The following is a 40,462-nucleotide window of genomic DNA, read 5'->3' on the forward strand; positions in this document are numbered from 1 at the left end:
CCGGACAATCGCAATCTCGCCACGACCCGTACCAGTAGCAGCGAGATTACCACCGAGAACAACACGAGTAGTGCGACCATTGTGCCGCCACTCCCCGACCTGGTGTTAACCAAAGCGGTCGCGCCGAGCGTGGTCCAAGTCGGCGATCAGGTGGTCTATACGCTGACCGTGAGCAATACTGGTGGCGCGCCGGCCGTTGATGTCACCGTCGATGACCCTTTACCGCCGTTCCTCCGGCTGATCGAGGCCACTGCCTCGACCGGCACGGTGCAGACGGCCGGCAATCAAGTCCGAGTCACCCTCCCCACCCTCGCCCCCGGCGAGATGGTGACCATTACCATTCGTGCAGCGGTGACGGCTCCCCCCACGCCGCCGGACAATCGCAATCTCGCCACGACCCGTACCAGTAGCAGCGAGATTACCACCGAGAACAACACGAGTAGTGCGACCATTGTGCCGCCACTCCCCGACCTGGTGTTAACCAAAGCGGTCGCGCCGAGCGTGGTCCAAGTCGGCGATCAGGTGGTCTATACGCTGACCGTGAGCAATACCGGTGGCGCGCCGGCCGTTGATGTCACCGTCGATGACCCTTTACCGCCGTTCCTCCGGCTGATCGAGGCCACTGCCTCGACCGGCACGGTGCAGACGGCCGGCAATCAAGTCCGAGTCACCCTCCCCACCCTCGCCCCCGGCGAGATGGTGACCATTACCATTCGTGCAGCGGTGACGGCTCCCCCCACGCCGCCGGACAATCGCAATCTCGCCACGACCCGTACCAGTAGCAGCGAGATTACCACCGAGAACAACACGAGTAGTGCGACGATAAACTCGCCTCCACCGGCAACCCTACCGTTAACGTCCGGCTATCCTGTTCGACAAATGTTCGCCTTGATCGGATTGGCCTTACTCGCGATTGGAATGGGAACTCTGTTGCGACATCGCTCGTCTTTGTAAGATTGTGTACTTATGCGACGTTTTTTGCTCTACTGCATCATCCTCGTCGCCATACTCACCGGAGCTGCGCCGATCACTTCGGCGCAGCCTCCAGTACAGCTTACCTTCCATCCCTCTGCCAACGGGATTGAAGTCGTTTGGGTTGGTTCCGAACAATCCACTCCACAACGTTTCTGGTTGTACCTATCAGCCGATACACCGGCGACACCCATCCTGCGTTCGGTGTTCGATCAACCGTTGCGCGAACCGTTACCTTCACCCACCCTACCGGTACAAACCTTAGCTGGTGAGACCTACCCACCCTTGCCCCAATTCTTGCCTACAATACCCCAATCGCCATTACGACTGGTGAGTGAAGGATACCAACGCGGAGTACGGATGGCCCTTTATGAGATTACGCCCCGTTATCTTGCCGGTACCGAGCCTCGTCAAGTACTGAGTCTGACGGCATTCATTGCCGGTGCATCTCTGACACCGCCAACGACTAGGCCATCGCCACAACTTGCCGGTGTGCCATTTCCCGATCCGCTTGCAGCTCGTCAGGCATGGACGATTGATGTTGCTGAGGAAGGTATCCAACAGCTCGACGCGGCTGTGTTACGCGATCTTGGGTTGGATGTTCAGAGTGTTCCCCTCAACCGATTGCGACTTCAGCGCAATGGGCAGGTCTTACCGCTAGACCCCGTTGTCAGTGGCTCCACGATCACCGCTCTCCGTTTCTACGCACCACCACCGGGTGATCGCTGGTCGACTACTGATCGCTACTGGCTGACCGTGGAAGCGGAGTCAACTACTCTCATGTCTGCCCGCGCAGCCCAAATCCAAACCGGAGATCAACCTGCTGCTATCAGTATCAGTGGTATTTGGCCGTCGGATTCTCCAACTATCTACGAGTCGACATTACCCGGGTTCGATGGCGATCACTTTTTTAGCCGTCAGCTCGACACTGTTGCAGGTTCGCCGATCAGCACTACAGTGACGTTCGCAACTGCCCTACCGTTGGCGACCACCGGCTCAATGAGTCTTACCCTTGAGTTGGCAACGCTGGTGAAACATAACGGTAATCACCGATTACGTATCTCTACCGCGACAGGGTGGGAGACGACGGTGACATGGAACGGCGCCGGCTCGCATCGAGCAACGGTGTCCTTACCGAGTCCAACCCGCGAACTCACCCTGACCCTCGATCCTATTATCGGCATTGACCGCATATATCTCGACCGCATCTTCTTCATCGCTCCGGCTCAAGCCAGTTTTTCACTGGCGGGAGCCATCTTCAACGGCCAAGCCGGTCGCTTCGCTTACCCGATCACCGGTGTCTCTACCGGCACTGCTGTCTACGATATTACCGATCCGCTGCAACCGGTGCGCTTGACATTTAGCGGCAGTTCGTTCGCCGATGATTCGCCTATACCGCGTCGCTATCTGGTCACAGGCACAACGACGCTGCACGCACCGACGATTGCGCGTCATCAACCGATCGATCTGGCGACACCACGCGCTGCCCGTGCCATTTATATCGCGCCACGCGCGTTTTTGAGTGAACTCGATCCGTTACTTGCTCACCGACAGGAACAGGGTTGGTCGCCGATTGCTATCGCTGTTGAAGATATTTACACCGGTTGGAGTGGCGGCGAACCAGAACCGTATGCCATTCGTCAGTTTTTGCGCTATGCTGCTGCAACCTGGGCAACACGGCCTGAGGCTGTTATTTTAATCGGCGATGGAACATCTGACCCACGCAATTATCTTGGACGTGGCTGGCCCAATTTCATTCCACCCTACTTAGCCACTGTCGACCCGTGGCTTGGTGAAACGGCATGCGAGACCTGTTTTGCCCAGCTCGATGGTGATGATCCTACCGGCGAGAGCTTCTTTCAACCTGATCTCTGGATCGGACGACTACCGGTCAAATCGGTCACCGAATTGCGCGATCTGGTGAACAAACTACTTACCTATGAACAGAGCCGTGGGGTTTGGCAACGTCACGCCGTGTATCTGGCCGATAATCCTGATACAAGCGGCGATTTTGCCGAGTTGCTTGATGAAGCTGTCGCTTATCAGCCATTACACACCAGTTTTCGCCGCGTCTACTACGACCCAACCGGCTCAACGGGGCGCATTGCCGATGCCGTACTCGCGCGTGAGCAGGCCTTTACCGCTTTTAATCAAGGAGCCGGCTTGCTGGTCTATGCCGGTCATGGGCTACACTTTCAGTGGGCTTTCACCCAAATCGGTACATCCGATCCATTTCTGCTTAACGTCGATAATGCTACCGATCTGCGGAATGCACCGGCGTTTCCGGTCGTACTTAGCATGACGTGTCTTACCGGTGCGTTTCAACATCCGTCGTTCCGTGGCACGACAATCGATGAAGCACTCGTGTTGAACCCGCTTGGTGGTGCTATCGCAACGTGGAGTTCAAGTGGGTTTGGTGTCGCCTACGGTCATCGCCAGCTCTTGCTCGGTTTTGTCGCCGAACTGTGGAGCGCACCATCGCCGCCTCTCCTTGGTCAATTAGTCGCTGCCGGCTTTACCAATTTGGCAATGAGCGGTGAGGCACCTGAAAGCCTACGCACATTTCTGTTGCTTGGCGACCCGCTTACTCCGGTAGTAGCTCGTCCCCTCTACCGTATCGACGTTCCGCTCGTGCAACGGTAGCGGTTTGTTTCACCCACCTTACCCGGTTCCCGCAGCTAGCCCAAGCGCTAGAGCGAGTCGGTCGTTCCCACGCGATACCACGCATTGTCTCACGGATTCATTGCCGGAGGGTCGGTAGGTGGTGACGCTGGGATATTGTTGGTATCGGCCGGACGTGTTTGATCGGCCCGTATCCATCCGACATACCGACTATCCCCGACTCGCACCATCGCCTCATACCAATCCCCGTCACGATTGAAAACAAACACTCGACTATCAGCCGGCGCCTCGACGATAATTCGAGCTGTTTCGCTCGGCGCTGCACGGACGCTCACGTTGGTGCTGGTGTACAGAATTGGCCACTCAGGTGGCAAGAGTGCTGCACCATTGTTCGGATCACGTTGCTTGAGGTATTGCAAAATCCCCTCGGCAATCCCCCGTGCTGCTAGCGCAGGCTGGGCAACGATAACCGCTCGGTCGGCAGCATTGGTCAAAAAACCGGTCTCTACGATAATTGCCGGTGTAGTGCGGGCAATTGCGTGAGTGTGGCGACGATAACTAAAGGCATAGTAGCCACGCATATTAATCGTCACTCCATTGCGATCTTCCGGTAGACCGGTGATCGCACCATACGTCGCTGCCACCGCTTCCATCAATGCGCGACTTGCCGCCGAAGTGCGCCACGGCGTCGCAATCTTCCAACCTCTTGCTCCTTCTACCGATCCATCGGCGTGAATTGCCACGAATGCATCGGCGTCATACGCAGGCGGTACTGTGGCCGGAAGTAGTTCAACTTCTACGCCGGCGGCAACCAAGATGTCACGCACCCGCACGGCAATTGCTTCGTTTACTTGAGCTTCGGTAATGCCATTCCAGTAGGCCCCGGAAGAAGTACGTAAATGAGCCAACTCATCAGGTAACTCATCCGAGCGCAAATGCCCAATTTGTAAACCTACCCGCGGTGGCGTGTCCGGCGGGCGTGGTGTCGGCGTCGGAATCACGCTTGGGGTGGCTGTTGGCATTGCAATGACCGGTTCGGCAACCAGATCACTAACCGGCGGTACCACCTGCACGATACGTGCCGGAGTAGGAGTAGCAGTTGGCGTAATTGGTACCAATGTGGCTGAAGGTGTCACCAAAGGTTCCATCACCACATCGCTTGCCGGTTGTGGCATGACACTCGTACACGCAACTAACGTCAATAGGGCGATAATCAGAACTGGGTTCATCTGCTTCATATCAAATCCATCGTTCCACAATCGACTTCACCTGAGCTTTTGGTTTAAATCTGGTATCATACCCGCATCATACCATCACTGCTGTGACAGTTGTGAGAGAGATTGCTGAGAAAGCAGGTAATTGATACGTAGCCACAGCACCGTCTGACAAAACAATCAGGGACAAGGAGCCAGACCATGCTGGTAGTAAAAGTGGGTGGCAGCGCCGGCAACGACTACGATGCCCTGTGCGACGACATCGCTGCTCGTTGGCAAGCCGGCGAGCATCTCATACTCGTCCATGGCGGTTCGGATCAGACCAATCGTCTCGCCGAGGCGCTCGGTCATCCGCCCCGTTTCGTCACTTCGCCGGGCGGCCATACCAGCCGCTATACCGACCGACGCACGCTCGAAATCTTTCTGATGGCGACCGCCGGCTTAGTCAATAAGCAACTGGTGGAACGCTTACAGATGCGGGGGGTGATGGCCTTGGGGTTGAGTGGTCTCGATGGCCGGTTGTTGGAAGGTAAACGAAAATCAACGATCAGAGTGATCGAGCAGGGTCGCCAGATGATTTTACGCGACGACTGGACCGGTACTATCGAGCGGGTCAATACTTCGCTCTTGCGGATGTTCCTTGACGCGGGCTACCTGCCGGTGGTGGCGCCGATTGCATGTTCGACTGCCGGTGAAGCGGTGAATGTTGATGGCGACCGGGCTGCTGCCGCTATCGCTGCTGCGCTCGGTGCGCAGACGTTGCTCTTGCTCTCGAATGTGCCTGGTCTTTTGCGTCATTTTCCCGATGAAGCATCGCTGATTAACCACATCCCGCGCGCCGAGGTAGAGGCATATATGGAATACGCTGCCGGTCGAATGAAGAAGAAATTGCTTGGCGCTCAAGAGGCGTTAGCCGGCGGTGTCCAGCGTGTTATCCTCGCCGATGCTCGCATTCCAGCATGCATTAGCCACGCACTGGCCGGTGGTGGAACGCATATTGCGTAATGGGGACAGCAATCGTTACACGCATTTTGCCACTCGTGTATTACCGCCACCCTCGGCCTCTGCACCGTTGTCGGTGAGCGAGGCCGAGGGGTTTCCTGACAGAGAGCCACGCCGTGCCTACTTCCCGTTCACAAAGGCCTGCACCAACATCGCAATTGCACCGGGGCGAGGGGTCAAGGCGTAGGGATCATCGGTATTCAGTCCTTCGTACACACCGTCCGGTCCAAGTGCAAACCGCTCGATTGAACCCAAATCCACATCGCGTAGCGACCACGCCAACCCCAATAGTTCATCAGCCCTCAGATCGGTGCGGATGTGCGGGCGCAGCGTAGTCGTCACTTGCGCCGCCAACTCCACCTGTCGCACCGGGTCGTGTTCGCGGATCCGGCGGGCAATCGCCAACACGATCATCTGCTGCCGCGCTTCGCGGGCGTAGGCACTATCATTGTGGCGGGTGCGGCTCAGAATTAACGCTTGCGCACCGTCAAGCCACTGCTTCCCTGCCGGAAAATAGACCGTGGTGAAGCCGTAATCCATCGTCGGATACGCCGGATCGTAAATGGGTTGTTCTAGCTCAACCTCAATCCCTCCGATGGCGTCAACCGCTGCCATAAAACCGGTAAAATCAGCCCAGACCACGTGATCGATTGGTATGCCTAATAGTTGCGTTACCGTGCGACGAGCTAGCTCTGCTCCACCAAGCACCGGATCCATCTCACCATAGACGGTTGCACTGTTGATGCGTCCATACCCATAACCGGGAATCTCCACGACCAGATCACGCGGTAGTGAGAGCAAGGCCACCCGCCGGTTGGCAGGCTCGATCCGTATCAGCATAATCGCATCTGACCGCGTTGCCCAACTCTCACCCGGTCGCCGATCACTGCCCAACAAGAGAATGTGTATGGCATTGGTGTTCGGTAGACGAACGTCAACCGTCGGTATCAGGGTTGGTACGGGTACGCGCCCATCTACCGCCGGTAAGGTGATCGGTGTGGCCGAGGCTAGCGTTGTCACCCCGATCACCGTCACCGGTGATGAAGAAGCCACCGGGGTTGGTATCAGCGATGGTACCTGGCTTGGTACCGGTAATGGTAAAGCTCTCGCAACGACCGGTTGAATTGGCACGACCGTGGTCGGTATGGGCAATGTCTGGGCGACTGATGAGGGCAGTTGCATAGCATCCACATTCTGGATGATTGTCCTCGCCGCCACCAACACGCGCCCGGTCTGAAAACCGAGCCAGCCGACCAGCAGTGCCACCACTACCCACAGCACAGAACGTCCACGCTTGCGCCCGACCGGTTTTCGGTCCGGTAGCGGTGTTGCCAGCAGGGTTGCGAGCAACTCAAAATCACCGGCAGCAGCGTATTCGCGGCAGGTCGTACATTCGGCGAGATGATGTGCTAATTGGGCTTGCAGAGGGGAGTCGACCCCGGCACGAATACCGGCGGCAAGCAACGCACGCGCTTCACTACAGTTCATAGCAATGCCAACCGATCATCGGTAACATACCTATGGAGAGTGTATTACCGGTGACCCCTAGAATACAGTACTCTCATCTTCGCCAAAATTGCCATCGGTCAGGATAACCGGTCAAACCTCATCTTCAAATTGCTTCTATTGTGACTCACTTCTGCATTCATCGGCAAGTTAGAATAAACGTAAGCGTTTACCTTTTCACGTGAACCCACGCTAGCTCAGATGACAACTATCGAAAAGGTTCAGGAACTGGGTAGCATTCTGTGCTGCCATCTGTTATCATACAAAACGTCCGCAGCAACCTTATTCGACAAGGGAGAGGAGTTTTTTGTATGCGACTGCCCAACCGACTCTGGTGGATCGGCGTCTTGGTCGCAATCATTGGTCTTGTTGCTCCCGTCTCGGCAGCCCCGCCACGCAACAACATTATCAATGTCGATCAGTTCGGTGATGCAAAGGACTTGCCGCCTAATCTCCTCAGCGATGAAGAGATTGCAAAGATAGATCGTTTGCAGAACGGCGCATCGTATCCTCTTGCCATCAGCGAGATTAGCCCAGACGATACTGCGGTCTTGATCAGCTCAAGCGAAGGTTTCGCTTTCCTCGATATCACTACCGGTGATACTGTACCGATTGACACAACAGCGTTCGATATTTTTGTGCCGCTTCCTTTCCTCGGTTTTGGTAGCTATAGCTGGCAAGACGAAAGTACCCTTGGCGTACTCGCCGTGAACTCTTTCGCGACCGGTAACGAGGATGCACTCGCTAAGCTCTTCATTGACCGCTTTACCGGTTCGATTAGTACGTTTGCGGTTGGTATTCCCGATCAGAATTTTGGCTTTGTCTCAGTGGCCCCCAATCTCACCAGTTGGCTGATCGTGCGCGAACCACCGAGTGCTACCGAGCAGTCTGCGGTAGGTGCTAGACCGTTTACTGTCCGCCACCGAATTGCCTTACCCACTTCGGTAGCATCCCGGATGAATCGGATCGAATTGCCGGCCCGCATCCAGCGCCAAGTTGACCGACTTCGCCAACGCCGACCCGATCTGATCGCCCGGTTCCTTTTTCAACAACAAGAAGACGGTAGTACGGTTGAAGTAACTCGTGAACCGTATAATCTCTTCTTATACGATGCAACGACCGGTGAAGAACGCTACCTGACCAGCATTCCATACGCTTCAACCCTGCTCAACGACACGTGGACAAGTGACTCTGCGCAGTTAGCCATCTCGTTCTTCGGTGTCCCTGATGCCGAAGGTCGCGGTTTCTATAACGGCGCTCTCTTTTCCGAAGAGATTTATCGCGACTTGACCGGTAATTTACCACCGCGCCAGAATCCGATTATTCAAAACAACAATACGTATGTGATCGATTTCGCCAGCGGTCAAACCCAAGTCATTCGACCTGATCCGAGTCTTGGTGCGCCAATCCTCGAAGCTCACGATTGGGCACCCGGCGGCCAATCACTGTTGATCAAGGCCCATCACCCCGCCTATCTCAAGGGGCGTACCCATCCGGTCTACTACCCGCGATTCGCTTCGCGGACCAGCTTCCGCTTCTACGACCGCGATGAGACCGGTCAATTTCGCTGGACAAAAACCTTCGAGCATCCGATGTTGTCGGGTGGTGATGTGGCATTTGCCTTCAGCATCGCTGATTTTGTTAGCCCTGATGAAATAATTATTCGCGGTGTGGTAGGGAGCAATCGCCATCCCTACTATTACAACCGGGTGTCAGGTGAGTTGCGCAATCTGGCTGACCGCGCCGGCTCCTACTTTAACGTCTATGCTACGAGTAGCAGTACCCGCCAGATAGTCTTTACCTATACCTCATATACCGATCCACCCGATATCTTCCGCCTCCGCTGGGATGGCACTGCATTGTACCGGCTCACATGGCAGAATGAAGAACTCCGTCGCGAGGCTAATCTGCGCCAAGACCCGGTGACGTTTACCCTGCGCAATGGTCAGGTGCGGGTTGGTACCTTGATCCAGGCCGCCGATGCACCGTTCCCGCCCAAGAATGTGCCACTGATTGTGTGGCAAGAGGGTGGACCGAACGTGCCGATGGTTAACCAGTGGATGGCGAATGTTGAGAATCCATATGCTCTCCTACCCTCGTTTGGCTTTGCACTCTTGATCACGCCGGTCGCCGGTCGTCACGGGTATACACCGGCAGTGTACACTTCGCTGGTCGATAACAGTAACTTCGGTCAGATCGACATCGATGAACAGGCCGAAATTGTCCAGCAGGTAATTGCTCGCGGCTGGACAACAAAGGGGAAAGTGGGGATTACCGGCTGCTCGTATGGCGGCTATTTCGTCCTCCAGAGTATTGTCCGCTACCCCGACCTCTATGCAGCGGCCAATCCACAATGTGGGTTTATCGATGCAATTACCGAATGGACACAGGGCGCAACAGTTCTACCGCCGTATCTGGAAGGGTTACCTCCTTATAAGGCACTGAATGAATACGTTAAGGACTCGCCAAGCTATGGCGCCGATAAGGTTAAGACTGCGGTGCTCACATTCCACGGTACCGATGACTTCTTACCCATTGTGCAGAATGAAAACTTCCACCTACAATTGGTCAACCGTGGTGTGCCGGCCCGCATGGTACGGTTCGTTTCTGAGGGGCATGGGTTGGGTTTGCAAGAAAACCAGCTCTATGCTGCGCAAGAGCAGATTAGTTGGTTCCGCACGTATCTGAAGTAGCGTATGATGTCCGGTAGGGGCAGTCTGGCCTGACCGTCCCTACCGGTCGCCTTAGTTTAGTGTGGTCCATGAATATGTTTACACGACGACCATTTTATTATCGCCTCAGCGCAGGTATGCGCATTAGCGTCCGCCCGCACTATGTTCCCGGTCATTCGTTTCCGCCCTTGCAGCGTTTTGTATTCGCCTACGATGTACGAATCGAAAACGTTAGTCGGCGCACGGCTCAATTGATGAGTCGGCGCTGGACGATTTATGACTCGATTGGGGAAGAATTGGAAGTTGTCGGTGATGGTGTGGTCGGCTTACAGCCTATCCTCGACGCCGGTGACGTGCATGAATACCAGAGTTTTTGCGTGCTGAAGTCATCGCGGGGTTGGATGGAAGGTGAATACTACTTCCGTACAACAGATAATACCTACTTTACCGCGTTCATCCCGCGTTTCGACCTGATCGCCGATCCAGAGTGGATTAGCGATGAGGAATGACTACAAGCGTCGTAATCGCGCCCGCTCTTGCCGATAGGTTCGCACAAAGATGATAGCCAACACGGGTAGAAGCCACGGCCAATCGGGCCGTTCTTCGCGTAATAACCGCCATGTGGCCCGCAACTGAATCAAAGCTGGAAAACGCGCAAGCTGTACTTCGACGATGGCCTGTACTTGACGCTGCCATGCCGGTGGTTCGTTGGTGTTCATCGCCGATCGCTTTACCTTCCACCACAGTATCGGTAAGCCCAATACCGGTAAGCGTTTGCCATGAGGTGAGGGAGATGTGGGTCGTCCCATAGTACCACTTCTCACCAGAGATGGGGTGGGGTGTCTGCCCACCCCACAACGTATTCGCCGCCAACGTGCAACCTACGCCCCAAAAAACTTACGGTTCTTCTCGATGTAGCTCTTCCACTGCTCAGGTACCGCGTCATCGGCAAAAATGGCCTCGACCGGGCATTCCGGCTCACACGCGCCGCAGTCGATGCACTCATCAGGGTTGATGTAGTATTGATCGTCACCCTCGTAAATGCAATCGACCGGACATACAGCAACGCAGGAGGCGTCTTTGGTACCGATACACGGTTCAGTAATGACGTATGGCACAATAAGCTCCTTCCTATTTACAACTGCGGAAGTTCCGCGCGATGGTTGTTTGTACTCAGACTACTACAACACCAACGAGTTGTCTACGACTTTTGTACCACTTCACCACACCGCTCCGGCTTTACCCGTACTGTGCGTTCGGGATAGTAGCTGACCAATCCGGTTGGTCCACCGGGAATCTTGCGCACGACTCGTCGTTGACAAATGTCAACTTCTACCGCCGTATCATCTCGCGCCTGACTGTAATACGCTGCTAGTGCTGCTGCCTCGGCAATCGTTCGTTCGGGCGGATGGTCAGCACGAATGATGACGTGGGCACCGTGGATGTTGCGCACGTGGAGCCAGAGATCGGTGGGACGAGCGATACGAAAGGTGACTTCTTCGTTCTGGCGAGCTGTTCGCCCAATGTAGATCGGTAAGCCGTCGCTTGAACGTACCTGTAGTGGTCGGCCACGTGGTCGTTGTCGTCGCATCGCCGACGTGCGGAGATACCCGGCTTCTTCCGCTTCAGCCGCGATCAGGTCAATTTGCGTAGCATCGTCGGCAATGGCTAACATCGCCAACAATTGGTCGAGTCCGGCCAGCCGGTTCTCTGTGTCGGCGAGTCGTGCTGGCAAGATGGCACGAGCACTCTTCGCTTTTTCATACGCCTTAAACCGTTCTTGTGCCTGTTCAACCGGCGACCGGTTTGGATCGAGGGCAATCCGTTCACTCTCTACCACCAATTCTGTTATACCACCTGACAATTGGTGCAGAAAAGCGAAGATCATCTCACCTTCCCACCGCAGACGGTCGAGTTCGTTGACCCGCACCAATTCATTGACGATCTGTTCCCGTTGGTGAAGAAGCTGCTCGCGACTGACCTGCAACTGTGCCTCGAGATCGGCCCGTCGCCGATCTCGCCCCAGTGGTTGTTGGCGTGCTGTGTAGAAGACTTCCAGTACCTCACTCATGCTCGCCATCGGCGCCGCACCGGGCAAGTGAAGTGGCCGGTAGGGTGCGTAGGCAATCGGCCCACTCTCATCGTTGACCAGATGTGGTTCAGGTGGGGCGGCAACGATCTCACGCAGCCGAGCCGCAATAGTGTATGGCGGCAAGCCCGTTCCACTTGTCGGCAGGACGTCACAGGCCCGTACTAACACCTCACGCGCCACCTGTGGCGAGATGCCACGGTACGCATTGACGAGCGCTTTTACCGGATCACCGACACCCATGATCGCTTCAATCTCGGCTGCATTGGCCCGCAACGGATCACGCTTGTCCGGCGCCGGCGGCAACGTATAGACCTGACGTGGCAGAATCACCCGACTACTCATCCGCGGCGTCACCCGCTTGATCGCATCGAGGATCAGATTGTTATCATCGACCAGTATGATGTTGCTCCGCCGATCTTGTGGCTCTACAATGAGATCGCAGTGCAGCCACTCGTTGGTCTCCTCCGTCTCATCATCATCCAGTTCGTCAAGGATCACTTCATCAAGATCAGGAGAATGTGAGCGTTTGCGCGACTCCGCCGGTTTCGTTATACTGAACAAAACGACTCGTTCGTAGGGCGGCTGCTCAATGTTCACGATTCGTCCACCGAGTACGTATTTGCGCATAAGGAGTAAAAACGGCGTTTCACCATCAACGCCACGGGTTAGTCGTTGACTAACCAAATGAATGCGCGCCGTTTGCGCATCGGCAGAGGCGATCACATACCGGCGTTGGCCGTGAGCATAGACCTCCAAGCCGATAGTCAACGGCCCAACGAGTAGAACGCGCTGGATGCGTCCAAACAAGATTGTTGACTGTAATTCATCAACAACGGCGGCAAGGGTAAGAGCATCGAAGTACATACGCAAACCACCCGAATCATTGACGATAGCACCGGCAGGATACCACAAGGCGAGCGTGAACGATGGAACCACTCCTCAATCCGGTGTTGCAAGGTAAACCACCGCAGCCACTCCTCGTAGTTATCTCGGGACCATCAGGTGTTGGCAAAGACTCGGTACTGATGCGGATGCGTGAGCTGGGTTTTCCGTTTCATTTTGTCGTAACTGCCAACAGTCGCCCACGACGGCCCGGCGAGATCGACGGTGTCGATTATCATTTTGTGACCGCCGAACGTTTTCGCGAGATGATCGACAACGATGAGCTGCTCGAATGGGCCGAAGTATACGGTCAGTATAAAGGTATTCCCAAATCCGAGATTCGGCAGGCTATGGCCAGCGGACGCGATGTTATTTTACGGATCAACGTCGACGGTGCAGCGACCATCAAGCGGTTGGCTCCTGAGGCGGTCTTTATCTTTCTGGCCCCTGCTTCTCTCGACGAACTGCGGCATCGCTTAATGCTGCGACGTACCGAATCGCCGGAAGAGGTAGAGCGACGCTTGGCGATGGTCGCCGATGAGCTGGCACAGCTACCCAATTTCGACTACGTGGTCATCAATCACGCTGACCGTCTCGATGAAGCGGTGGGTCAAATCCGGGCGATCATTAGTGCTGAAAAGGCTCGTGTCTACCCACGTCGGGTCATTCTCTAACGACGACACGAACCTAAACACTGTGGCGTACCGGATATGATCACTGACAGGAGGCTCACAATGAGTATTCAAGAACGTCTACTTAACGATCTGAAAGAAGCAATGCGCGCCGGTGATAAAGTGCGTGTCAATGCTATTCGTGCTGCCCGCGCTGCGCTCCAATCGGCTCAACTCGAAGCGGCCAAGCAGCGGTTCGATGCTGCCGTCGCCGCTATCGAAGCCGAACATGCCGGCGATCCGGCTGCCATCGAGGCGGCGAAGGCCAATATCTCTATCGATAGCCACGCCGCTTTGAGTGAGGCTGAACAAGAGGCGGTCATTGCCCGTGAGATTAAGCGCCGGCGTGACGCTGCCGAGATTTACCACAAGGCGGGCCGTGCCGATCTTGCAGCGGCTGAAGAGGCTGAAATCGCTGTGCTGAGTGAATATCTGCCAAAAATGCTCAGTCCTGAGGAGTTACGCCCACTCGTGGCCGCCGTCATTGCTGAATTGGGGGAGAGCGGTCCTGCTGCAATGGGGAAGGTGATGCCGGTTTTGCTCGAACGCTTCAAGGGAAAGGCGGAAAATCGCACGCTGAGTCAGATTGCACGCGAATTGTTAAGTGCATCATAACTCTCGCCTACCAAAGAAGCCCATGAAAGCCCTTTTGCGCTACCGACCGTTCCGTAGGTTGATCCACCCACCACGCTTGACTCTCTCACGAGGGCAAGTACGGTTGTCGTTGGCGGTGCTCTTACTTTGGGCCGGAATCTGGGCAGTGTCTACTTTCCGTCTCCCTGGCGCGAGCGGGTTACAGGTGGGTCAACCTAGTCCTATCAGTATTGTTGCTCCGAATGAGGTCATCTATACGAGCGAAGTACTGACTGCCGAACGGCGTAAACAGGCTGAAAATAATCCCGATAATCTGGTTTATTTTAACGATCCGCAGATTCCGATTGAGCAGCGTCGTAACCTCTTTGCCCTGCTCGATATGATCGGGCGGATTCGTAATGATCCCACCCTTAATGAAGCAGCACGGTTACGCGCTCTCCAAGATTTGCCTAGCGCCGATGTTACCTTTACCACCGAACAGGTTCGTCTGTTGTTATCACTTGATGATGAGGAGTGGTCGCTTCTGCGCACAACCATTCTCAGTCTCTACGACCGCGCAATCGAGCGTTACGATTATGCCGTCGATGAGCGAGCGCTGAACCAGCTCCGTGAACGCTGGCTAGGGTTCTGGTTGGCCACCACGAACCTTGATCCGGTACAACGCGAACTCGCACAAACGATAACGGCCGCTTTTCTGCGCGTCAATCGTACCCTCGATCGCGCTGCTACCGAAGAACGGCGGGCAAATGCAGCCGCACAGGTTGCTCCGGTAGAGGTGAAGGTGCTCGCCGGCGAAATGATCATTCGCGCCGGCGAGATCGTTACTCCGGCCCATATCGAGAAATTGCAGGCAACCGGTGCGATGCCACGCCCCCTTGGTTGGTCAGAACTGCTCGGTTATGGCCTCCTGGCAACCTTCCTGAGCGCCGGACTCTTCGGTTATCTCGGGGTTTTTCAACCATCCCTGCTTGTCCAGACCCGATCACTCTTTACTTTGATCGGTATCGTGGTCGGTACTCTCCTCCTTGCCCGTCTCACCTTCCTCATCTACGATGCACGGCCCGTCTTTTTTCCATTGGCCACGCTCGCCGTCGTGACCACCGTCGTCTTTTCCGGCCAACTCGGTTTTGCCGTTAGTCTGCTGGCTGCTATCGTTATCGGTGTCCTGGAAGGCAACGATCTGACGTTGGTCGTCACGTTGTTTGCCGGTTGTACAAGCGCTATTTTGCTCGTTCGCACTGCCGACCGGCTCCGCTCATTTTTGATCGCCGGTCTTGGGATGACTGCGACGATTATCGGGTTTGAGACGACCTTCTGGCTTAGTCAACAAGCTATCTTTAGCCTGTCTGGTTTTAGCGGCTGGATGCTCACCACGAGCATGAGCGCTCTGACGAACGGCGGTCTGACGACAATTCTTTCGTTCGGCCTGTTCAATGTGATAGCGCGCTTGGCCGGACAAGTGACGGCATTGCAGTTGATGGAACTGGCGCATCCCTCACGCCCACTGCTACGTAAGCTGATCCGTGAAGCGCCCGGTACCTATTACCATAGTGTGGCCGTCGGTAATCTGGCCGAGGCTGCCGCCGAGGCAATCGGTGCCGATGCGCTCTTGCTGCGGGTTGCTGCCTATTATCACGATATTGGCAAGACGATTCGCCCGGCATTTTTTACCGATAATCAGATGGGGCGTGAAAATGTGCATGATGAGCTTGACCCGTACATTAGCGCCCAAATCATCATTGATCACGTGCGTGAGGGGATCAAGATGGCCCGCGCTGCCGGTTTACCTGAACAGATTATCGATTTCATTGCCACTCATCACGGTACCGGCTTAGTACGTCATTTTTACCAACAAGCACTGCAACGCTACGATAATGTCGATGAACGCGACTTTCGCTATCCTGGGCCCCGTCCACAAACGCGCGAACAGGCCATTTTGATGTTGGCCGATTCGGTAGAAGCAACCGTGCGTTCGAAGGCGCAACATGGGAAGCTGATCGCGACCCGTAATGGTGAGAGCAGCGAGCGTTCGACGAATGGCGCTGTTACCCTCGATGAACTTGTTCAATCCATTATTGATGCCCGGGTGCGGGAAGGGGAACTGAACGATGCGCCTCTGACGATGCGCGAACTCCGGCAGATTAAGACGGTCTTTGTCAATAATTTACAATCGATCTACCATCCCCGCGTCGACTACGCACCGCAGCTTATTCGGACATAAAGGGGGCCATTGATGATGTACACTGCCGACAGTCCTATCCTTGGCCCGCAAACGGCTGCTATGGATCAGATGAGCCGCTATATCCTTAGTCGGCCGCACGGCGAGTATACCGAGAAAGATGTCGCCGATGTTATTATTCCGGCATATGTACGCATTTGTCTCACGGTCGGCGTTGATCCTCTCATTGCGGTGGCACAAATGATTCATGAGACGGGGAATCTGACCAGCTTCTGGAGTCAACGCCCGCAACGAAACCCCGCCGGTATCGGGGTAACCGGGCAATCACAACAGCAGCAGCCCGTCAATCCACGTGGATGGGCCTACAACCCCCAACGTCAGCGGTGGGAAGCGGGCGTCAGTTTCGCAACATGGACTGATGACGCTGTTCCGGCCCATGTTGGCCGCTTACTCGCCTACGCACTTGCTGACGGCAGTGAAACTCCTCCGCAACGCGAATTGATCGCCAAAGCCCTTAGCTATCGGCCCTTCCCAGGCGCGTTTCGCGGCAGCGCGCAGACGATCAAGCAACTTGGTCGCGTCCATAATCCACTTGGTGCGCGCGGTGCAGGATGGGCTAGCCCTGGTCGTAACTATGGCGAAGCGATTGCGCGGATTGCCAACCAAGTCCTTGCGGTACCGTTATAACCGGTGGATGGTCGGTGGGCCAACCAAATGGGGGGATTCGCGGATTTCCTCCGCATCCGTGCCGTTTATGCCCCCAAGGGTAAACTGGCCGTTACATCAACATCCCAGCCATGTTGGATACCGGTTTCAAAGCGGTAGAATGCAGCCGCTGCCACCATCGCTGCATTATCGGTGCAGAGGTCAAGTGCCGGTAGATGTACCGGTACGCTGGCGCGCCGCTTCAATTCTTCACGCAACCGTCGGTTCGCCGCCACGCCGCCGGCCAATAGTATTGCCTGCGCCTTATAGCGACGTGCTGCATCAACCGTCTTCGTTACCAACACATCAACAACCGACTCTTGAAACGCATACGCCATCTGAGCAACAAATGGCGCATCGAGTTGTGGTGTTTCGTTTGAACTCTTTCGTCCACTGAGACGGGCTGCCTGCGCCAACCGATCCTGGACGCGATGCAGGACGGCAGTTTTGAGTCCACTGAATGAGAAATCGTAGCTATCGCGGAGCCATGCCCGTGGCAAGACTCCACCTGGGGTTGCCTGCGCCGCGGCAGCCTGGATCGCCGGCCCACCCGGATATCCCAAGCCCAGAATTCGCGCTACCTTATCGAACGCTTCACCGGCAGCATCATCACGAGTTTGACCGAGCAATTCGTATTGACCATGATCGTGGATCAAGGCCAGTAAGGTATGCCCACCACTGACCAACAAAGCAACGAGTGGGAAGGGCGGCGGCGGGTCACTGCCTAACCAACCGGCGTACAGATGGGCTTCCAGATGGTTCACCGCGACAAACGGCAAGCCACGCTGCCACGCCATAGCTTTGGCTGCATTGAGACCGGTCAACAACGCACCGCTCAGACCGGGACCGTGAGTAGCCGCCACGGCGTGGACATCATTCCAGCCGTTAGGAAGCGCGGCCAACGCTGCCCGTACTACCGGCGCCAGACTAAGGATATGTTGGCGAGAGGCAATTTCGGGTACTACACCCCCATACCGCTCATGCGTCGCCATTTGTGAAGCGACGATATTACTGATCACTGCGCGCCCACCACGCACGACCGCGGCTGCCGTCTCATCACACGACGTTTCAAGCGCCAGGATTGTAAAATCATCAGGAAGCCGTTTCATGATCGTTCCATTCGATACAGCGTGCTCATACCGATACGCCTGCTGCTCCTCGATACCTCACGTCTAATGGCGCTCGCCGAAAATCGCCCGCCCGATCCGCACCATCGTCGCTCCCTCGGCAATCGCAGCACTCAAGTCATCACTCATACCCATCGACAACTCCCGCCAACTTGCCTGTGGGTAACGACGGGCCAGATCGTCGCGCAACGCACGCAAGGCGGCGAAGTAAGGTCGAGCCGCATCCGGGTGGTCGACAATCGGTGCGATGGTCATCAGACCGCACACTTCAAGTGCCGGCAATGCGAGGATGGCCTCGATAGCGGGCAATAGTTCACGGTAAGCGGCATCGTTGGTGATTCCGCCGGGCAACCAAAAACCTTCTTTGCTCGCTTCACCACTGACGTTAACCTGAAGCAATATCGGCATCCGTCGATCAAGCTCACGGGCATGCCGATCGAGTGCCTCGGCCAATCGTAGACTATCAACCGAATGAATCAGATCGAACAAACTGACGGCGAGCTTTGCCTTATTGCGCTGTAAATGACCGATCAGGTGCCAGCGCGGGTGTGGTTGGAGATGGGTCAACGCCGCGATCTTTTGCTGCGCCTCTTGCACCCGATTCTCACCGAGATCGCTCACACCGGCTGCCACTGCGGCTGCCACAACCTCAGGTGGATGGGTCTTACTGACCGCGATCAACTGAATCTCATCAACCCGACGACCGGCAGCAGCAGCAGCGACAGCAATCTGTTCACGAACGGCAGCTAGCCGCCGACTCAGCGTTTCAGTCATGGTTGTGTTCCCTGCACATCGATCAATAATCGTTGCTCAAGTGGTGGATCGGGCGGCAACTCCGTGATCAGTAACAATCCGCGTCCTGCCGGTAACGGCACACTCAACTCAAGCGGGGTTGAACCACCTGGTGGCAAGTTGGCAATCGTTGTTCCTGGCGCACGGTAACGTTCGCCAGCACTATCTCGCAACTCGAACGCACTTATCGGCACCATCAGATCGGCATTGGTCAGGTTCGTCACCGTTCCCCTAACTTTCACCCCACCGGCAATTGGTTCGAGGGCATCAATAGTCACCTGCACGCGCGAGTTGCGGGTAACCGGATCGACGGGTTGGCCGCGACGACCATCTGTAAGCTGTTGCCAAAGAGTACGTGCCGCTGCTTGCGCCTCCGGCGCCAAATCCTTCAGCTCAAGCTGTGGGAGCGCCGGCAGCGGCAACGCCGGTGGTGGTTGTCGTGCAAATTGATCGCTCAGGGCAATGGTTTTGGATTGTTGCAAAAAGATGCTCAACCCGATGAGGAACGCTGCACCGAAAAGCCCGATTACCCAAAATGGAACCGATGGTGTGTCATCGTGCATAGTATCACATACCTCAAAGACCAACAGAACATGTTACCGCCATTAGCCTGTTGACCAACAAGACGCGCTGCCATCGTTATTGTAGCCGGGGCTAGCCTGCTTGACAAACTGACGCGAATCGCGTATATTCGCCTACTGTCATCCACTGTGGTTAACTGTTCACAACGCAATGGTGCGCAAAGTCGGCATACTGCGACTCGCTCCCGTTTCGTTGTGATCAGCACCACGTGGCGAAGGCAGATTACAGATTTAAAACAAGGAGAAATCGGTTATGAAGCGTGCGATCAGTCTATTCCTGCTGGTCGGTATGCTGGCCTCCATGCTTGCCGCCTGTGGCGGTGGTGGTCAGGCCCAGCCGACAGCAACCCCTCAGCCGGCTACACAGGCCACCACGGCCCCGGCACCGACTGCTGCGCCACAACCAACCACGGCAGCACCGGCACAAGTTATTAAGATTGCTACGCAAGGCCCACTGTCTGGTGGGCAGGCTGCGCTCGGTACCGGTATGAAGAATGCCGCCGAGCTGGCAGTCAAGCAACTGTCTGGCCCACTTGCTGAACTTGGCTTCCGGGTTGAGCTGGCACCGTTCGACGATCAGGCAAAGCCGGAGGTTGGGTCGGCGAACGCGAAGAATATCGTATCAGACCCCGACATCCTCTGCGTTGTCGGGCACCTGAACTCCGGTGTGGCGCTGGCAGCCCTGCCGGACTACAAGAATGCCCGGCTGGCAATGGTCTCGCCGGCCAACACCAACCCCAACATCACCGAGGGTGGCTATGAGGTTGCCTTCCGCGTCGTCGGTCGCGACGATGTGCAAGGCTCGGTGGCCGAGAAGTTCGCCCGCGAGGAGCTGAAGATTAAGTCGGTCTACATCATCCACGACACCACCGCCTACGGGCAGGGTGTTGCCGAGTTCTTCCGCAAAGCGGCAGAGGCGAACGGTATCCAGGTGCTCGGCTTCGAGGGTACCGAAGAGAAGAGTGACTTTTCGGCAATCCTCACCCCCATCTTGGCCGCCAATCCTGACCTGATCTTCTTCGGTGGGATTTACGACCAGGCCGGTCCGTTCTTCCGCCAAGCCCGTGACCGCGGTATCACCGCTCAGTTTATGGGTCCCGACGGCCTTGACTCCGAAGAGTTGGCGAAGCTGGCCGGCGATGCCGTTGACAAGATGTACTACACCTCGGTCGCTGCGCCGGTGAGCCAGTTCCCTGATGCAGCGAAGTATGCCTCTGATTACAAGGCGGCTTACGGTGAAGACGCTCCACCCTTCTCGGCGCAAGCCTACGATGCGACCGGTATCTGCCTTACTGCGATTGCAAATGCAGCGAAGGCAGCCGGCGGAAAGCCGACTCGTGAGCAGGTGCTCAATGAGATCAAGAAACTGTCTGCCTACAAGGGCATTACCGGCACGTACACCTTTAATGAAAAGGGAGACCCGACGGTCGCTACCTACTTCGTGTTGCAGGTCAACGCGGCTGATTGGAACAGCAACCGGTTGGTGAGCCGACTTGAGATTGCACCTCCCGGTTCCGAAACTGCTGGCGGCGCGACCGGTGGCGGTACAACTGAGTTTGATCTAGCAGCACTGGCTGCACAATTGAGCACGGTGGCCGGTAAGCTCGGTACGATCAAGATTGCTACGCAAGGGCCACTGTCCGGTGGGCAGGCTGCGCTCGGTACCGGTATGAAGAATGCAGTTGAGCTGGCAATCGAAGAGATTAACAGCCAACTGAGCGCACTGGGTGTCAAATTTGAGGTCGTGCCGTTCGACGATCAGGCGAAGCCGGAGGTTGGGTCGGCGAACGCGAAGAATATCGTATCAGACCCCGACATCCTCTGCGTTGTCGGGCACCTGAACTCCGGTGTGGCGCTGGCAGCCCTGCCGGACTACAAGAATGCCCGGCTGGCAATGGTCTCGCCGGCCAACACCAACCCCAACATCACCGAGGGTGGCTATGAGGTTGCCTTCCGCGTCGTCGGTCGCGACGATGTGCAAGGCTCGGTGGCCGAGAAGTTCGCCCGCGAAGAGCTGAAGATTAAGTCGGTCTACATCATCCACGACACCACCGCCTACGGGCAGGGTGTTGCCGAGTTCTTCCGCAAAGCGGCAGAGGCGAACGGTATCCAGGTGCTCGGCTTCGAGGGTACCGAAGAGAAGAGTGACTTTTCGGCAATCCTCACCCCCATCTTGGCCGCCAATCCTGACCTGATCTTCTTCGGTGGGATTTACGACCAGGCCGGTCCGTTCTTCCGCCAAGCCCGTGACCGCGGTATCACCGCTCAGTTTATGGGTCCCGACGGCCTTGACTCCGAAGAGTTGGCGAAGCTGGCCGGCGATGCCGTTGACAAGATGTACTACACCTCGGTCGCTGCGCCGGTGAGCCAGTTCCCCAAGGCAGCGAAGTACGCCTCTGACTACCAAGCTGCCTACGGTGAAGGTGCGCCGCCCTTCTCGGCACAAGCCTACGACGCAGCCAACATTTGCGCCGCCGGTATCTTGTCGGCTGCGATCACCGCCGGTGGTAAGCCGACTCGCGCCCAAGTCCTAGAGGCGATCCGCAATTTGCCGCCCTTCCCCGGCATTACCGGTACGTTCAAGTTTAACGCGAAGGGCGACCCGACGGTTGCTACCTACTTCGTGTTGCAGGTCAATGCGGCTGATTGGAATCAGAACAAACTGATTAGCCGCCTCGAGATTGCACCGCCGCAATAAGTTCGGTTATCTGTCGGCACATGCGTAAGTACTCTTCAACTTACGCATGTGCCCATTACGCTGTTCGGGAGAGTGCATGGCTGTCGATGTAACGGTTTCCCCCACCACTGCTCGCCGGTCTCTCGGTGAAGTTCTTGGGGTTGTTTTAGGTCCGGTCGGTCAATTATTGGCCTTCATTGTTGGAAGTGCTGCTAGCTTAGCACTGCTCGTCATCGTCTTCGCCCTCATCCTTTCGCCAAGCCAGCCCGATATTATGCAGCGGGTAACAATTATTCTCCCGCAAGTGATCATTGACGGGCTCGTGCGTGGCTTTCTTTTCGCCACCATCGCCCTTGGCTACACGATGGTTTATGGCGTCCTTGAGTTTATTAATTTTGCCCACGGTGAAATCTTCATGATCGGCGGCGTGGTCGGAGCGACGGTCAGTTTTATCTTGGTGAGTTCCGGCACTCTGGCAAGTATGCCGCCATTAGTATTTGTCCTGCTTGTTGTGCTTGTGGCTATGGCATTCTGTGGTACACTAGCGGTTACCGTCGAACGGATAGCCTACCGGCCATTGCGTAATGCCCCACGACTGGTACCGTTGATTTCGGCCATCGGAATGTCTCTGATTTTGCAAGACCTTGCCCGTTTGGTAATGACCAACACGCCCCTTGGCTTTAATGCCCGTTATCAAACCCCTGATTTCGGTCCGCCGCTCCAACTATTCACCATGCAAGTTGGCGAGCGAAGCGTTCCGGTCATTTTAAGCCCACGTGATTTGATCTTTATTGTCACTGCGACATTGATGTTGATAGTGCTAAACTATGTGGTTAACGTCACCAAATTGGGCAAAGCGATTCGGGCTACCGCGCAAGATATGCCAACGGCGAGTCTGATGGGAATTGATGTCAACCGGATCATTGCGCTCACCTTCCTCATCGGTGGAGCCCTAGGCGGAGCTGCCGGTGCTTTGTTTGGGTTGCGCATTGGTACCGTTAACCCATATATGGGCCTGATCCCCGGCCTCAAGGCATTTACTGCCGCAGTTCTCGGTGGGATCGGTAATATTACCGGTGCGATGGTCGGTGGGATTGTGCTTGGCTTCCTCGAGGCGTTTGTAGCTGCATATCTGTCCATCTTTACTGCCGGTAACTTCTCAGGAGCAGCCTATGCCGATATTGCGGCCTTTAGTATCTTGATCCTCCTCCTCATTTTCCGGCCCTCTGGTTTGCTCGGTGAGGCAACAACGCAGAAGGTGTAGCTATGACGACAAGTACATCATCGCAAAGTCTCTGGCAGCGTGTAACTACGCCACTGAGCAGTGGGCCGACTGCATACGGGTTTTTGGTACTCTATGTATTGGCCTGTTCGATCCTCTTGCTGACGAACCCACGCACCTCCCTGAGCACCGATGTCGTCTTCGTTCTGTTTCTGCTTTCGATGTTGGTAACTTATCGTGCGCGGGTGGCAACATGGTTTAAAGCCGTCTTGGGGGTGTTTGCGTTGGGGGTTGTGCTCCCGTACTTTGGTCTGCTCAACCCCTTCTACATCGATGTGGCGACCCAAGCCGGTATCTTTACCGCGTTGGCGCTAGGCCTCAATGTTGTGGTCGGTTTTGCCGGCCTGCTTGACCTCGGCTATGTGGCCTTCTTTGCCGTAGGCGCCTATGCGTGGGGGATTATGAGTACCCCCCAAATTACCGAGATTAACCCGGCATGGGGTCCGGTGGATCCGATCATGTTCTACCCCTTCCTCATCATCGGTCTCATTCTGGGACTAATCACCGGTGTGTTGCTCGGTTTGCCGGTATTGCGCCTACGTGGTGATTACCTGGCGATTGTCACGCTCGGTTTCGGTGAAGTCATCCGCGTGGTTGCGAACAATCTCGACCGTCCGGTAAATGTAACGAACGGTTCCCAAGGAATTCGCGCCATCGAGCGGCCACCGTTAATTATTGTGGACCAAATTCGTAATCTCGGCATTCAGGCCGACGATAATCAGCTCTACCAGCTTTTCTTTTACTACCTTGTACTCATCATTGTTTTACTCTCAGTTATCGTTGTAGCCCGCCTCAAATATTCACGCATTGGTCGAGCGTGGGAGGCAATCCGCGAAGATGAAATCGCTGCGGTGGCGCAGGGCATTCCGCGGGTACGGATGAAGCTCCTTGCCTTTGCTATCGGTGCTTCCTTTGCCGGTGTGATGGGTGTCGTTTTTGCTGCGAAACAGCTCTTTATCAATCCACCAACGTTCGACTTGCTCCGTTCGATCAACATTCTGGCAATGGTTATCCTGGGCGGGATGGGATCGATTCCCGGTGCAATGCTCGGCGCGATTATTGTGACAATGCTCGACCTCCAGATCTTGCCTCGGATCGCAACCGTGTTACGTGAAGCGCAGGCTGCCGGTGCTCCCATCCCACGTCAGTTTGATCCGACGCAGTATCAGCGCTTGCTGTTCGGCTTACTGTTGGTGCTGATGATGATTTTCCGCCCAGAGGGACTGTGGCCTGACGAACGACGACGAGAAGAACAGCACGATGTTGTGGTTACGGACGAGGAGCTAGAGACTGATACAGTAAATCAACCGGCCGGCACCGACACAGGGAGATAGCTATGGCGCTGCTCGAAGCTACGAATATTACCAAGATTTTCGGTGGTCTGGTGGCGGTGAATGACGTGACTTTCACCGTTGAACCGGGTAGTATTGTGAGTGTGATCGGCCCTAACGGTGCCGGGAAGACTACCTTCTTTAACGTGTTAACCGGTATTTACAAGCCCGACAAGGGGCGGGTTGTCTTTGCCGGGCAAGATATTACCGGCTGGCGCTCCGATCAGATCGCGACACTTGGGATGCGCCGCACCTTCCAGAACATTCGGCTATTTGGGAATATGACGGTGCTCGAAAACGTGCTTGTCGGAATGCACGTTCATCTCGATGCGCCGATCTGGAATATTATCTTCCGTTCACGCAGTATGTTGCGTGAAGAAGCAAAGGCGCGCGCTAAGGCGATAGAGTTACTGAATTTTGTCGGTATTGCCGATAAGCGCGATGAATTGGCGAAAAACTTGCCCTATGGTGATCAGCGCCGATTAGAGATTGCTCGTGCGATGGCCGGTGATCCCAAGATTATTTTGCTCGATGAGCCAACTGCCGGGATGAATCCGCACGAGACGACGGAAGCCACCCACCTCATCCGCCGCTTGCGCGATGAACGTGGGATTACGGTGATTCTGATCGAACATGATATGCGACTGGTGATGTCCATCTCGGAGCGGATCTCGGTGCTCGATTACGGGAGTAAGATCGCTGAAGGCGATGTGCAAGCAATTCGTGCCAATCCAAGGGTGATCGAAGCGTATCTTGGCAAAGGTGCCGCAAGTCACGCTGCCTAGGCAGATAGTATTGCGCCGGTTCACGAGAGGATAATTGCCCTGTGGCAGCACAAGGTAGGGTAGATAGTTGAGGATTGTATGGCCCTGCTTGAATTGCAGAATGTTCACACCTATTATGGCAAAATTCACGCCCTAAAGGGTATCTCGATGACGGTCGAGAAGGGCGAAATCGTTACCCTGATCGGCTCGAATGGTGCCGGTAAAACCACAACGTTACGGACAATCTCTGGGTTGCTGAAGCCACGTCAAGGCCAGATTCTCTTCAAGGGGCAGCGAATCGATACCTTGCCACCACACGACATTGTTAAATTGGGCATTGCTCAGTCGCCTGAGGGGCGTCGCATTTTTCCGCGACTCACCGTGTTAGAAAATCTCGAAATGGGGGCATTCCTTTATAACACCCGCAGCCCAGAGTATCAGGCCGACCTTGATCGTGTGTTAACCCTGTTTCCCCGCTTGCGCGAACGAACAAATCAGAAGGGTGGTACGTTGTCCGGTGGTGAGCAGCAGATGTTGGCAATCGGACGCGCCTTGATGACCCGTCCGCAGGTGCTCTTGCTCGACGAGCCTTCAATGGGTTTGGCACCGGTGCTGGTCGAGCAGATTTTTGAGATCATTCAAACAATCAATCAGCAAGGGACGACGGTGTTATTAGTTGAGCAAAATGCTTTGCAGGCGCTCTCAATTGCACACCGCGGTTATGTGTTGCAGAGTGGTGTGATTGTACTCGAAGATAGTGCCACTAATTTGCGTAATAACGAGATGGTGCAGAAAGCCTATCTGGGGTTAGATTAGCCGGTCACCTGCTCGCTCATACTCCGATAGAAAGTATCGCCGGGGAAGCCTATCCCCGGCTTATTTCATAGGGTTTGGAAACGGTGCCACGGTATCGTCATCGTCCGGTTCATTACGGCAGGGTCTCTTACCCCCGAGCAAATACGCAGCCCATTGTGATAGGTTTCGACATAAAAATCCCCCGACTAGTTCGTCGGGGGAAACGTTTGGAGCGGGAGACGGGACTCGAACCCGCGACATTGTGCTTGGGAAGCACACACTCTACCAACTGAGTTACTCCCGCGCTCTCAGCGCTATATAGTATAGCACGCTCATCAGCTTCTGTCAATTAGGGAAGGAGGCGATAACCCACTCCCCACTCGGTAAGCAACAGTTGCGGTTGGCGCGGATCAAGTTCGATCTTGCGCCGCAGATGCCAGATATAGACCTTCAGATAATCGTTATCACGGTTCGGCTCATTACCCCATACTGCACGCAGTAACTGCTCGTGTGTTACTACTGCCCCAGCTTGTTCGGCCAGGACCATCAGCAGTTGATACTCGGTGGGGGTAAGATCGATGATTGTACCCCGCACGCGAACCTCGCGTTGGCGTGGGTTGATTGTGATCAAACCATTACCGACAGTGATCGGGCGATTCACAGATGGCACGCGACGGAGAAGGGTACGAATACGAGCCAGCAATTCATCGTAGTTGAACGGTTTGGTGAGATAATCATCGGCCCCTTGATCGAGACCGGTGATAATATCTCTTGCGGCCGCCTTAGCCGTGAGCATCAAAATTGGGGTCGACGCGAATTCACGCACCTGTTGACAAACCGTCAGCCCATCAAGATCGGGTAGCATGATATCGAGAATGACCAGATCGGGTCGCTGTTGACGGATCAGCGAAATTGCTTCAATACCACTGATCGTCTGTAACACGCGATAGCCTTCTTGTTCCAGCCGTACCCGTACTAACTCTTGCAGGCCATTGTCGTCATCAACAACCAAGATGGTATACTGCTGTTCCATTGCTTCACCCCAACACACTTACGGCTGCTTATCACCGACCGGTCGCAACTCAGCAAAGCGAGCAGCAATGTCAGCAAATGTCAATTCTCCGATGTGTACGTAGCGGAGTTGACCATCGGTAGTGACGAAATAGCTCGTTGGTAGTGGAAAAATCCGATAGGCCTCGGCGATCGCGCCATCAACATCGAGAGCAATTGGATAGGTGACACCGTACTGAGCAAGAAAAGCTGCTATATCCTCTATCGTTTGGCCGTTCACCTGTTCATCATCGGTAAGATTAACGCCGATAACCATCAACCCTTGCTCGGAAAACTGTTCGTAGGCCTGCTGGAGCGCTGGTAATTCGCGTTTGCACGGTTCACACCACGTACCCCAAAAATTGATTAATACTACTCTACCCCGATATTGTGCCAGTTCAACCGTTCCGCCACGTAGCTCCGGTGCAGTAAAGTTGGGAGCTGGACGGTCGAGCTGTCCCATCGGTGGAGTATTTACTGTATCGCGGTTGGTCATTAGCCAAACGATAGCGACCAACCCTACTGCCAGGAAGGAAAAGATAAAGGCACTGATGACTTCTTTGCGGCTAAGGGTGCGTCGCGCCGGTGGTGGGCTTGAGGTGGTGAGTCCTTGACTAATATCATATTGACGGCGACGCTCAGGGTCACTGAGCACGTAGTAGGCATGCTCTAGTTCGGCGAGTCGCTGACGAGCGATGGTCGCCAGCTCACCGTCAAGGTCTGTCAGACGTGCTGGGTCGTATCGTTGTCGCTGCTGTTCATACGCAGCGGCTATTGCTGCCTGATCGGCAGTTGGGCTAACACCGAGCAAACTGTAATATGTATACCCTGTCATACTTGACATTGTAACATACCTTTACCAGGACGGTTAGCTTTTACTTACTATACTCGTTGATCAGAATCTGAGCTTGTAATTGCAGGCCCGGATTCACTCCTGGGATTGACAATACCAACCGCCACTGTTGAATAGCTCGTTCGACTTGTGGTGGATCAACGGCGATCAGACAGATACCGTGTGAAAGCAACACGCGAGCATCTTGCGGGGCAGCGGTAAGCGCTTTCTCAGCTTCAGCAAGCCCCTCCTGGGCCCGTTGTGGATTACGGGTATCAAGGCCGTAGTAGCACAAGCTGGCAGCAATGTCAGCCCGTACCACCTCATTGTCCGGTTGAAGTTCGAGAGCCTTGCGGTAAGCTTCTACCGCTTCTAACCAACGCGGCAAGCGCTCCTGATAAATACGCCGGGTTTCCGTATCACCGTTAGCGAGTTGTTCACGGACAAACACAACACTGTCAAACAGCGCATTACCCAAGTTTACCCATGCGTTGGGGTTATCCGGCACTTGTCCTACCACCTGTTGTGCGGCGATTACCTGTCCTTCAAACTGATCGAGCACCTCACGCAAGGTTGGCGTCGGAGGAATAATGGTAGGTGTGGGCTGCGTGAACGTCGTCGGTGCAACCACAGCCGTACTGATCAGTGTACCGAGCACAATACTGAACGTCGCGGCAGCTACGATCAGTGAGGGCAAGACCCAGACTGGCAACTGGCGTTGCACGGCACGACCCCGACCAGGCGATGTCTTGTGGGTAGGTGAGAGATACGGTTGTGGGTTGAAACCCGGTGGCCGTTCTTGCCGACGCGCCGGTGGCAGCGGCCGAAAATCGATAAGCTCATCATCATCAACAATCGGTGCTGACGAACTGGGGGTATGTTTCGTATTCGGTTCCGCGTGCGCCGATTCCTGTCGCTCCCGATCATATTCGGCACGTCGTTGTGGATCGCTCAGTATGGCGTAAGCCCGTTCGATTTCATCACGACGTTGGCGCGCCAGCGCAACTAACTCTTCAGCCGCACCTTCTAACCGTTCGGGAGCGTAACGCTCGCGCAGTCGTTCATACGCGGCCCGAATCGCTTCCGCATCAGCCTTGGGATGAACTTGTAGGATTTCGTAATAGTCGGTCATTGCTCTTCACTACAACGGTCGCGACCGGTAGTTTGCGTAACTACCAACCACGACCGCACCGGAATCCTCTACTTCACCACGATAACATCTAGCACTATGATATATTGATCGGGCATTGAGCAACCATCACACCCAAACCGACTCGATACGGCCGAGTATGAAATCGATCAGCGGGTGATTAGCGGAGAGACACAACTAACATTAAAGAAGATACGGCTGGTTGGGAAGGATGTGGGATTGGATGTCATAGTAGCGAAACGCAGGTAGGAACCTGGCATTGCTATCTTCCCACTGTGCGTTATCGCCCGAACAAGGTATACCCACAAAGATTCTTTAAGACCAACCAGTACAAACGTTATATCAGCGCTATCACCTTTACAACGAACGTTGAACAACTATCAACAACCTCGTAACGTATGATGCACTATCAACTCACGAATGGCTCATTCTTCGCCAACCGAGTTGCGTAACCAATTCAGGCCACGCCTTGGGCAGCCGGACCCGTACACCGGCCAAGGCCAAGCTCCCTTCGAGATAACGACGCACCAAGGCAATTGCGCCACCGACGACCATCAAAATCACACCGGTCCATACCAACACCACCAGCGGCTTCACGCTCACCGCAATCACCGCCTTGGCCGGTACTACCGGTAAATCATCCAGACCGGGGCCACTCCCTTCGAGCAAAACCATCCGGTTCGTTGGATCAAGCTCACGCAGATACAAGGTATGACCGCCGGGTAGCGTGACCGGTATATATTGCAACTCGCCTTGGTTCGTAGTGGGGTTCGTCACCACTTCGACGCGCGGCTCAACCGTGATCGTCTGTCCTTCATAGAGCACATCAACTTTGGCCCCGACCTTCGCCTCACCACGCATCATCGCATCGCGATCAATATTAAACCCGCGGAACGTGAGCATGTACGGCCCCATCTGGGCACTTTGGTCGACACCGAGCACCGGGCGCGAGGGATCGCGCTCAGGATCATAGCCGGCCGGCGAGATATACAGATCGTGCCAGAAATAGCTATGGATCGAGGGCGTCTGCATGGTAGCGCCCATCCGCTGGTTGAAGTAGAGATAGGGCCTGGCCGAGAAGGTATTGACACCGTCGCTCACCGTTAGATCGAGCACACCACGCTGCTGATCGTCAAGCTGATACCCATTGAAGATGAACTCATACCCAAACAGACGGGCCGACTCACCGGGAGCGAGGGTCAAGCGCGTATCAGGTGTCGCATACGCTGACGAAGCCACCATACCGATGGCCATCACCGTAAAGCCGATGTGAGCAAGGTAACCCCCGATCCGCAACCAACCACCGCGCAAGGTACGCACGACCATCAGGACGTTGGTACCGAATGCAAATGCGCCGCCGGCAACGTATACCAACGAGAGCAGATCACGGACGTTGATGATCAGAGCCACAATCGTCGCAACAACAGCCAACACTGCCGGCCAACGCAATGCGCGCAGCAGATGACTGAGATTAGCGTCACGCCAACCAAGCAATGGTCCGACAATCAGGAGGATAATTGCAACCACACCCAAGGGTGGCACCGTGCGCTGATAAAAGCTTGGCGCCAGTGAGAAACGGCCATCTGTAAACGGTTGGGCCTGTGGGTTCATCAGCGTGCCATCATCAATCTCGAAATAGCGGCCCATCCACTCTTGCAGGGTATGACCAACGCCAGGAATGGCCGAGATAACCGGCATTGAAGTACCGATACCAACGACCAATGCCGTCATCACCAAGGTGATAATCGCCAACACAAAGAAGCTATCGCGCGAGAAGAACTTATCGCTCAGCGGGCGAGCGGGAATATCGTTCCAGCGCATGAGCAGGGAAATGACGGCCACTGCCAGCAAGAAAATCTGAAAGCCGACCAATCCCTCGAAAATGCCCTCAGCCACGAACGAATGCACCGAGAAATTGGCGTAGACCCCACTGCGGGTCATAAACGTAGCGTAGAAGACGGTAATATACGTCGCTATACCGAGCACCAGATTGGTCTTACGCAGACCACCATGGGTGCGCTGGATCAGCATACCGTGGATGAGCGCGGTAAGAATCAGCCACGGTACTAGTGACGAATTCTCGACCGGGTCCCAGCCCCAATAACCACCCCAACCCAGTGTCTCGTAGGCCCAGTAGCCACCGAGCAGGAGAGCGAGACCAAGAAACGCCCATGCAGCCAGCGTCCACGGTAAAGCGCGTTGCACCCACGTATCGTAATCGCGACGCCACAGAGCAGCCAAGGCAAACGCGAAGGGTATCATTGTGAGGGCATAGCCTACAAAGAGCACCGGTGGATGGATAATCATCCAGAAATTGTGCAGCAATGGATTAAGGCCGCGTCCATCAGCCGGGGTCAGTGCTGCACCGGTTGATGGATCGATCAGAGGTTGGAACGGATTAAGGACCAACACAAAACCGATAATTGCTGCCTGAATCGCCATCACAATTGCCAGTACGTAAGGCTCGAAATGCTTTGTGCGGCGCACCAGCAACGCACTGGCAATTGACCCCCACAACAGCCAGATCATGAAACTACCAGGCTGCCCAGCCCAACTGGCGGCAATGGTAAAGAAGAACTCAAGATCGCGTGAGCTATAGTTATAGACATAATCGAGATCGAAACGACGGGCCAGAAAGACGGTGATCAACAGCGTCCACGACATCAGCACGCCGGCCAGCGCAGCGTAGACACCGAAGCGCGCGTAGCTCAGCGCTACCCGCTGCCCGCGGATCACCAATCCATAGCTGATCGTCGCCAGCAGGGTCATGCCGAGGCTGGCCATTAACAAAAACGTGCCAAAGAGATACATAGCAACTCTTTCCAGCGATCGTCGGATAACGACCGATCATTTATCTACGGTTTCGCTTGATTCATCTCCTGATACTTTGATGGACACTTAACGAGCAAATCATCGGCCATAAATGCTTGCTCGATCGGATCGTAGCGACCAATCGCCACGATGCTAATCGCCTGCTCGAAATTGGCCGGTCGCGGGTCATCAGAGATGACTTTGATCAGTTTGCCGTTTTCATCTTGCAGCATAAACGTGAAGCGGCCTTGTTCATCGATCTCGCCTGTGCTACCGAGAAAACCGGCCAATTGCACACTGCGCGTACTGCGCATCGCCTCATCAACACTGGTAGTGTATGCACGAAAACTATCTTGGAACCCGAAGAAGCCGTACACCACCGTCAATAGGATAATACCGATACCCACTACGTGCAGTGGTTTAATGGTCAAACCTCGACGTAATGGAGGGTTCGCAACAGCCATACCAATCTCCTTAATCTGAAGACGATAACATAAACGGCTTGCAATTCCTAACGATGCTCAACCGGCGCGTCCTCACGTACCTCGTGAATACGACTCACTTCTGCCGACGGGGCCGTTGCGTCAAGATGTTCACGTTTACGCTCTAGTTCACGGCGCAACGCCCGCGCCGTCGCATCGATCCGCCACAAATAGATGAAAATGACGATCCACACCGACAGCACGGCAGCAGTGGCTGCGATTATTGATGAACTATCCATCTTAGGCCCTCCCACGTTGTACGACAGCCCACTGTAAGTTTAGCACTAACGAGCGCACCTGTAACATCCAGAAGAAGAGCGCGGTAAAACCAAGGTTGGCTGCAAGGAAGACGTACAGCGTCCGCCGATTCTCGAGCAACTGCGTACCCGGTGCCTCCATATTGAGGCGAACCGTACCGCGCGCTTCATCATACTCCTCAAGACCGAGCTGGAAGCGCGAACCGGGGAATTCAGGGCGAGCCGCCATACCGCCGTCAACTAGATCAAGACTGGGGTAAAGGATGGCTTCACTCTGTAAGCCTGGCGTACTCACCTTCACCTCGGCAACAATGAGATTACCCTGTCGCTCAAGACCGAGCAACTGGACTTTGTTATCGCCGATCAACCCAACTTTCCCCACTTCAAGCTCTACACCATCACAGTTGCTCCCCTGAATAAAGGCACAGTTGGGGTGCAACGTACTATCGGCGATCCGCGGTGCAACAAAAAAGAGAAAAGGCATTGTCACGAAGGCAAAGAGTGAATAGACTGCACTCAGTTGCCGACGCCGATCCATATCATCAATGGCTGAACGGAGCGCGAACAAAGCAGCATAGATGAGTAGCAGAACGAAGATCGAGGTCTGACGTGGATCCCAATTCCAGAAAATACCCCACGCCACTTGTGAAAAGATCATGCCGGTAACGGTGGCGAGGATGGTAAACAACAAACCGATTTCGGCCGCAGCGACGGCAATATGGTCGTCACGTTCTCGTCGCCGCCAGAGATACAAACCGCTGAAGATCGCCGAAACCGTAAAGGCAATAACACTGACCCACGCCGTCGGTACATGAAAGATCACAATCCGACCAGCCTCACCAAGCCCTTCGTACTGCGGCACGATCAAGAAGGTCGCAATGGTGACTCCGGCCAACCATACACCAATCCCAATCTTTGCGGTCTGTGCTAATCGTTGCACCATGGCAAACAGCTTTCTAGTCCTCATGGGGATTAAACTATTGCCGTTTGACGTATCATACAATGTTTTTGCCCTAGAATCAAGGAACCTTGCATAGGCATGTAAGAACGATATAGTAAGCTATTCCCATTGTATCATGACTATCACTGACGATGACGGTTCCGCACCGCAGCCCCATCAGATCACAGTACTATGCTGATCATAACGGTTGGGCAACGAGCAACCATAACATTGGGGGAAGCGGCACTATCGGGCTACGTGAGCAAACGCTCATCACGTTTAAGCGATATGGCGCTTCTCCATAATAAAATGGTACCAGCGTGCCGCCACACTAAGCGCCAGATAGACCAACGAGAGACCGGCAACGATGCGTCCAGGAACAGACTGCTGCCAGAGCCAGTTGAGTGCCAGTGCCATACAGATGGCGGCAAGCGGCAACATAAAAAAGACATGCTTCAATATCATGTCAGCGATTGTCCAGTTGACCAGTGAATAGAGGATGAGAATAGACCACCACGCTACCAGGAGCGCGTGAGCACGTTTAGCCGATAACCACGCCAACACGGCGCCACCAACGATCAAGAAGATACCCGGCCATGTTAGATGATTGATGATAAATGCGGCATCGATTGCCGGAGTAGGCAATGGCAACGGGTTTGCCCTGGCAATCCGTCGGTCGAGTGCTGACGTAATCGCCGGCAACGTCTCGGTCACAATGGTTGGCACGTACCACATATGGTAGATCACAAACGCTACCCCTTCGGCAATCACCAACCCTAAGATGACCGAGCGGCCACGTTGAACTGCCAACGATTCGCGCCGGATCAGTTCGGCAATTGCATATATCCCCATCATAGTGAAGGCCATAATCCCTACTACCGTGTATGTCAAGATCGCCAGCATTGCGGCTGCTGCCAAGCCCCACACCGTCCGTCGATCTGTTGGATCATCGTGGTAGGCTAACACAACGGCAATCAACACCAACGTGCCCCACAGGCCCAACTGCGTCGGCCAGTTCCCCCACGAGATCAGGAAGTAGGGCATGAGCAGCAAATGGTAGCAACCTGCTGCGGCTACCGCGATTCCGAATTGCCCGAAGAGGCGCAATGCAACGTATGCAATGAACAAACTACGTGAAACATCGAGCGCGGTATTTAGTACATTCGAGGCCAGACCGAGATCGATTCCGATCAGGCCAAACGGCGCCGTAATCAGATACCACAACGGCGAGTATGGAAAATGACCGCCCTCAAAACCTACCGTATCACCCAGCAACGTCACCCGACTCGGGATAACCAGTTCCATAAACCGGCCATCGAGCACCATCTGCGTGCGCGGCACATGCCAGCGCTCATCGTACACGATAGTCTGCGGATAGATCACACCACCGATCTTGATAATGGCTGCGCACACGATAATCCGCCACAGCCAAGTTTCATGCCATTGTGGCAGCGTTTCACCGCCACGCACAAACGCAAAACGGGTCAAGGCGCGCAACGGTCCCAGCACCACATGCAACCCAACAAACAACCCCCACAGCATTGGTGTAAAGATAGCCCACTCTAGCGGAAACGTAGCTAACAAGCTGGCCAGCACAACGAGTGCTACCGTCGTGATCACAACCGCCGGCATCGGTGTGACCGCCAGTCGGCGCATCAACCAGTACCCTAAAACACCGATCAGTGCCAAATGCACCGACTGTTGCCACGGCCAGCCGTATACCAACTGGTAAGCCATCACCCAATCGATGACAAATCCTAGGCGGCGGGAATCGCTGGATGTTGAGAACGTTGAACTGGTGAAGTAAAGCTGTAGATGATCATCGCCCGGTGGTAGCAACACGTAGTACCGCGCCACATCACTGCGTAGCTGTATTGTCACCGAAACGGGACGGTCGGCGGTTATCGTGACTACCGCTGGCGGTACGCCATCTGGCCGATAGCCACTTGCCCGCATGACGACCGTCGTCCAATTGGCGCCAATCCCGGGAAACGCGACCGTTGCTTGTTCTTTCGTAAACGCATAGGAGAACTGTTGGTTGCGTTCGAGACCATGAAAGCCTGAGATATAGGGCAAAGCGTAGGTCGTACCTACATCAATGCGTCCTACCGGTAACACCACCGCGGATAAACCGGCACACACTATCCCAAGGATGGCTAACCCGATTATACCCACCAGATCGTACCGCCATTGTCGTAACCATCCCATATCGTCTCCGTTTCTATAATAAAAATCTGATAGATCGGGTCTCCTTTTGGACGAACCCTATGCTATACTACCAGAGCAGATCAATGTTGTGATCTGCTTACCCGCCCTGAGGCGGTCATTCTAGAGGGAAAGCGATGAGACTGGAGCGATTTACCGAAAAGGCGCAACATGCCTTCCATTTAGCGCAAGAAATTATGCAGGAGCATCAGCATTCGCAACTCGACGTTGAGCACCTCTTTTTAGCGATGCTCCGCCAGCGCGATGGTCTGGCAAGTCGTGCGCTCACGCGGCTGAACGTTGATCCACAAGAGGTGGAACGACGGATCGAGCGTGAGCTGGAAAAGCTCCCCCGAATGCTTAGCACGCACGGGATAAGCGGTCAAGTGTATATTACGCCGCGTACCCAGCGACTTGTCAAACGTGCCGAGGAAGAAGCCAATCGGCTCGGTGATCAGTACGTTGGTCTCGATCACTTGCTAATCGGACTGACGGGCGAGCGCGACGGTCCATCGGCACGGATTTTACAGAGTTATCAGATCGATCAGGAGCGGATGTATCAAGTGTTGATGGAGATTCGTGGCAGTCAACGCAGCGATGACCCGTCGGCCGAGAGCCGCTACGAAATCCTGACGAAATACAGTACCGATCTGACCGAACTAGCACGCCAAGACAAGCTCGATCCGGTCATTGGCCGGGAAGCCGAAATTATACGGGTCATTCGCATTTTGTCGCGTCGTACCAAGAATAACCCGGTGTTGGTGGGAGAAACCGGTGTCGGTAAGACGGCGATTGTCGAGGGATTGGCCCAACGCATCGCTCGTGGCGATGTGCCGCCGACCCTGCGCGATCGCAAGGTATTGGCTCTCGATTTAGCCGGCATGGTAGCCGGCTCAAAGTTCCGCGGCGAGTTTGAAGAGCGGCTGAAGGCGGTGATGGACGAGGTACGCAACGCCAAAGGTCGCATTATTCTCTTCATCGATGAATTGCATACGGTTGTTGGGGCCGGTGCAGCGACCGGCAGCATCGATGCCTCGAATATGCTCAAGCCGGCACTGTCGCGTGGCGAGATTCAGGTGATCGGCGCAACAACTATTGATGAATACCGCAAGTATATCGAGAAGGATGCGGCACTTGAACGACGCTTCTCTCCGGTGTTCGTTGAGGAACCTGACCCGGAGACAACCATTGAGATGTTGCGTGGCCTGCGCAAGCGGTATGAGGAACATCACCAATTGACGATTAGCGATGAGGCGTTGCGCGCTGCCGTACAGCTTTCGAGCCGTTATATCAACGATCGCTTCCTGCCGGATAAGGCTATCGACTTGATTGATGAGGCGAGTGCCAAACTGCGGATCGATATTTTCTCGATGCCACCGGAATTGAAAGCGAAGGAAGAAGAACTGAAGCGGCTACAGGCCGAAGAGGAAGAAGCCGGTGCTCGTCGCGATTACGAACGAGCAGCGATACTCCGCTCGCGCTATCTAGCGCTCCAAACTCAATTCGAGGCTGAGCGCAACGAGTGGCTGGCCCGGAATGACCTCGACGAAGTAGTCGATGATGAGGATGTCGCGCAGATCGTCGCCAGTTGGACGGGGGTGCCGGTCAGCCGGATGCTGGAAACCGAGCGCGAAAAGCTGATCCATATGGAAGAGCGACTGCACGAGCGCGTCATCGGTCAGCACGAGGCGATCGTCGCATTGAGTGACGCAATCCGGCGCGCACGTTCAGGCTTACGCGATCCGCGTCGCCCAATCGGCTCGTTCCTGTTCGTCGGCCCAACTGGCGTCGGTAAAACCGAGTTAGCCCGTGCGCTCGCCGAGTTTATGTTCGATAGCGAAGAGGCGATGACGCGGGTTGATATGAGTGAGTATCAGGAGCGGCACACCGTGAGTCGTTTGATCGGTGCGCCGCCCGGCTACGTCGGTTACGATGAGGGCGGCCAGTTGACCGAGAGCGTGCGTCGCAGACCTTACCAGGTGATTCTCTTCGATGAAATTGAGAAGGCGCATCGCGATGTCTTTAACGCATTGCTGCAAGTGCTCGATGACGGGCGCTTAACCGATGGTCAGGGGCGCACGGTCGATTTTCGCAATACGATCATTATTATGACCAGCAATGCAGGGACCGAGCACCTGCAAGGTGGTGGTATCGGCTTTAACGTTGGGGGTAAGGTTACGAAAACTATTGATCTGCGCGAAGCGCGCAAGAAGGTTGATGAAGCGCTCAAGCAGACCTTCCGACCAGAATTCCTTAATCGGATCGACGAAATTATCCTCTTCCATCCGCTGTCGATGGAAGACCTGACCAAGATTGTCGAGCTACAACTCGGCGAGTTGATCAACCGGTTGCGTGAACAGCAGATCAGCCTGACGCTAACCCAAGCGGCCAAGGAGTATCTCGTCAGAGAGGGTTATAATCCGGTCTTTGGTGCTCGACCGCTGCGTCGTACCATCCAGCGTCTCATCGAAACTCCGATCTCACGCGAGTTGTTGCGAAGTCATTTCACTGCCGGCGACCTGATTGAGGTTGATGTGGAAAATGGTCAGCTCGTGTTCCATCGCGGTGGTATCTTGACCATGGAAGAGCGCCGTCCGGCTGAACCGCTCGATGCGTGAACTGTAATCTGTGACGCCGGGTTTGTCATCTTCTGACAACCGGCGTCATGGTATGATGGAATTCGAGAAAGTAGCGATTCTCTCGTCTCTGATCAGGAGTTGATGTGACTGCGTCTGATGCCGCCATCCAGCTCGTTGTTGCTCAACGTCGTGCTGCCCGTCTGCGTAACGCACTGATGACGGTAGGAGCGTTTTTTACCACGGTACGCCAGGCCGATCCACTACCGGTGCTGCGAGATCTGTGTAGCGAATGGCTACAGGTCGATAACGTCGAGATAATGGTGCCTGCCGGTACGGGCAGTTTACAATCGCACGCTCCGACAAAGCTGGTCGGCCCGATTACAATCGGACGACGAGTCATAGGTAGGATTGAGGTAAGTCGATCCACACCACCGTTCGACAGTGATGATCGGGAATTACTGACGGTATTAGGGCAAATTATCGGTATTGTTTTTGAGCAGTCTTCGCTCCAAAGTCAGCTTGACCAATACCTCAATCAAGCACGTGCCCACGCCGATACGCTCGACCAGTTGCTCCAGTTTGGCCGTCTGGTGACGAGTGCGACCGCCGATCCGCTACACCTCGGCCTACAACTTGCGACGCAAGTGCCGGCTATGGTGGGAGGCGAACGAGCATCACTTCTTCTCATCCAGCCCGACAACCCCGAATCGTCAATCCTCCTGCTGAGCAATGGTCATGTTTCTACGCCAGAACGTGCCCGCGAGGTGCGCGAGCATGGGTTTGCCGGATTGGTGTTGCGTGAAGGTCAACCGCTGATCATTGACGAGACCGATGCTGACCAACGCTGGCTTACATTGCGGATGCGCGAGTTTGACTCACCTACTCGCTGTGCAATGGCAGCTCCGCTACGATGGGGACCACGACTACTGGGCGCATTGACGGTAACAACGACGCATAGCCGTCGCTTCGATAGTTCACACCTCAATCTACTGGAGTTGGTTGCTTGCCACATTTCACTGGCGATTTATGCTGCCGATCTCGAAATGCGTCGCAAACAGAGTGCAAAACTACTTAGTGAGATCGAGACAATGATGAAGACAGCTTTAGCTGCAGCGCGAGCCGGTGATCTTCACGCCTTGGATGCGCTTGAGGCGCAACTAAATCGTTTACGCAAAGTGCAGCAATCGCTTGCCTTGGATATGAGCAAAGTTTCGGATGAATAGTCACTAAAGCAGTAGTTTCCACCGGTCTTTGCTGGAGCGATTCACGAGAAGCGCGGGTACACAACCCGCGCTTGCTGTATCGTACCAATCGCCCTTGGTCATTGCGCAATGCCGTGCTACGGCTGGGGTACCGACCGCGAGGCGGTTCCCGATAATCGTGCCATGCCCCTATCACCGAGACCGCCGAGGGTTGGCGCTGAGCTGAATGCATGATGCCGCCTTCGTGTCATTCCGCGCGCGATACCGCCTTCGTGTCATTCCGCGCGCGATACCGCCTTTGTGTCATTCCGAGCGGAGCGAGGAATCTGAGCGGGTTGGGTAAGACCCCTCGCTGCGCGCGGGGTGACAATGGAGGAAGCGGCGCGGGTAACACAATACCGCCTTCGTGTCATTCCGCGCGCGATACCGCCTTTTTGTCATTCCGAGCGGAGCGAGGAATCTGAGCGGGTTGGGTAAGACCCCTCGCTGCGCTC

At 55.1% G+C, this 40,462-nt stretch carries 32 protein-coding genes and 1 tRNA gene; 16 read left to right on the forward strand and 17 right to left on the reverse strand.

Annotated elements, in window-relative coordinates; genetic code table 11:
• On the forward strand, positions 1–954 hold a 954-nt coding region (locus AC01ZF_RS16145), incomplete at its 5' end, for a DUF11 domain-containing protein (protein WP_476575501.1).
• Positions 955–966: 12 nt separating this feature from the next.
• A complete protein-coding gene (locus AC01ZF_RS16150; protein ID WP_428132729.1) occupies positions 967–3,615 on the forward strand; it encodes a C25 family cysteine peptidase in 2,649 nt (882 codons plus the stop codon).
• Between the two features lie 89 nt (positions 3,616–3,704).
• Here AC01ZF_RS16150 and AC01ZF_RS16155 read toward each other — a convergent pair whose 3' ends face one another.
• A complete protein-coding gene (locus AC01ZF_RS16155; protein ID WP_428132727.1) occupies positions 3,705–4,832 on the reverse strand; it encodes an N-acetylmuramoyl-L-alanine amidase in 1,128 nt (375 codons plus the stop codon).
• 177 nt (positions 4,833–5,009) lie between these two features.
• Here AC01ZF_RS16155 and AC01ZF_RS16160 point away from each other — a divergent pair, with 177 nt between their 5' ends.
• Positions 5,010–5,813, forward strand: coding sequence for a [LysW]-aminoadipate kinase (locus AC01ZF_RS16160; protein ID WP_424675160.1), 804 nt, complete (start codon positions 5,010–5,012; stop codon positions 5,811–5,813).
• 117 nt (positions 5,814–5,930) lie between these two features.
• Here AC01ZF_RS16160 and AC01ZF_RS16165 read toward each other — a convergent pair whose 3' ends face one another.
• Positions 5,931–7,298 (reverse strand): LCP family glycopolymer transferase, encoded by a 1,368-nt coding sequence (locus AC01ZF_RS16165; protein ID WP_424675159.1) that lies wholly within the window; start codon positions 7,296–7,298, stop codon positions 5,931–5,933.
• 329 nt (positions 7,299–7,627) lie between these two features.
• Here AC01ZF_RS16165 and AC01ZF_RS16170 point away from each other — a divergent pair, with 329 nt between their 5' ends.
• On the forward strand, positions 7,628–10,009 hold the full coding sequence (locus AC01ZF_RS16170) for an alpha/beta hydrolase family protein (RefSeq protein ID WP_476575502.1): 2,382 nt from the start codon (positions 7,628–7,630) through the stop codon (positions 10,007–10,009).
• A 74-nt stretch (positions 10,010–10,083) separates the two neighbouring features.
• Complete coding sequence (gene apaG, locus AC01ZF_RS16175; protein WP_476575503.1) at positions 10,084–10,497, forward strand: Co2+/Mg2+ efflux protein ApaG; 414 nt, start codon at positions 10,084–10,086, stop codon at positions 10,495–10,497.
• On the opposite strand, the gene AC01ZF_RS16180 is transcribed toward apaG, so the two are convergent.
• The 3 genes from AC01ZF_RS16180 to AC01ZF_RS16190 all read right to left on the reverse strand — a co-directional run bounded on the left by AC01ZF_RS16180 (position 10,498) and on the right by AC01ZF_RS16190 (position 13,016).
• The gene (locus AC01ZF_RS16180; RefSeq protein ID WP_476575504.1) at positions 10,498–10,797 is read right to left on the reverse strand and encodes a hypothetical protein; all 300 of its coding nucleotides are present in this window, start codon (positions 10,795–10,797) and stop codon (positions 10,498–10,500) included.
• A gap of 72 nt (positions 10,798–10,869) precedes the next feature.
• A complete protein-coding gene (locus AC01ZF_RS16185; protein ID WP_015940626.1) occupies positions 10,870–11,106 on the reverse strand; it encodes a ferredoxin in 237 nt (78 codons plus the stop codon).
• 83 nt (positions 11,107–11,189) lie between these two features.
• Positions 11,190–13,016, reverse strand: coding sequence for an Rqc2 family fibronectin-binding protein (locus tag AC01ZF_RS16190; RefSeq protein WP_424675155.1), 1,827 nt, complete (start codon positions 13,014–13,016; stop codon positions 11,190–11,192).
• Here AC01ZF_RS16190 and AC01ZF_RS16195 point away from each other — a divergent pair.
• Genes AC01ZF_RS16195 through AC01ZF_RS16210 form a run of 4 tightly spaced genes read left to right on the forward strand, consistent with a single transcriptional unit; the run spans position 13,007 to position 17,093 of the window.
• On the forward strand, positions 13,007–13,636 hold the full coding sequence (locus tag AC01ZF_RS16195) for a guanylate kinase (protein WP_424675154.1): 630 nt from the start codon (positions 13,007–13,009) through the stop codon (positions 13,634–13,636). The two genes, AC01ZF_RS16190 and AC01ZF_RS16195, sit on opposite strands and share 10 nt — an antisense overlap.
• A gap of 60 nt (positions 13,637–13,696) precedes the next feature.
• On the forward strand, positions 13,697–14,248 hold the full coding sequence (locus AC01ZF_RS16200) for a GatB/YqeY domain-containing protein (RefSeq protein ID WP_424675153.1): 552 nt from the start codon (positions 13,697–13,699) through the stop codon (positions 14,246–14,248).
• A gap of 22 nt (positions 14,249–14,270) precedes the next feature.
• A complete protein-coding gene (locus AC01ZF_RS16205; protein WP_424675152.1) occupies positions 14,271–16,448 on the forward strand; it encodes an HD family phosphohydrolase in 2,178 nt (725 codons plus the stop codon).
• Between the two features lie 12 nt (positions 16,449–16,460).
• The gene (locus AC01ZF_RS16210; protein ID WP_424675151.1) at positions 16,461–17,093 is read left to right on the forward strand and encodes a glucosaminidase domain-containing protein; all 633 of its coding nucleotides are present in this window, start codon (positions 16,461–16,463) and stop codon (positions 17,091–17,093) included.
• A 65-nt stretch (positions 17,094–17,158) separates the two neighbouring features.
• Here the strand turns inward: AC01ZF_RS16210 and tsaD are convergent, their stop codons facing one another.
• From tsaD to AC01ZF_RS16225, 3 genes are all read right to left on the reverse strand, one after another.
• Entirely contained in the window at positions 17,159–18,220 is a 1,062-nt protein-coding gene (gene tsaD, locus AC01ZF_RS16215) for a tRNA (adenosine(37)-N6)-threonylcarbamoyltransferase complex transferase subunit TsaD (RefSeq protein WP_424675150.1), read from the reverse strand.
• A gap of 63 nt (positions 18,221–18,283) precedes the next feature.
• Positions 18,284–19,012, reverse strand: coding sequence for a YggS family pyridoxal phosphate-dependent enzyme (locus AC01ZF_RS16220; RefSeq protein WP_428111631.1), 729 nt, complete (start codon positions 19,010–19,012; stop codon positions 18,284–18,286).
• Complete coding sequence (locus AC01ZF_RS16225; protein ID WP_476575505.1) at positions 19,009–19,593, reverse strand: hypothetical protein; 585 nt, start codon at positions 19,591–19,593, stop codon at positions 19,009–19,011. The genes AC01ZF_RS16220 and AC01ZF_RS16225 overlap by 4 nt, the downstream gene beginning before the upstream one ends.
• A gap of 271 nt (positions 19,594–19,864) precedes the next feature.
• Between AC01ZF_RS16225 and AC01ZF_RS16230 the strand changes: the two genes are divergently transcribed.
• The 5 genes from AC01ZF_RS16230 to AC01ZF_RS16250 all read left to right on the forward strand — a co-directional run bounded on the left by AC01ZF_RS16230 (position 19,865) and on the right by AC01ZF_RS16250 (position 26,481).
• Complete coding sequence (locus AC01ZF_RS16230) at positions 19,865–22,309, forward strand: branched-chain amino acid ABC transporter substrate-binding protein (protein WP_428111628.1); 2,445 nt, start codon at positions 19,865–19,867, stop codon at positions 22,307–22,309.
• A gap of 76 nt (positions 22,310–22,385) precedes the next feature.
• On the forward strand, positions 22,386–23,552 hold the full coding sequence (locus AC01ZF_RS16235) for a branched-chain amino acid ABC transporter permease (protein WP_424675146.1): 1,167 nt from the start codon (positions 22,386–22,388) through the stop codon (positions 23,550–23,552).
• Between the two features lie 2 nt (positions 23,553–23,554).
• Entirely contained in the window at positions 23,555–24,904 is a 1,350-nt protein-coding gene (locus AC01ZF_RS16240; RefSeq protein WP_424675145.1) for a branched-chain amino acid ABC transporter permease, read from the forward strand.
• A gap of 2 nt (positions 24,905–24,906) precedes the next feature.
• Complete coding sequence (locus AC01ZF_RS16245) at positions 24,907–25,686, forward strand: ABC transporter ATP-binding protein (protein ID WP_424675144.1); 780 nt, start codon at positions 24,907–24,909, stop codon at positions 25,684–25,686.
• 78 nt (positions 25,687–25,764) lie between these two features.
• Positions 25,765–26,481 (forward strand): ABC transporter ATP-binding protein, encoded by a 717-nt coding sequence (locus AC01ZF_RS16250; RefSeq protein ID WP_424675143.1) that lies wholly within the window; start codon positions 25,765–25,767, stop codon positions 26,479–26,481.
• A 207-nt stretch (positions 26,482–26,688) separates the two neighbouring features.
• Here AC01ZF_RS16250 and AC01ZF_RS16255 read toward each other — a convergent pair.
• The 9 genes from AC01ZF_RS16255 to AC01ZF_RS16295 all read right to left on the reverse strand — a co-directional run bounded on the left by AC01ZF_RS16255 (position 26,689) and on the right by AC01ZF_RS16295 (position 36,190).
• Positions 26,689–26,764: transfer RNA gene (locus tag AC01ZF_RS16255), tRNA-Gly, on the reverse strand.
• Positions 26,765–26,809: 45 nt separating this feature from the next.
• Positions 26,810–27,493, reverse strand: a complete 684-nt coding sequence (locus AC01ZF_RS16260; RefSeq protein WP_424675142.1) for a response regulator — start codon at positions 27,491–27,493, stop codon at positions 26,810–26,812.
• Positions 27,494–27,511: 18 nt separating this feature from the next.
• A complete protein-coding gene (locus AC01ZF_RS16265; protein WP_428111622.1) occupies positions 27,512–28,354 on the reverse strand; it encodes a redoxin domain-containing protein in 843 nt (280 codons plus the stop codon).
• A gap of 31 nt (positions 28,355–28,385) precedes the next feature.
• On the reverse strand, positions 28,386–29,474 hold the full coding sequence (locus AC01ZF_RS16270) for a J domain-containing protein (RefSeq protein WP_424675140.1): 1,089 nt from the start codon (positions 29,472–29,474) through the stop codon (positions 28,386–28,388).
• 432 nt (positions 29,475–29,906) lie between these two features.
• Positions 29,907–32,303 (reverse strand): heme lyase CcmF/NrfE family subunit, encoded by a 2,397-nt coding sequence (locus tag AC01ZF_RS16275; protein WP_476575506.1) that lies wholly within the window; start codon positions 32,301–32,303, stop codon positions 29,907–29,909.
• A gap of 44 nt (positions 32,304–32,347) precedes the next feature.
• Positions 32,348–32,767 (reverse strand): cytochrome c maturation protein CcmE domain-containing protein, encoded by a 420-nt coding sequence (locus AC01ZF_RS16280; protein WP_424675138.1) that lies wholly within the window; start codon positions 32,765–32,767, stop codon positions 32,348–32,350.
• A 47-nt stretch (positions 32,768–32,814) separates the two neighbouring features.
• Positions 32,815–33,024, reverse strand: a complete 210-nt coding sequence (locus AC01ZF_RS16285; RefSeq protein WP_424675137.1) for a CcmD family protein — start codon at positions 33,022–33,024, stop codon at positions 32,815–32,817.
• 1 nt (position 33,025) lies between these two features.
• The gene (locus AC01ZF_RS16290; RefSeq protein ID WP_424675136.1) at positions 33,026–33,985 is read right to left on the reverse strand and encodes a cytochrome c biogenesis protein; all 960 of its coding nucleotides are present in this window, start codon (positions 33,983–33,985) and stop codon (positions 33,026–33,028) included.
• Positions 33,986–34,261: 276 nt separating this feature from the next.
• Positions 34,262–36,190, reverse strand: a complete 1,929-nt coding sequence (locus tag AC01ZF_RS16295; RefSeq protein ID WP_424675135.1) for a hypothetical protein — start codon at positions 36,188–36,190, stop codon at positions 34,262–34,264.
• Between the two features lie 134 nt (positions 36,191–36,324).
• Here AC01ZF_RS16295 and AC01ZF_RS16300 point away from each other — a divergent pair, with 134 nt between their 5' ends.
• Together AC01ZF_RS16300 and AC01ZF_RS16305 are read left to right on the forward strand one after the other, a co-directional pair.
• Positions 36,325–38,805, forward strand: coding sequence for an ATP-dependent Clp protease ATP-binding subunit (locus AC01ZF_RS16300; RefSeq protein ID WP_424675134.1), 2,481 nt, complete (start codon positions 36,325–36,327; stop codon positions 38,803–38,805).
• Positions 38,806–38,909: 104 nt separating this feature from the next.
• Positions 38,910–39,989 carry a GAF domain-containing protein gene (locus tag AC01ZF_RS16305; protein WP_424675133.1) on the forward strand — a complete coding sequence of 360 codons (1,080 nt, stop codon included), beginning with the start codon at positions 38,910–38,912 and terminating at the stop codon, positions 39,987–39,989.
• The last annotated feature ends 473 nt before the right edge of the window (positions 39,990–40,462 follow it).

The sequence above is a fragment of the Chloroflexus sp. genome (genome assembly GCF_056331925.1).

Coding starts and splice junctions, on each gene's coding strand:
- AC01ZF_RS16230 (WP_428111628.1), top strand. CDS start 19,865: ATGAAGCGTGCGATCAGTCTATTCCTGCTGGTCGGTATGCTGGCCTCC.
- AC01ZF_RS16205 (WP_424675152.1), top strand. CDS start 14,271: ATGAAAGCCCTTTTGCGCTACCGACCGTTCCGTAGGTTGATCCACCCA.
- AC01ZF_RS16170 (WP_476575502.1), top strand. CDS start 7,628: ATGCGACTGCCCAACCGACTCTGGTGGATCGGCGTCTTGGTCGCAATC.
- AC01ZF_RS16195 (WP_424675154.1), top strand. CDS start 13,007: ATGGAACCACTCCTCAATCCGGTGTTGCAAGGTAAACCACCGCAGCCA.
- AC01ZF_RS16275 (WP_476575506.1), bottom strand. CDS start 32,303: ATGTATCTCTTTGGCACGTTTTTGTTAATGGCCAGCCTCGGCATGACC.
- AC01ZF_RS16260 (WP_424675142.1), bottom strand. CDS start 27,493: ATGGAACAGCAGTATACCATCTTGGTTGTTGATGACGACAATGGCCTG.
- AC01ZF_RS16200 (WP_424675153.1), top strand. CDS start 13,697: ATGAGTATTCAAGAACGTCTACTTAACGATCTGAAAGAAGCAATGCGC.
- AC01ZF_RS16245 (WP_424675144.1), top strand. CDS start 24,907: ATGGCGCTGCTCGAAGCTACGAATATTACCAAGATTTTCGGTGGTCTG.
- AC01ZF_RS16280 (WP_424675138.1), bottom strand. CDS start 32,767: ATGGCTGTTGCGAACCCTCCATTACGTCGAGGTTTGACCATTAAACCA.
- AC01ZF_RS16240 (WP_424675145.1), top strand. CDS start 23,555: ATGACGACAAGTACATCATCGCAAAGTCTCTGGCAGCGTGTAACTACG.
- AC01ZF_RS16210 (WP_424675151.1), top strand. CDS start 16,461: ATGATGTACACTGCCGACAGTCCTATCCTTGGCCCGCAAACGGCTGCT.
- AC01ZF_RS16155 (WP_428132727.1), bottom strand. CDS start 4,832: ATGAAGCAGATGAACCCAGTTCTGATTATCGCCCTATTGACGTTAGTT.
- AC01ZF_RS16300 (WP_424675134.1), top strand. CDS start 36,325: ATGAGACTGGAGCGATTTACCGAAAAGGCGCAACATGCCTTCCATTTA.
- apaG (WP_476575503.1), top strand. CDS start 10,084: ATGTTTACACGACGACCATTTTATTATCGCCTCAGCGCAGGTATGCGC.
- AC01ZF_RS16165 (WP_424675159.1), bottom strand. CDS start 7,298: ATGAACTGTAGTGAAGCGCGTGCGTTGCTTGCCGCCGGTATTCGTGCC.
- AC01ZF_RS16180 (WP_476575504.1), bottom strand. CDS start 10,797: ATGGGACGACCCACATCTCCCTCACCTCATGGCAAACGCTTACCGGTA.
- AC01ZF_RS16160 (WP_424675160.1), top strand. CDS start 5,010: ATGCTGGTAGTAAAAGTGGGTGGCAGCGCCGGCAACGACTACGATGCC.
- tsaD (WP_424675150.1), bottom strand. CDS start 18,220: ATGAAACGGCTTCCTGATGATTTTACAATCCTGGCGCTTGAAACGTCG.
- AC01ZF_RS16150 (WP_428132729.1), top strand. CDS start 967: ATGCGACGTTTTTTGCTCTACTGCATCATCCTCGTCGCCATACTCACC.
- AC01ZF_RS16220 (WP_428111631.1), bottom strand. CDS start 19,012: ATGACTGAAACGCTGAGTCGGCGGCTAGCTGCCGTTCGTGAACAGATT.
- AC01ZF_RS16235 (WP_424675146.1), top strand. CDS start 22,386: ATGGCTGTCGATGTAACGGTTTCCCCCACCACTGCTCGCCGGTCTCTC.
- AC01ZF_RS16270 (WP_424675140.1), bottom strand. CDS start 29,474: ATGACCGACTATTACGAAATCCTACAAGTTCATCCCAAGGCTGATGCG.
- AC01ZF_RS16290 (WP_424675136.1), bottom strand. CDS start 33,985: ATGGTGCAACGATTAGCACAGACCGCAAAGATTGGGATTGGTGTATGG.
- AC01ZF_RS16225 (WP_476575505.1), bottom strand. CDS start 19,593: ATGCACGATGACACACCATCGGTTCCATTTTGGGTAATCGGGCTTTTC.
- AC01ZF_RS16250 (WP_424675143.1), top strand. CDS start 25,765: ATGGCCCTGCTTGAATTGCAGAATGTTCACACCTATTATGGCAAAATT.
- AC01ZF_RS16295 (WP_424675135.1), bottom strand. CDS start 36,190: ATGGGATGGTTACGACAATGGCGGTACGATCTGGTGGGTATAATCGGG.
- AC01ZF_RS16265 (WP_428111622.1), bottom strand. CDS start 28,354: ATGTCAAGTATGACAGGGTATACATATTACAGTTTGCTCGGTGTTAGC.
- AC01ZF_RS16285 (WP_424675137.1), bottom strand. CDS start 33,024: ATGGATAGTTCATCAATAATCGCAGCCACTGCTGCCGTGCTGTCGGTG.